This is a genomic window from Selenomonas bovis DSM 23594, from assembly GCF_000381005.1.
GTDB lineage: Bacteria > Bacillota > Negativicutes > Selenomonadales > Selenomonadaceae > Selenomonas_C > Selenomonas_C bovis.
Map to the genome: position 1 here is coordinate 1 of NZ_KB908396.1, position 51,122 is coordinate 51,122.

The window sequence follows — 51,122 nt, forward strand, 5'->3', positions numbered from 1 at the left end:
TCGGAAAGTCTTCGGAGTCTGCTGTTTACTCGCTGCTCCAGGTAATAATTCCGCTGAAAGAATTCCTTGGCGTTCATGCCTTTTCCGCCTCCAGTCGTGCAATCAGATACTCCGGATCAAGTGATGTGAGAATCGTAAAATAAGCGGAGCGGAAAAACTTGCGAATGGCCGCTTTCCCCTGTGGTGCCGCGGTTCTGTAGTCTTTCGCTGCCTGCGTGATGATGGCGTTCGCCAGAGCCTCATAGGAATCCATGTGGTATCACTCCTTTCCGAATTCTGCCTTTACGGCTGACATGAGTGCTTCCTGCACCTTATCCTTTCGTGTGAGTGCCGCCATCACACTTTCATCGATGCTGTTTTTCATCACGAGGTAGTGGATGGTGACGGTATGCCTCTGTCCTTGACGCCAGAGTCTGGCGTTCGTCTGCTGGTTGAGCTCGAGGCTCCAGGCAAGAGAGAACCAGATCAGCATGGAGCCGCCATCCTGCAGATTGAGTCCGTGGCCCGCGCTCGCAGGATGGATGAGTCCGATGCTGATCCTTCCGGCGTTCCAATCAGCGATGTCGGCCTCCTGCCTGAGTTCTCTTGCCCCGGGGAATCTCCCGCGGATGCGCTCAAGGTCATGACGGAACCAGTAGGCGATGAGGACCGGACGCCCGTTCGCGCTCTCGACCAGATCCTCCAGCGCGTCGAGTTTCCTGTCGTGCAGGTGCACGGCCCGGCCTTCTCCGTCGTAGGCAGCGCCGTTTGCCATCTGCAGGAGTTTTCCTGAAAGCGCGGCGGCGTTCATGGCGTCGATTTCCTTGCCATCGATTTCCGCCGCCATGTCTTTTTTCAGCCGCTCGTAGATCCTGCGCTCCCGCTCGTTCATCTCTACCTGCACCACGTTCGTCAAGCACTTGGGAAGTTCCAGGTAGTCCCCGGACTTCATCGAGATGGTGATATCGCTGATGGCTTCATAGATTTTTTCTTCGGCTCCCGGACGCGGCTTGTAGGTGAAAACCATCTGCGCGTTCCGCTTGTCCGGCAGGAAGTACTGTTCCCGGTATTGCGTGAGGAATCTTCCGAGACGCTTGCCCATGTCCAGAAGCCGGAACTCCGCCCAGAGATCCATGAGGCCGTTGCTTGACGGTGTCCCGGTGAGCCCCACGATGCGGCTCACCATCGGCCGCACCTTCATCAGTGCCTTGAAGCGTCTCGTCCGATGAGACTTGAAAGAACTCAGTTCATCAACGACGACCATGTCGAAGTCGAACGTGTTGTTTGTTATCAGCCAGTCGACATTCTCCCGATTGATGATGGTGATCTCCGCTTTCTGGCGGAGCGCCGCCAATCTTTTGGCGGTGTTCCCCACAGCTACGGCATAGGTCAGGCCTGACAGGTGATCCCATTTCCGAATCTCGCTCGGCCAGGTGTCTCTCGCTACTCTGAGAGGCGCGATGATCAGCACTCTCCGTACGGCGAAGGAGTCATGCAAAAGTTCCCGGATAGCCGTGAGCGTAATGACCGTCTTGCCAAGGCCGCAGTCCAGGAAGATTGCCGCTGCCGGATGGTTCAGTATAAACTGCGCGGCGTACCGCTGATAGGCATGAGGCGTGTACTTCATGAGGCTTTGCCCTCCCTGTACAGCGGCCAAGGCCTGCCATTCACGGCGGCGATGCCGTCCCACAGAACGCATTCCCTGACGCGTCCCAGACTGACCAGGACGTAGCGCGGATACACACGCTCCACGGTACCATCCGCCGGAATGGTCATGCTGATATTGCGTCCCATATCGCCCGGCACGCGGCAGGCGCCTACGCTGTTGAAATGAATCTCATCGCCCGGCTTGATGCGCTTCATCCTCTTCTCAAGCTGCTGTATCTGCATCATGAATCCTCCTCGATTTCATCCAATGCACCGCTGATCTGTTCGATACTGTCAATCACAAAAACTTTGAATCCCATCGCCCGCATCTGCCGGATGCGCCGCTCCTGCAGCGGGCGCGGCTTCTGGTGCGGAGCCTTAAGCTCCGCGAATCCCATCTTCCCACCTGGCATCATCACGATGCGGTCCGGCACGCCCGCGCAGCCGGGGCTGACAAACTTCAGCGCCACGCCTCCGCGCTTCAATGTTTCCGTCATGAGCCTGCGCTCGATATCCCGTTCTCTCATGTTGATCTGCTCCCTTTCATCAAGCCGTTTTATCCGCAGGGTGCAGGTTGGAGTAGGTCGATTCCTAAAACTCCCTATATAGGTTTTTTTGTGATAAAACTGCCCTAAAGGGGGTTTTATATAACGACCTTCATGTACCTGCACCATTAAATATTTATTAGTAAAATAGACAGTAAAAACTTAGTTCCTGCTTCTCTCCACCACCCTAAAATCACACATGATGATGGTATTTCACTCCAGAAACTCCCTGGCCTCAAGAAGCATCAATCCATCAACGATGACGCCCTTCTTCGTCCTATGCCTGGTAAAGCCCCGAAACTCCATAGCAGAATAGAAATCCGTCGTGCTGCGTACATACTCGCCAGCACTAGACGCATAGGCTCGGTAAGTGCTGTACAGCTCACCGGACTTTGCATGGCAGTTTACTCCGACCATGCAGCACTCAGACAAGAAATGTCCCAGCCAATCATTGCTCTCGCGATAAGAAGCCACCGCGCTTTCCACCGTTGAAGGTCGCTTCAGGCGGAAACCATTCTGGATGACTTTCTGCGCCCCCTCAATCACCCAGGAAAGCACTGCGGGCCCAGCTTTTTCTGCCAGATACTCCGCGTAATTCTTGATATCGCTGTTCCCTTCGATCACAGCGTCAAACGGAATGATCAGCAGTCGCCGCCAGGTTCCCGGATCATTGGCGCCGACGCGCGGCAGATGGTTCGTGTACAGGATGAGCGTATGACTCGGCGTGAAGTGGAACGGGTCTTTGTACTTCTTCTCAGCCTGGATTTCATCCGTGGAACAAAGCTGCTTGATGATTGCGGTATTCAGCCGCATGCCCTCATCCAGTTCCGCCGCTATGAGCATTCTCTTTCCTTTGGCCTCGGCAAGCTCCGGTTTGTAGTTTCTCTTGCAGCCGACCGTCAGCGTGTCCGCCGAGATATTGCCACTGTAGGTTCCAAGCACCCTCGATATGGTGTTCCAGAATGTTGATTTCCCGTTGCGCCCTTCGCCATATGCGATAATGAGGGCTTCCACGAACACCTTTCCCACCGCCGCGAGGCCGACCACCTGCTGCACATAGTCCATGAGCTCGATGTCTCCGCAGAAGAAGGTACCGATGGCGTCCTGCCAGATCTGCTTTCCCTGATCGCCGGGCGAGACGGACGTAACCTTGGTCGCATAATCCTCGGGCCGGTGCTCTCTTTTTCCTGCCAATCCCAAACGCAAATCATAAGTGCCGTCAGGCGTGTTCAGCAGGAAAGCATCATGATCAAGATCCGCCACCCGGATTTCAAGCATCGGCCTTGCGGCCTGCAGTGCAGAAAGCACATACCGCATGTCGCGCCGTTTCTCGACAAACGTCAGATAAGCATGGGCAGAAAGATACGCGGCATAGGCTTTTCTCCTGACATCCGTGATTTCTTTTTCCAGCGTCTTTCCACCCTTGGAAACCTTTTCCTTGGCCACTCCTGCCCCAGTCAGCGCATCGGCTGCTTTTTTCACCGCATCCTGCGCGTCTGCCAGCTGCAGGTCCAAAAACTCCTCCACCGCTCCAACGGCCTGCGCCCTGGATTCATTCCAGGTTGTGCCGTCATAGCGGAGATAATCGGTCGCTGGCGTGTATTTCAGCTCGCTCCCATATTCGCGCGCCAGCACCTTTGCCTGACCGATGTCGCTGTAGTCATCTGGCTTCAGCGACATACGCTGAAACTCATATTCCTCGGGCGGCACATATCCTGGCTGCGCCTGCACCCTCCTCGCAAACTTTGCGGCGCTGCGCCATATCGTGCCGAGCTCATCGTCGGAAAGCCTGGGCTCGCACTCCGCTGCCCGTTCAAGGAATATGATATGTGCCCGCTCCGTCACACCGTAGCGCTTGACGAGTCTGCCCGCAAACTGCGACATGGTGTTGTTGCGCTGCCCCTGAGGAATCGATTTGCCTTGTTCCTCTTGGCAAAATAAATCGGCAATCGTCTTTTTCCCATCCTGCCAAAGGCTGGATTTTGCATAACTGCCATAAAGAAACCGGGCGGCATCCAGTGCAGCACCATCGAAGAAAGGAAAGCGTCGCTGGATGCTTTGTTTCAGCGCTGTATAAGTGTCGGCATCTCTCTGCTCCGGAATCATAAAATAAACATGGAACCTTGGTCTGGCACTTTTTCCATGCTTCTCTTTCATGTGATTGCGCGACGGAACCACAGCCATCGCTACATCGGGAAGCATTGCCATCAGCTTTTCTCCTGTTACCCACTGCGCCGGATCGTCGGTATGGCTGTTGTCGCAATCCATGACCACTACATTAGATGCTAAAAACTTCTCCCGGCCCCGGCAGCAGCCTTCATATTTTGCGCAAACATGATCGTAAACAGCAGCGGATTGCAAAGCATTTCCATCGGTGATTTCTACTCGATTGGGATACAGGACATTTCGTTCATTTCCCGTGCAGTTCGCGGTATAGACTGTAAACTTCATCTTTGTTCCTCCTCGAAGTTGTCATTAAAAAATCGCAGTCTGTAATTTTTCCATCTGGCCCGTCGAATTTCTGCCTCCATACCAGGAGATATAGTATTGCCAAACACCAGCACTTCACGGCAAAAATTCATAAGCACATTGCCAAAATACAGTCCCATAGCCCGCTCCTCCGGCTTCCTATCATCAAGAAACTGTGGAAAAAGCAAGTGCGGGGCAATGGGGATATATCCCTGCTCAAAAGCAAAGCGAGAATACCTCCTGGCATTTTTGATATTTTCTAAGACATTCCCGGAAAACGGCGAACATATATACGCCAAAGGGTGGTACGTATTCGCCGTTCCTTTTTTTGCCTGTATCCGAGATATTGCCTGCTGCGGCGTAGGGTCCGCATAATGCTCATCATTAAATAAATCCATAGCCGTCTCTCCTTTCTAAGGAACCCTCTACTTACCTATGGAGAAAAACTTTGTATTTGAGCAATAGGATTAATCTTTTTGATAAAATTCACATTCGTATCCGTCTGCCCGGAGCAACAATCCTTCGGCCCATGGCGGTGTCCGCCCCATCTGCTCGCAGATGGCATCGACGCTGACATTTCTGTCGCACTCGATAATCAGTTCATCATGGACATGGCCGACGATGGCACAGCACTGCAATGTCTGCATGGCATAGCAGAGAATGTCCCGGCTGATGCCCTGGACGATGTTTTCCACGAACTTCGGGCCGTAGCTCTCCAGCCGTTCCCACTTCTTCGTTGCACCGATGCCTTCATAAGTGACGGACTCGCCGCCGAAGCGGTTCTCTCCCATCCGAGGCTTTACGTAGGAAAGCCGCCGTCCGCTGGGAAGTTGGATAAACAGCATGCCGCTTTGGTACAGGAAGCGGATGCAGCCGACCTGCATGGGGATCTGTTCCTTGATGGCTGTTTTCACGGCGGCATCCACCTGCCACCAAAAATCGACGATATGCGGATTGGCCGACCGCCAGGATTGCACCAGAGGATACAGCTCATTTTCCGTAAGGCCCATTTCAAGAGCGCCCATGGCCTTCAGCGCACCGATGGAACCGCCATAGCCAAGCGCCAGTTCTGCGATTTTCCCTTTTTGCCGAAGATGCGCATTACGGCCATGTTTTTCCACAGGAACGCCGAACATGAAGCTGGCCGAGGCGCAATAGATATCCCCATTCCTGGCAAAGACATCTGAGCGCCATGTTTCTCCTGCCAACCACGATAGTACTCTGGCTTCAATCGCCGAAAAGTCTGATACGACAAATTTCATCCCTTTCCGGGGCACAAAGGCCGTACGGATCAGCTGGGAAAGGACATCGGGGATGGAATCATACAGGAGTTTCAAGGCTTCATAATTTCCCTGTCGTACCAATTCCCGAGCTTCTGCGAGATCCGGCAGATGATTCTGTGGCAGATTTTGCAGCTGGATATGACGACCGGCAAATCGCCCAGTCCGATTGGCCCCATAGAATTGGAACATGCCTCTGGCCCGACTGTCCTCGCAGGCCGTCATTTCCATGGCCTGGTATTTTTTGACCGAGGATTTGGCCAGCTTCTGCCGGAGTAGCAGTACGCTGCGAAACGGTTCTTCTGCCGTCTTCAGCAGCTCCTGTACCTGCTTCTTGCCCAAAGAATCGGTCTTCATCCCGTGCCGTTCCAACCAGCCAATCATCTGGATGACGGAGTTCGGATTCTCTAGGCCCGTCTTTTCCTTCAGCATAGCCATCAGGCTTTCCCGGCTGCGGGCATCGATGACGATGGCATTTTCAGCCAATGTCCGGTCAATGGCAATGCCCCGGTCGTTGATTTCCTGGTCGAGATGATATTCATCCCATACCTGCTGCGGTACGGGATACTTCTTCAACCTCTCCTGGATGGCCATTTCCACTTCCACATCCCGTTTGTTATAGGACTTGAATAAGGTCCATTTGTCTAAGTCATGCTGAGGAAGGTTTCTTGTCCTGCCGCCATTCGATTTAGTTTCCTTGCAAGGAACGCAGAAATAGCGGATCAGGTCTTTGCCTTCCTTCAGCTTCTGGCTGTCCAGATTCAGCACGGTCCCTGCGCCTTCCAGAGAAAGAGGCAGTCCCATATAGGCCGACCAGATCATGGAGCATTTCCATCCCGCCGGATTGAGGAACCTGGCACAGTCCTGAGAAAGCGGATGATGATCATGAAATGGGTCCAGACTTCTCCCCAGATCACGCAGATACCGCGACAAACAGACACGTTCAAAACTGGCATTGAACGCCCACTTGGTGACAGATTCATCGGTCAGGGCATCCAGGATATCATCCGGGATGCTCTCTCCCTGCGCCAGGTCAACGACCTGCACTTCGCCCCCGTCCACGGCATAACCGAAGAGGAGGACTTCAAAGGCTGGCGATTCTGCATACTTGTACACGCCGCATTTCGCCAGATTGACATCGCTGAATGTCTCAATGTCGATACTGATGGTTTTCATACGCTTCACCTCAAAAACGACGAGGCATAAAGCCCCGTCGCCACCATGGAATAGTACTTATTTCTGGATGGATTCCATCCGCTTACGATGATATTCTTCTTCCCGTTCTTCCCGGCGCCGATCCATTTCTTCATCTCGCTGGTCTTTTTTGATATCCGTATAAATCATGGCCATAAAGAATCCGCAAGCGCACAGCGCAAGCAAGCAGTACAGGCACTCCAGAATCAGCTTCATTAGCGTCTCCATCTTCATCCCTCCTTAGGCCAGAAAATCATCATCAGCAGCCGTAGCGAAATCATCTTCCGCACGCGGTCTGCCGCCAAGGGGCTCGCCGTCGCGGATTTTCTGGAGGTTGTTCAGGCCGCAGGCGATGCCTTTATTTCCGTTGCTATTGAAGGCATAGAAGTTGATGGACGCACGCCCATAGACGCCGGAATAAACTTCAGAACGTTCCAGGATATGCTGGCAGTCGGCATCGACGATGCCCGGCTTGGTCGCCGAATTGGCATTGACGAAGAAGCTGTCCTTATAGGCATCATCGCCCGGGCGTTCCAGGTCGCCGTCACGGAGCGGCGTCTTGATGGCTTCAAGAGCTGGTACGACACGGCCATTGCCCTTGAGCTTGCTTTCGCCTTCTTTGTAGGCAGCCTTGATCGCAGCACGAATCTTTTCTACGGTCTTCGTATCCGACTTAGGAATGATCAGGCTGACGCTGTACTTCGGCGTACCACCATTGATGGACTTCGATTCCCAGACGTTGGCATAAGACCATCTGGTATTGACTCCGGTAATCACTTTGCACGGATTGACATAATTCTTGGACATAACAAGTTCCTCCTTATTTTTCATCATTGAATTCATCTGCTGCGATGTACATGGCCGGACGCTTATCCGATGCCGGCACCAGGACCGGCTTGCCCTGCGGCTTTTCCACTAAACCTGACAGCAGTTCTTCAAACCGTTTCTTGCCGAGCTGTTTCGTCATCGCTGTGATGCCGAGCAGCTTCTTTTCATATGGGTCGAAGCCTGCTTCTTCCACTTTGGCGGCGACTGCTTCTTCGCTTACGTAGCGGCGGTTTGAGCGGCCTTCGACCAGTTTCCATCCGTCCCACTGCTTGCCGGACAGGGCCTGCTGCAAAGCGTACTCTTTGACGTCACTGGCCCAGTTCACCAGTTCATCGGCCTTCGAAAGGACGGCTTCGATTTCTTCATCCTGCAACGTGGATGGGACGGCGAAATCATACTGAGCCAGTTCCAGATTGTATTCAGCCCTCTTGCGGCAAGTCGCCTTGATCTTGCAGAAACGGCAATGGTCGCCAGCCTTGTACTCTCCTTCTCCCTTCGCCGCCAGTTCTGCGGTAGGCTTCAGCACTGTTTCGGCCCACTGGAGCAGTTCTTCCTTGCTCATGGTGCAGGTGCTGACGTTGTCCCGGCGGGGCTGGAAGATAGTCATGGACACCCGGCGGATATCATAGATGCCATCAAACAGGTTCAGCGCACCGAGAGCATAACACAGCATCTGCGGATTCCTCTCGGCATCCACCAGAACTCCCAAGCCGTGCTTGTAATCGATGACCGTCAGGGTATCGTCAGCCACAATGATGCAGTCGCCTGTTCCAAATCCGCCTGGCACCCACTTGGAAAAGTCCAGCCGCTGTTCCACCATGATCATCGGGTCCTTGCAGGATGCTTTGGCAGAGGCCAGAGATTCCATGACGAACTGTGCGTATTCATCGGTGCATTCCGCCATCTCTTCATCAAAGTAGGTAAGAGATTCCGTCGGGGCTTCCAGCTTCTGTCCCAGCGCCGTCTTCACCTTGAATTCGCAGAGCGTATGCGCCTCCGTCCCCTGCCGAGCGAACTCGCTCGGTGTATCCGGAATCTTGGCGCATTCCTGTGCGGACGGCGGACAAACCAGCCAGCGATAGCTAGACGACGCTGACAGTACGGCGTGTTTATCCGGCATGGCCAATCACCTCCAGCTCCTTCAAGAACGCTTCATACTGCGCCGCATCAATGCTGGACAGCTTGTCCGCTCCGTACTTCTGGATCAGGCTGCGAACTTCTTCCGTGAATCCCTGACGAGCCTTATCAGCGGCCACCTTGCGGACTTCTTCCAATGTCAGCTGTGGCGTTTGCTTGTTGCTGGATGCATGGACTTCGCTGCCGTTTTCCTTTTTCGCCATTCGATTCAGCTGATCCGCTGCATGACAGATGGCGTCTGCAGCCGTGTGTAGTAATTGTGCGATTTCCTTTACTGTCTCTTCATTTGTCACTAATTGTCTCTCCTTCCAATGGAAAATGATTCATGGCAAAGAGAAATAACGTCCTTGCCATCCTGGCGGATACCTGACTAATGGCATGAAGAATCTGGATTTCTTCCGCCATATTGCGCATGGCAATGTCGATATCTAGATCGTTTTTGTCCATCGCGTTTGCTCCTTTCCGAAGGCCTTATCGCACCTTCTACTTCCCTTTGGAGAAGGATTCTGATTTTGAGCAAGCCTTTGGATAATTTTTTCAAGCTGCTCGGAATCGCTTCTCTTACTTCCTAATGGAGAACTATCCTATGATTGAGCAAAAGCCGCAGGTCTCTCCCACCAAGAAGAGCCTGCGGCTTTTATTGAAGTATTCCATTTTTCTTTGCTCAAAGAGCTCTGCTTTCTCCATAAGAAAGTAGAGGTGAGAAAGTTGTTCCTCCTCACCTCCCATAAAAAAATTAGGAGATAAATCTTATGGACAACCTCACCCCAAAACCACCTGATCTCTACTACACTACCGAACGCCTGCAAAGCGAATTATGCTTTCATATGGCGCAACGCATCGCCAGAGCTATGCTGGCTAATCACCTCATCAGTAAGAAAGAATTTCACATTCTCTCCAATATCAATCGCGAAACTTTTCCTCCCCTATTTGCGGAAATACTGCCAAAAGGACTTGAAATATCCTAGTCATAGAGTGATATATAGACCTGGAAAGGAGCGGTCTGCTTGAAGAAGGTAACAAAAATTGCGGAATCCCCATCTTCATTGAAGAGCAAGAAAAAAATCAGGGTTACTGCTTACTGCCGTGTCTCTACAAGTTCTGACGCACAGCTTGAAAGCCTTGACGCACAAAAGATTCATTATGAGAACTACATCAACAACCGTGATGATTGGAAATTTGCGGGCATCTATTATGATGAAGGCATCACGGGTACGAAAAAAGAAAAACGCCCAGAGCTATTACGGCTCGTGGACGACTGCAAAGCTGGCAAGATTGATTTCATTGTAACGAAATCAATCAGCCGATTCAGTAGAAATACTACAGACTGTCTGGAAATCGTCAGGGATTTACTCGCCCTGCATATTCCCATCTACTTTGAAAAAGAAAACATCAATACCGGCTCTATGGAAAGCGAGCTCTTTTTATCCCTGCTTTCCACCCTGGCTGAAAACGAATCTGTATCGATTGCAGAAAATATCAAGTGGTCCATACAGAAACGGTTCGAGACTGGCACATTCAAAGTGTGCTCTTCTCCCTATGGCTATGATTGGGACGGAAAGCAGCTGATTGTCAATCAGGGACAAGCAGCCGTTGTGAAAAAAATCTTTGCGATGCTTCTATCCGGAAAAAGCACACAGGCGATCGCCAATGCTTTAAACGAACGTAACGTTCCATCAAAGCGAAGCAGGCACTGGACCTCAACCACCATTCGCAACATGATAACCAATGAAAAATACGTTGGTGACTGTCTGTTCCAAAAAACATACTCGGATTCTCATTTCCGACGTCATAACAATCATGGCGAAATGACACAATACCTGATCAAAGATCATCATCCAGCAATCATCCGACGCGAAGATTTCGAGAACGCACAAAAGTTAATCCTACAGCGAGCCAGCGAAAAAGGCGTGGTACGAGGAAGCGAAAAATATCAGAATCGTTATGTATTCTCGGGTAAAGTAATCTGTGGCGAATGCGGCAGCGCGTTCAAGCGTCGGATACACAACTCCAACGGGCGAAAATACATAGCCTGGTGCTGCACCACTCATCTCAAAAATAAAAATAAATGCCACATGCTTTTTATTCGCGACGAGGTCTTAAAAAAGGCTTTTATCATCATGATGAATAAGCTGATATGTTTTCATCAAACCATCTTGATCCCTTATCTGCAAGCGTTAAAAAGAAATCCGGATGATGGTTCACTGAACAGGATGCAGAAAATCCATACGCTAATTGCTCAGAACGCTGAAAAAAGGGAAACGTTAGCGAAACTTTTGTCGCAAGGTGTGATTGGTCCTGTCATCTACAATAAAGGATTAAACGAACTCCTTTCCCAATACGATACGTATCAAAAGGAGATGAATGCTTTAAAGCATTCCGTTTCTGACAGTATGAATCATGTACCAGAAACCACGAGGCTTTTGCGCTTTGCTGAAAAATCCTCACCGTTAACAGCATTCGATGAAACACTCTTTGAACAATTCGTGGACTCCATCCTCATTCGTTCTCGCGACGAAATCTGCTTCGTGTTAAAATGCGGCCTTACCCTGACGGAAAGGAGGCAATGATATGGGACATACACCTTATGGATATACCATAAAAAACGGCAAAGCAGTCATTAACGAAGAACAGTCTGAGCAAATCAAACGGCTCTATAAAAACTATCTTTCCGGCATGTCACTGAAAAAAGCTGCCGCTGAAGCTGGAATGGAAACATATCACTGCTCGGCCAAACGGCTGATGCAGAATAAACACTATCTTGGAGATAACTTCTATCCTGCTATCATAGATAAGGACACATTTGATAAGGCTTCTGCGGAATTCCTGCGACGTGCCATTTTGCTGGGGAGATTGCATCGCAAAGCAAAGGTAAAGCCATCATCCGCACCAACTTCCTTTACAATGGCCAAAATTGTCAAACAGTATAAAGATCCGAAGTTGCAGGCTGAATATCTTTACAGCCTGATTGAAAGCGAGGTTTACGAATGGCAACTGTCATGATCATTCCAGCTAAAAAACAGATGGGCAATACCATAAAAAAGCCGGAAGAAAAAAAGCTGCGCGTTGCCGCCTACTGCCGCGTCAGCACAGATTCTGATGAACAGGAAACCAGCTATGAAACGCAGGTTTCTCACTACAAAGAATATATCCACAATCATCCTGAATGGGTCCTTGCCGGCATTTTCGCCGATGACGGCATTTCAGGCACAAACACCAAAAAGCGTGAAGAATTTAATCGCATGATTAGCGAATGCATGGCCGGAAATATCGATATGGTCATCACAAAATCCATCAGTCGATTTGCTCGCAACACCCTGGACTGCTTAAAGTATATACGAAAATTGAAAGATAAGAACATCCCGGTCTTCTTCGAAAAAGAAAGCATCAACACCATGGATGCTAAAGGCGAAGTATTGATTACCATCATGGCGAGTCTCGCCCAGCAGGAATCACAATCACTTTCTCAGAATGTGAAGCTCGGCCTTCAGTATCGCTACCAGCAAGGGAAAGTGCAAATCAACCACAACCATTTTTTAGGTTACACGAAAGACGAAAAAGGTAATCTCATCATTGATCCTGAACAAGCGGAAGTCGTTAAGCGGATTTATCGAGAATACCTGGAAGGATACAGCACAAAAAAAATTGCACAACATTTGGAGAAAGACGGTGTCCTTACTGGTGCCGGTAAAACGAAATGGTACGAAAGCAGCGTCAACAAAATCCTGCGAAATGAAAAATATATGGGAGACGCGCTATTACAGAAAACTTATACGACTGATTTTTTGACAAAAACGCGCGTCAAGAATAGCGGCATCGTTCCTCAATACTATGTAGAAAATGACCACGAGGCCATTATTCCCAAAGATATTTTTATGCAAGTCCAGGCCGAGCTGGTCCGCCGCCGCGTTGTTCATACCAGCCCTTCTGGGAAACGGCGTAATTTTTCCAGCAACAACTGCTTTTCTCAGATTGTCTACTGCGGTGAATGCGGCGATCTTTACCGGCGCGTCCATTGGAACAATCACGGCTGCAAATCTATCGTGTGGCGCTGCATTACAAGACTAGAGCCATCTGCGGCAAATACAACCTGCACGAATCGCACGGTAAATGAGGCGCTGCTCAAGGAAATTTCTATCAAAGCAATGAATGAAATTCTCTTGGACAGCAATTCCTTCATTCAGAAGATGCAGGAAAATCTGGCCAAAGCCATTGCTCAATCTGGCACGCCTTCCCCAGCAGTCATCCAGAAGCGTCTGGAAGAATTACAACAAGAGCTCATCGCAAAAACGAATAGACGCCAAGCCTACGATGCCATCGCCAATGAAATTTTCCGTTTACGGGAGCAAAAAGAAAAAGCCGAAGCAAATCTGCGCGGCCAGAAAGAAATCTTGGACCGCATCAAAGAATTGCAGGAATTCATCAAAGAGCAGTCATCCAATCTGACGGAATTTGATGAATCGCTGGTACGAAAACTCATCAGAAGCATTCAAGTATTTCCAGACCACTTTGCGATTAAATTCAAGTCCGGCATAAGCGTAGACATAAACGAATAGTAAGCGCCTAACAACACTGTCTATCGGGATTCTTACAGCCATTTTAATTAATGGGTTCGCTCTTGTTTCTTTGGCATATTTGCCGTCAAATTCTCCGTGATCGCTTGAAAGAAGTCTTACTCGTACTGTACAAAGCGATTTCCTGCACGATTTCCTTCAGGGCGTTACGGTATGCTTCTGCGTTTTGGGACTGATAGCGTTCCATCATCGACTGTATGCTGCTCATCATGTTCATTGTCCTTCCCGATTCAAAAACAAGAAAAGCTGCGTCAATGTCGCTTTATGATATTTCGGACAAAGTAACTGCAAATCTTTCCGATTCAGTTTGGAGAAACCTTCCTCATCAATCCGCAGGTCGGCAAACAGCAGGTACTCCAAATCCTTCACAGAATAAATCGGAGGTTTCTGGATATAGAGCATATCGCAAAGGGCCTTTTCGGGAGTGGCAATCTGGTAACTGTACGCCTTCCCATCCGTCTTCCAGAGCACACCATATGGGTATACAGATGCAGGGACATCCTGATAAAGAAAGGTTCCGAACAGCGTATGATATTCCTTGCGACGATTCTTGCTCTGCGTGGCAGAAGTACAGGCATAGACCCGCTCCGGAATCATGCCGTACATCGAGAGCGCCGAGGCAAACGATATATAAGATGGCCCGTAGATTACACCTGCCAAAAGATATGGCTCGACATGCGGATCCGTTTCATAAAGCCCCCGCCGAACAGGAATCAGCTTCTTCTCGCGGACGAGCCGCTGAATCTTGGTCTGCGGATTGCGATAGCCTTGCTGCCCTAATTGAAACAGCAAAGCCTCTGTTGTCTGTATCATAATATTTCCTCCAGTAACTATCATTATAAGATAGTTACTGGAGGAAATCAAGGCAAGATATGAAAAAGATTAGCTCTATATGGTGGGTTATTGGGCACTCACAATAAATAAGAGCAGGTACTCACCAAAACGGGAATACCTGCTCTTGTTCTATGCTATCCGTTTTTCTAACGTCTATCTTGCATACTCGACATACAAAAACATCTAAGTCAGATTCTCGACCTCTTATCTGTCATCTAATTAATGGTTTCAAGATATGAGGCTCATGATGTCCTATCCATGCTTCGCAAACGCGATCTGTTCCACGCATTTCAGCATATGGGCTTTAATCGAAATGATTCCTCCCATAGCCTCAACCTAGTAAACAGTAGTGTTTTAAGGCCTTCAACAATATATAGTGGCTTGAAAATATAAAAACCACTATATATTCCGTGACATCAAGCATACCGTCTCGACGTGGCTCGTCATAGGAAACATATCAACAGGCTGGGCTTTCTCTGCCACATACCCAAGCGTCTGTAAAATAGAGAGATCACGGGCTAGACTTGCAGGATTGCAGGAGACGTAGACAATACGGCGGGGGTGCATGTTTGCGAAAGTCTGGAGGACTGTCGGCGTGCAGCCGGCACGTGGCGGGTCGACGACGACAACATCGGCGCGTATGCCTTGTTTATATAGGCGAGGCATGACTTCCGTGGCATCGCCAACAATGAATTCGGCATTTTTTATATGGTTATCCCTTGCGTTTCTCCTTGCATCAAGAATTGCCGGCTTGACAATTTCAATACCATACACCTTCCGTGCTTTTCTCGCTAAGAACAAGGTTATCGTTCCCGTACCGCAGTAGGCATCGATGACGGTTTCGTTACCGGTAAGCTGGGCATATTCTAGTGCCATACTGTAAAGGACATTTGCCTGCGCCGTATTGACCTGGAAAAACGAGCGTGGTGAGATATGGAAGGATAACTGACCAAAGGCATCACGGATGGTTGTCTGCCCCCAGAGGAGACGTGTCTCCCGCCCCATGATGACGTTATTCCGATAGGTCTGGATGTTCTGATGTATGCTAACCAGCTGGGGAAGTTTGGAGCGAAGCAAGCGTACAAACTCTTTTTCACGCGGGAGATTTCTCGTAGCCGTAACGATGACAACCATGAGCTCACCGTCCACGCCGACACGGCCGATGATATGGCGCAAGACACCGATATGACGGTCCTCGTTGTAGACAGGGATTTGGAGCCGTTCTATAATTTCACCAACGACACGAACAATCTCATTATTCCCTTCTGCCTGTATATGACAGCTTTCCGTAGAGATGATGTGATGTGTATTACGGGCATAACAGCCAATAACGACATGGCCTTTTTCCATGCCCACAGGGAACTGCATCTTATTGCGGTAATTCCAAGGGGTGACAGCCCCTATAGTTGGTGCAACGAAAAGGTTCTGCAGTTTACCGATGCGTGTCACTGCGTCGATGACTTGCTGACGTTTCACGCGTAGCTGCGCATCATAGGCAAGATGCTGCAGCTGGCAGCCGCCGCATTGCCAGTACACAGCACATCGCGGCTCTACACGATCATGACTTCGAACCAGGAGTTCCTCAATGTGAGCAGACGCATAGGTTTTCTTTACTTCGTTCAACTTTACTCGCACGCGCTCTCCCGGAAGCGCATGTGGGACAAAAACGGTGAAGTTATCTATACGGCCAACGCCTTCACCATTGGTTCCAAGCGTATGGATGACAAGTTCATAGCTTTTTCCCTTTTCCACTGGTATTTTTTTGTTCATGCGTGTTCTTCTCGCTTTCCGCCTCGTTGTTCATATTCCGCAGAATCCTTCGATTGGCAGAGACTAAACGAATCTGGCACATAAGGCCAGCGTGCTGTATTCATCAAAAAATCATCAAATTTCTGCAGTGTCATGTGGTTATTTCCTTGCAAAAGATAGCTTAATCGTGATTTCTTCCGGTGACGCCAGGAGAATATCTGCACCATGCGCGACCAGTTCCTCCTGGGGGCGAAATCCCCAAAGGACACCCACCGCATAGAATCCCGCATTGTGCGCGGTATCCATATCGACGCTCGTATCGCCAAAGTAAGCAACGCGCCTCGGGGCCACGCCAAAATCCTCTGCCATTTTTAGGACTTTCTGCGGATGTGGCTTGCGTGGAAGTCCAGGGCGATCTCCTGAGATTGTACGGAACAGGCCTTGAGGAAACATGTGTGCAACGATTTCATCGGCAGCAGACTGGTGCTTATTTGTGCAGATTCCCATGGGAATTCCCTGTTGCTGGAGCATCTGCAGTGCGGACAAGATGCCGGCATAAGGCCGGGTCTTATCTTCTGTATGATGCGCATAGATTTCCTTATAGCGCTGAAGCGCTTCCTCTACGAAGTCCGGATCAGTAGCCTTTTCTTTGGGCAGGCAGCGCTCAATCAGTTTTCTAGAACCATTGCCGACAAAATAACGATAAGGATCTAGCGGATGCGTGGGAAAGCCATAGGAGGCGAGCATAGCATTTGCGCTATCTGCAAGATCTTCCAGTGAGTTGATGAGGGTACCATCGAGATCGAAAATCGCAGCTTGAAAATTCATTGTGATGCTCCTTTGAAAAAACCTCCCCTTGCGGGAAGGTTTTCGTGTCTATCCGGGGAACGCCTGATCTGTTCATTGCATCAAAAGGAATATGAGGCAAGATACCTGACCAGCACTCTCCTCTGAGTATTCATCTTAATTGCCGAGCTTTGCCACCAGCATTTGGTTGACCATCTGGGGATTCGCCTTTCCCTTGGTCGCCTTCATGACTTGGCCGACAAGCGCCCCGAGCGCCTTTTTCTTGCCGCCTTTATACTCTTCGACAGCCTTGGGGCTCGCTGCGATGGCAGCATCCACTGCTTTTTCGATTGCGCCTGTATCCGTAATCTGCACCAATCCTTTGTCTTTGACGATTTTTTCCGGTGCATCAGGGTTCGTCCACATTTCTTTGAATACTTTTTTAGCAATCTTGCCGGAAATGGTGTTTTTCATGATGAGCAGGATCATCGCACCAAGCCGCTGCGCCTCTACTGGAGATTTGGCGATATCTACGCTGTCTTCATTGAGCGCATTGGCAAGATCCCCCATGATCCAATTGGCTGCGAGTTTGGCATCTGCCCCTGTCTTGACAACAGCATCGAAGTATTCCGCCATTGCGCGCGTGCTCGTGATGATGCCCGCATCGTAATCAGAGAGTCCATAATCTTTCTCGAGACGCGCGCGGCGTGCATCCGGCAACTCAGGAAGTTCGGCACGATACTTTTCGATGGTTTCGTCGCTCGTAATAATGGGCGGCAAGTCTGGCTCAGGCATATAACGATAGTCATGCGCATTTTCTTTGCTGCGCATCGAAAGTGTGATGCCGCGAGCTGGATCAAACGTGCGCGTTTCCTGTACTACATGGCCACCATCTTCGAGCACCTCGGTCTGACGCTCGATTTCGTAATTGATGGCATCCTCAAGACTCTTGAAGGAGTTGATATTTTTCATCTCTGTACGTGTGCCGAGTTCTTCACTGCCCTCGGGACGCAGGGAAACGTTGATGTCAGCACGCAGATTACCTTCCTCCATGCGGCAATTCGACACATCGATGTATTCCATGATGGCCTTGATTTTTTCCATGTAAGCGCGCGCTTCTGCGGCCGAGCGCATATCCGGTTCCGAGACGATTTCGAGAAGCGGTACGCCTGTACGGTTGTAATCTACATCACTGGAAATAGAGTCCTTGATCGTTGTTCCAGAGTGAACGAGCTTGCCGGCATCTTCTTCCATGTGGATTCGTGTAAGACGGATGCGTTTTTTCTGGCCCTCGACGTCGATGTCCACCCAGCCATTGATACAGATGGGCAGATCATACTGGCTCGTCTGCCAATTTTTCGGCAAATCTGGATAATAATAATTTTTGCGGTCAAATTTGCTATATTTGTTGATTTCACAATTCGTGGCCAGGCCTGCCTTGATGGCAAACTCGACGACGCGCTTGTTGATGGTCGGCAGCACGCCTGGCAAGCCAAGGCAGACCGGGCAAACATGCGTATTCTGCTCAGCGCCGAATCCGGTCGCGCAACCACAGAAAATCTTCGTCTTCGTTTTCAGCTCGCAGTGAATCTCAAGGCCGATGACGGCTTCATAGTTCATCAGTTCGTCCCTCCCAGCGGTGCCAGTTCTTTATGGTAATCCTGACTCTGTTCATACGTATAGGCAGCGCGCAGGATGGTTTCTTCATCGAGCGCCTTGCCGATGATCTGCAAGCCGATGGGCATTCCCTTGCTGCTCGTGCCGCAGGGAATCGAGATGCCGGGGAGACCGGCCAGATTGAGCGGCACAGTACAGATATCCTGCAGATACATCTGCAAGGGATCAGAAATCATCGAACCAATGGGATATGCTGGCGTCGGCGCAGTCGGGCACATGATGACATCGACGTTTTCAAAAGCGGCCGTATAATCCTGCTGGATGAGCGTCCTGACTTTCAGCGCTTTGAGGTAATAGGCATCATAGTAACCAGCGGAAAGCGCATAGTTGCCAATCATGATACGGCGTTTGACCTCTTCGCCGAACTTCTCCGTGCGCGTATTGGTCATCATCTCAACGAGATCGCTGCCATCGACGCGCTCGCCATAGCTTACGCCATCATAGCGCTGCAGATTCGTCGCCGCCTCTGCCGGTGCGATGAGATAATACGTCGAAATCGCATAGCTCGTATGCGGCAGGGAAATCTCGATAATCTCTGCGCCCAGAGATCGATATGTCTCAATGGCCTCACGCACAGCTTTCTCCACCTCAGGATCCATACCTTCAGTGAAATATTCTTTCGGCAGGCCGATTTTCATTCCTTTGACATCTTCACGAAGTGCTGCTGTAAAATCCGGCACCTTCGCAGCAGAAGAGGTCGCATCCATCTCATCATGACCTGAAATGATATTCAGGAGGTTCGCCGCATCCGTGACATCGCGGGCAAGCGGCCCAATCTGATCCAACGAGGAAGCATAGGCAACGAGGCCGTAACGGGAGACACGGCCATACGTCGGCTTGAGACCCACAACGCCACAGAAAGAGGCTGGCTGGCGAATCGAACCGCCAGTATCCGATCCAAGTGCCCAGATTGCCATGCCGGCAGCAACAGCTGCCGCACTGCCACCGGACGATCCTCCCGGTACGCAGTCCGTATTCCACGGATTGCGCGTCACATGATAAGCTGAGTTTTCCGTCGAGCCACCCATAGCAAACTCGTCGAGATTCGTCTTGCCAAGCAGAACAGGAGAGACCGCCTTGATTTTTTTCATGACGGTTGCATCGTAAGGCGGAACGAAATGCTCAAGGATCTTCGACGCACACGTCGTCCTGACGCCGCACGTGCAAATATTATCCTTGATGGCCCCCGGGAGTCCCTCTAGAAATGTCGTCCTTTCCCCTCGTGCAATTTTCTCATCAACTGCCGCGGCCTCTTTTAGAGCAGTCTCCTTAGTCAATGTCAGATAAGCACCGATCGTCCCTTCCACTTCTTCGATTCGTGCGAGAACATCCTTGGTAAGTTCCGTCGCGCTGATCTCCTTTTTGACGAGCATGTCATGAAGGACATGCCCCGGCTGAGCAAAATATCTCACAGTCATTCCTCCCTTAGTCCTCGAGTACCTTCGGCACCTTGAAATAACCATTCTCTTTCACTGGTGCGTTGCTCAGGGCCGCGTCGCGTGCCAAGGATGACTTGACAATATCTTCACGGAACACATTTGCCATTGGCAAGGCATACGTCGTAGGATTGACATTCTCCGTATCAACAGCTGAGAGATTATCCATGTAAGTCAGAATTGCATCCATCTGCTCGATATATTTTTTCTGTTCAGCTTCAGGGATTGAGAGACGCGAAAGAACCGCCACGTTCTCGAGATCTTTTTTCGTGACTTTCATATTAAAATTTCACCATCCAATTCCATCATAAACTGCACGCACAAACGACCATTTTTGGATCCTGTGCGCCTGCCCTTACAGTAAATACACGAATATTATAACGCCTCAGAAAACGAGCGTCAACGAAGGTGAACGCAAAGGGGCAATGAAAAAGCTCTGCCAGAAAAAGATCAAAGAAATGAATCAAGAATTTTCAGCGCCTATTGCCACTATTTACATATATTTATAACACGGGTCTAACAATTGTCGGCGTGTAATTTGCTATATATAACATAGATGCTCGTTACAACCGTGCTCAGAATACTGCTGCTCCATGCATGGTTGTTTCGAACGTCCATCATCCCCAATATCACATACACGCGGCAACCCCCGGACGAAATGCGTCCGGGGGTTGCCGTTTCCATCCTTGCTTTACTTTGCTTTTTTCTCCGTACCTGCAGCAAGAAGTTCTGCCCGCAAGCCATCGTAAAACTTCACAAGACCATCTTGAAGAGCCTCTCTACTTTCTGCTCCGATGTCTGCACCGCGTTTGAGTTCCTGTGTTGTTGTGAGGATATTCTCTATCGTCGTAATATAGTCGAACTCCGGCTCGAGAATGGACGCCTGATCCAACGGCGGCAGGCAGGCCGTTTCCTGCGTAAGACGTTCATAAGATTGTTTGAGCTTTTTCAGGTGCTTTTTCTGTGTAAGTGCCTGAGAGAGATTCTCCCGCCGAATGCCAGCAAGTCCTTTGTTGATTTCATTTCTGATGGCATGGACTGCCTTTATGCTCTGCCGCAAACGATTCAGCGCATGCAACATCTGGATATCGTTTCCCATCATCAGATGTGGAGCTGTGTCTTGATACGTTCCACAGCGCGCTTGGTGTTTTCGCGATCGCCAAACGACGTAAGACGGAAATATCCTTCGCCGCAAGGACCGAAACCAGCGCCAGGAGTACCGACGATGTTGACTTCCGTGAGCAGTTTGTCGAAGAAATCCCACGAAGGCATATCGTTTGGCGTCTTCAGCCAGATGTAGGGCGCATTGATGCCGCCGTATGCAGTAATACCGGCAGATTTCAGCCCTTCACGAATGATACGAGCATTTTCCATGTAGTAGGAAATCAGTTCCTTGATCTGGGCCTGCCCCTCATCGGTGTAGATTGCCGCTGCACCACGCTGCACAATATAAGCTGTACCGTTGAACTTCGTCGTGTGACGACGATTCCAGAGATCGCGGAAGCGCACACGACTGCCGTCAGCCGCCTTGCCCATCACAGTTTTCGGAATGACCGTATAACCACAGCGAGTACCGGTGAATCCGGCCGTCTTGGAGAAGGAACGGAACTCAATGGCACAATCCGTCGCCCCAGGAATCTCATAGATGGAGCGAGGTACCTCCGGTTCGCTGATATAAGCCGCATACGCGGCATCAAAGAGAATCACCGCATCATTTTCCTTTGCGTAGTTCACCCACTTCGTGAGTGCCTCACGAGAAAGCGTTGTCCCAGTCGGATTGTTCGGGCAGCAAAGATAAATCATATCTACATGCTCTTTTGGTAGATCCGGTGTAAACCCATTGTCAGCGTTGCTGGGAAGATACGTAACACCAGCAAAATAGCCATTTTCCTGCATCTCACCCGTACGGCCTGCCATAACATTCGTATCGAGGTAGACAGGATAAACGGGATCGGTGATTGCCACTTTGTTATCGAGCCCAAAAATCTCCTGAATGTTGCCCGTATCGCTCTTTGAGCCATCGCTGACAAAAATCTCATCCGATGCGATTTGGATACCGCGCTTCGTATAATTATGCTCGCGGATTGCCTCAATCAGAAAAGGATACCCCTGCTCTGGCCCATAGCCACGGAACGTCTCCTGATGCGCCATCTCGTCCACGGCTTTATGCATGGCATCGATGCAGACCTGCGGCAGTGGCTGCGTGACATCACCGATGCCGAGCCTGATGATGTCAGCCTCCGGATGTGCTTCTTTATAAGCCGCTACACGACGTGCGATTTCTGCAAAAAGATAGCTCCCCGGCAGTTTCTGATAATTCTGGTTAATAGTCGCCATGAAAATCCTCCTCAGTTTGTTAAAAGCCAGGTGCATCATATGGTACCTGACCGAACTATGTTCCATCAACACTTGCTCTCATAACAAATCATACATATTATACCATACCGTTATACCGTTTGCGAATAAAATTTAGCCATAGAGCTATATGGTATCCAAAGGCATGCTGCAGCATGAGCTTCTGCTGATAAAGCAACCAAGCGTTACAAACGCTTATTCTTCATACTCGATTTCATTTTCTTCGCAAAAAAAACGTGCGGCATCGATCAGGTGAGCGTGCCAAAAATCGTCCCAGGCCTGCCGCAGCTGCAACTGCTTTACCTGCTGCAGAAAACGCAGACTGGCCCCTTGCCCAGCCAAGGCGTTTTTCAGCTGACGGCACACATTTGCCGGCTGTCGCTCAGCAAAGGCCTGCATGACACCATATTCATCGCTGTCACAGATATTTATTAACGGAACATAGCGATTGAAATCATCTTCCAGACGCAACGCATGCTCCAACGCAGCATCATCTTGCCAATCGTCACGTAGCATGATAACGCGCCCTTCTGCCAGATCGACGTAGCCTGGTAGGATGTCGGACTTTCCCAAGGCAGTTGCGAGTTCTTCCAGCTTGATTTTCATCGCCTACAACACTTCCTCTGCATCAATTCGGATCGATTTTTTCTTTTGCGGCGTTCTCGAGCAGACTGTCACGCCGCTTTTTCGATGCCGTGAAATAATCGTAAATATATTGCCTGTCATGAGAATCACACGCTGTGATCACTTCACCAAGGATTGTCTGCAGATTGCGTAGGTTCCTGGCAATCTCTCCGCCATTCGTCATGCAGATGTCTGCCCACATATCCGCATTGGAGGACGCAATCCGGGTCGTATCTTTGAAACCGCCGCCGATCAGCTTAATGCACGATTCAAGATCATCCCCCGAACGATTCAACAGCGTGACGAGTGCTGCCGCCGCAATATGGGGAACATGACTGATGACAGCGGCACAGCGATCGTGCTGGGCAATTTCCATCCGAACGAAATTCGCTTCCGTATATTTCAGGACATCCATGAGTCGCTGGTATACTTCTCGGGGCGCTCCAGTGTCATCGATGATCACATACGCCTTGCCGCGAAAAAGATCTGCATCCGCAGCATCTACCCCGCTCTTTTCCTTGCCTGTCATCGGATGTCCGGCAATGTAATAAATATTTTCCGGCAAAATTTCTTTCAGATGTTGCCAAACATATCCTTTTGTACTGCCGGCATCCGTGATGATAGTGTGCGGAGATAGATAGGGAAGCAGCTTTTTGACCATGGGCACGATCTGCAGTACTGGCGGACTCAGGAAAACAATATCTGCTGCACCGGCCACCTCTTTCAAGTCCGCAGAAGCGTAGTCCACTGCTCCGCATTTTACCGCGTGCTGCATGGATCGTTCCGTGCGGCATAACCCTGTGATATAGATGCTATTTCCCAAAGCCCGTTTCAAACAGAGTCCCAAAGAACCGCCAATCAAGCCGACGCCGATGATTGCAAACTTCAGAGGTTTTTTCACAGCATTATTCATAATGCTTTCCCCATGAGCGCACCAATCTGCTTGACTTCTTCCATAAGACGGTTGAAATTCTTGGGCGTCAGACTTTGATTGCCGTCAGAAAGCGCAACCTCGGGATGCGGGTGCACTTCAATAATCAAGCCATCCGCTCCAGCGGCAATCGCCGCCCGCGCCATAGGACGCACCATCTGCCAACGTCCAGTGCCATGGCTCGGATCAACGATGATTGGCAAATGGGAAAGCTCTTTGACGGCAGCAACTGCCGAGAGGTCGAGCGTATTGCGCGTAAACGTCTCGTACGTACGGATGCCGCGCTCGCAGAGAATGATGTTCTCGTTGCCACCTGCGGCAATATATTCGGCAGCATTGAGCCATTCGCTGATGGTCGAGGAAAGGCCGCGCTTGAGCATGACAGGCTTCTTTGCCTTACCAAGTGCTTTCAGCAATTGAAAATTCTGCATATTGCGCGCGCCCACCTGATAGACATCAGCATACGTGCCGATGAGTTCCATATCATCCTTATCAACGATCTCAGTTACCACTTTGAGCCCGTTTTCATCTGCCGCCTCGCGCAGCATCTTGAGCCCCTTTTCCGCCAGTCCCTGGAAATCATAGGGAGATGTCCTAGGTTTGAAGGCACCTCCACGGAGAAATTGTGCGCCACCCTCCCGGACGCAGCGGGCCGCCTCTTTGAGCTGGTCTTCACTCTCGACAGCACAGGGACCCGCCATGACCGTAAGGTGTTCTCCACCAATTTTGACACCGTCAACATCAACGACCGTATCTGCCGGATGAAATTCGCGGCTGACCAGTTTATATTTTTCCGTAATTCGGACTGTCTTTTCGACACCCGGCATCATATTCATTTCCAGATTCGCAATTTTCTTCTTATCACCAATCACGCCAACGATCGTACGGTCTTCTCCTTTGGAAAGATGGAAAGTCAGACCGTTTGCCTTAATCTTTTCTTCTACACCTGCGAGATCTTCTTGGGAAGATGCCGGACTCATGACGATAATCATACGATACACTCCTTCTCCATACAAAAAGACTCATCCCTATACAGGGACGAGCCTTATTACCCGTGGTACCACCCTGCTTGCTCACGCAAGCCACTCATTCGGATACAGACATATCCTAGCCCATGATAACGGGGGCAACCGGCCAAGCCTAATCGGAATTCCTTTCAGCCTGCTGCTCCAAAGCGTATTTCAGAAGATCCTCATACTGCGTCGCACCAAACCGCAGTTCTCTGCGATGATTCCCTTCCTACTTCTTTTTTTCATAGCATTTACTTGATTTGCTTTATCGTATCATTGGTATATTGATTTGTCAAGATTTCACACTGTCTTCTTCGTGCGAATCCGTTCGGCCGTTTCGAGATATACGACCCACTCCGCAATATTGACCGCATGATCGCCGATGCGCTCGAGGAAACGAGCGATAAAGAGCAAGCTGGTCACTTCCTCCGGCGGGTATTTCGAATCGCTGATGAAATGGGACAGGGAATAGAATGTCCTCTTGAAAATCTCATCCATCTCCTTATCCATATGGCGCACTTCATCCGCTAGACGTACATTCGCCGTGCGATAGGACTGCATCGCCTTTTTTATCATGCTGGCGGAACAATCAGCTAATTCTTGAATCAACTTTTTCCGCTCCGCATCCAGAGGCGTCCCGCTGAATTTTGCGACACGCGCAATATCGAACGCATGGTCTCCGATACGCTCAATGTCCGTTGAAATCTTAAACCCCGTTGCGATGACACGTAAATCATGTGCGATTGGCTGCTGCTTCGCAATGAGCAGAATACAATCATCCTCGATATCGACAATCATATCGTCGATAGCATCGTCTTCCTTCATGACCTGCGCTGCCAGATTGGCATTGCTTTCAAGCAGTGACTGTACAGATTTCCTTACGGCGGCCTCTGCCATGCATCCCATCTGATAGACTTTATCCTGTACGATTGCAAGATCGCGGATATATTCCTGTCGCGTCTGTTCCATCAGCCAAACCTCCCCGTGATGTAATCCTCAGTTTTCTTGTCATGAGGCTTCGTAAAAATCACATCTGTCTTGTCATGCTCGATCAATTTCCCATTGAGGAAGAACGCTGTGAAATCAGAAACACGAGCTGCCTGCTGCATGTTATGCGTCACCATGACGATGGTGAAGTCTTTCTTGATTTCTGTGACAAGCTCCTCAATCTTCATAGTGGAAATCGGATCCAGAGCTGAGCACGGCTCATCCATGAGGACGACCTCAGGCTCCACCGCCATGACACGCGCGATGCAGAGCCGCTGTTGCTGCCCACCGGACATGCCCATCGCTGATGCGTTCAGGCGGTCTTTCACTTCATCCCACAAGGCAGCGCCACGCAGGCTTTTTTCTACGATCTCATCGAGCTTCTTTTTATCCTTGAGCCCATGCACGCGGCAGCCATACGCCACATTGTCGTAAATCGACATAGGGAATGGATTCGGTCGCTGAAAGACCATGCCGACACGTTTGCGAAGCTGCACTAGATCTGTCTCCGGCGCATAAATATCCTCGCCGTCCAACTTGATATCACCCTCGACGCGTACGCCGTCGATCAGGTCGTTCATACGGTTCAGCGTGCGTAGGAAAGTAGATTTTCCACAGCCTGATGGCCCGATCAGTGCCACGACTTTATGCTCTGGAACCTCAAGTCCGACATCAAAAAGGGCTTGATGTTCTCCATAGAACAGATTGAGGTTCTCTACATTCATTTTCATAGTATGTCCTCCTAAATTTTTTGCCCGGCATAGTGCCGAATCGCGGTAGATGCCCACACAGACACCCATCATTTAACAGACAAACTCCATGCGGGATGCCTTATTTCGTGTCATCCCCTCTGTTGAGGCAAATCATCACTTTCCATTGTCTCCTTATCTACAGGTGGCAGTGATGCATCTTGCTGAAGTACATACCGATAAAGATAACCATCACGAACACCGGCCCGTGTGACGTCCACCCATTCACTGTGGAAATGCTTTATAAGCGTATAAAGAATAATCATTCCAGGCAATATGGTACGCACACGATCTGGCACAACTTTTAGCAATACTTCTAGCGTCTCAACAGGGATGGCCTCTCCTGCGTCATTTTCGAGAAGCTTGATCATTCTCTTGATATTCGGGGCTTTGATCCGCATGTTCGACAAAGGAAGCTGAAATAAGTAATTATTTAGTTTGCGCGCCGCACGAATGGTGCCCCCCACGCCGCAGACGATAGGATATTCTCCGTAATAGAGATCTGCATCCTGCTTCAAGAGTTGCAAGACCATTTGCTTGACAGCTTTTCGTTCAGATCGACTGGGCAAGAGATTCGACACATAGCGATCGTATATATTCAGGGAACCTACCGGCAAGCTTACTTTTTTCTTGATTTCACTATTTTCATAAACAACGAGTTCGGTAGACGCACCGCCGATATCAATGAGAAGCCCATCCGTTACATCCACTGCATGAGAAGCACCAATAAAGTCGAGTTCCGCCTCTGTCTCGCCAGAAAGCACCTCGATACAGATTCCCGTCCGTTCTACGATTTCTTCCACAGCCGCATGGCTATTGACTGCATTGCGAAGCGCTGCTGTAGCAAAGACATGGTAATCCGTAATACCAAGATCTTGCAAAATACTCCGGAACTCCGAAAGAACTTCGCAAGCGCGGTTGACTCCTTCAGGAAGCATCTGCCCATTTTTCACGTATGACGCCAGCCCTACGGCTTCCTTCTTCCCCATCACCAGGGAAAGTTGTCCCTGCTCTATCTTGTAAATGTTCATGCGAACCGTATTCGAACCAACATCGATTATCGCATACATTTTTTCTCCCCCTTAAGCTACATCACGGTTACATTGTAATCCGAGCACCGGCGGCCTGTGTGTTGTTTTTGTAAAATGTATGTTAATCTTCTTTCATAGCATCCGACAGCCATTTTACGCCGGAGAAACTTTTCTTGCGTTGAAGAAAGGTCTACTGTATAATGAGTTTAGAGTATTGCGTATTATTTTATATTGTGTAGGAGGTTGATCATTATGGCGAAACGTTTCTTCCGCTGCAATAGCTGTGGCAACATCATCGGTGTCATCAAAGACGGCGGTGGCCCGCTCGTCTGCTGCGGACAGCCGATGCAGGAGCTTAAAGCCAACACAACTGATGCCGCGCAGGAAAAGCATGTCCCTGTCGTTACAGTTACGGGCAGCAATGTGAAAGTGTGCGTCGGTAGCGTCGCACATCCCATGCTGGCGGAGCACTTCATCGAGTGGATCCATCTCGAAACAAAGAAAGGCGCTCAGATGGCACACCTGCAGCCAGGTGATAAACCAGAAGCGGAGTTTTCGCTCGCCCCTGGTGATGAGGCGATTGCAGCCTATGCATATTGCAATCTGCACGGACTTTGGAAAGCTGATGCCTAAGAGATCACTGATGAAATATGGCATCCTGCCATTACACACGTCAACAAAGTTCGTTTGACAAGCAAGATGCTAGGATGCTATAATGATGAGCGTTGATGACACATGTCATCTGCCGGTGTGGCGGAATTGGCAGACGCAGCAGACTCAAAATCTGCCGTGGGCAACCATGTGCCGGTTCGAGTCCGGCCACCGGCACCACTTGATTTTACTGGCCTCGCGATGGTTTCGCGGGGCTTTTTTCGTGCATAGATTTCAGACCATGTACGTCACGGGAATAAAATACGATTCTGCATTTCCCAATAATCTCATTCCTCTATTATTACGCAAAGCTCCCAGAAGGAAAGTGCATCCACCTTCCTTCTGGGAGCTTTGCTTGTTAGCAAAAAGAATACTGCGTAATCATCGGCTGCCGACGCTATGCCGCTGGAAGTACTTCAATGGCAGGACGAGTAAGAAGTTGAATACAAGGATTGTCAGAATGAGCAGTGCGCCAATGCCATTCGCAATCTGATCACGGTCGGGAACCAAGCCTGCGCTCAGCAAATACCAGAGATGGACAGCGAGCGTTTCGCCGCCAGCCATGACGTCGGTATCATAGAGGAAGCGCGAAACTGTCGTGCCTGCCGTAAAAATGAGAATTGCTGTTTCGCCGAGTGCACGTCCGGCTGTGAGCGTGATGCCCGTGATGATGCCAGGCATCGCACTTGGCAGAACCACTTTGAAAATCGTCTGCAGCTTTGTCGCACCAAGCGCTAGACTCGCCTCTTCATAGGAACGCGGTACCGTGCGGATGGATTCCTCTGTTACGCGTACGAGCATCGGCAGATTGAGCAGCACAAGCGTCAATGCACCACCAAGAATGCTGAACCCGAGATGCATTTTGTTCACGAAAATAATCATGCCAAACAAGCCGAGCACAATGGAAGGCACCGTCGCTAGGCTCTCGACAGAGAGACGGATTGCCTTTGTCATCTTATTTTCCCGTGCATATTCCGCAAGATAGATTCCGGCGCCAATCGCGACAGGAATAGAGACGGCCATAGAGAGGAACAGCATATAGAATGAATTGAACAGCTGTCCGCCGACACCGCCGCCCGCCATGATATCGCTCGACTTACCGAAGATGAAGTGGAAGCTGAGCACAGGAAGCCCCTGATAAAGGATATAGCCGAGGAATGCTGCTAGGAGTGCGAGGATAAAGAAACCAATGAGCCAGAGCCCTGCCTTTGCAATCTTGTTTTCCAGTTTCGCATTCACGCGACACGCCTCCTTCCTGTGAAGTAACGGATCAGAAGAATCATCCCGAGGGAGATAATGAGCAGGACAAATGCCATAAGGAATAACGCATTGCCCCAGACAGAGCCGAACGGCGTATTGCCCATCTCGACGACGATGTTACTCGTAAGCGTCGCCGTCGGAGTGAAAAAGCCAGCTGCCAGCTGCGGCGTATTGCCAATGAGCATCTGCACCGCCATCGTCTCGCCGACAGCGCGCGCCATCGCGAGGACGATGGATGTCATGATACCGGGAATTGCGGCCGGCATGACCACATGATACATCGTCTGCCACCACGTTGCCCCCAGCGCCAGAGAAGCTTCCTCCAACGGATGCGGCACAGCGTTGAGCGCGTCCGTACTGATGGAAAGGATTGTCGGCATAATCATGATCGCCAAGACAAGCGATGCTGCAAGCACGCCAAAACCTGTCGGCACTTGGAAAGTATCGCGCAGGAATGGCACGAATACTGTCAGGCCGATATAACCATAAACGACCGAGGGAATCGCGACATAGAGGTCCACTGCGGGGCGCATGATACGCTTCAGCGGTACTGGCGCCAACTTCGCGAGAAACACCGCTCCGAGCAATCCCAGAGGCGCACCGATGAGAACGGAGAGCAACGTCGTCTCAACAGAGCCGACAATAAAGGAAAGCGCACCGAACTTCTGCGCGGAAGGATCCCAGCTCGCACTGGTAAAAAACTCTGCCGGGCTGACTGCCGTCAATGTCATGAGCCCCTGACGGCCCACGAAAAATATGATGGAAAAGATGATCAGCGTCATGAGACAGGCGGAGGCGATGAAAAGATACCGTCCGCACTTGTCATAGAAAAGACGCCTCTCATGCCCTCCCCCTGGCTGACGCGTTCCTGCATTGCTCAAATTGACTGCCTGCTCCATAAATCTCCCCTGCTTCCTCTGTTATTTCTTCATCTTGCTGACCGGGATGAAGCCGAGTTTCTCCACCTGGCTGTTCTGGAACTCATCGCTCAGAATATAATCAATGAATGCCTTGACTGCGCCCGTCGGCTCACCCTTCGTGTACATGTGGCCATAGCCATAAATCGGATATTTGCCATCAATGATGTTCTGCGCAGAATACTCAACACCATCAAACTTCAGTACCTTGACGGAATCATCTGCATACGGCGCATCGACGTAGCCGATGGCACCCGGCGTACTTGCGATGGCGGCACGGACAGCACCGTTGGAATCCTGGATGACCGCATCATCCGTGAAGTTTGCCCCTTTCAGCACAACATCGCTGATCGTGGCGCGCGAACCGGAAGATTTTGCACGATGAATCAGCGTGATTTTCTGGTCGTCACCACCGACTTCCTTCCAGTTCGTAATCTTGCCCGTCAGGATGCCGATGACCTGATCCTTCGTGAGGTTGTCCACTTTGTTCGCCTTGTCGACGATGAATACAAACGGCTCAACGACGACCTTGTGATCGACGAGTCCCTTATCCTTGTATTCATCCGGCAGGTTGACATCCGAGTCGCCGATATCCACCGAACCCTCTGCCACCTGATTCATACCAGTGAAGGAACCGCCGCCAGCAACATTGACCGTTACATCCTTATACTTATCCTGGAATGCTTCCTGTGCTGGCTTCAGCAGCGGCAGCAGCGCTGTGGAACCGGACGCACTGATCTTGCCGGAAATCTTCTCTCCCCCCGAGCTTGCGGCCTGCTGAGAGCCACCGCCGCCACAGCCTGCCAGAAGCATCGATGCACTGACCAAGAGCGTTCCCATGGCAAGGATAATCTTTTTCTTGTTGAACATTTTCATTTCCTCCTCAATACGAGAATCTTGGGAATGGGATGTATCCTGTTTCTTATCCTAGCAGAGCGTGCGAGCGTCTTTGTTGTGCCTGTGTTACGTTTATGTAAAATTGCATTTGATCGTAGTGCTGCGTCGCTATATGTCGCAGCTCTCGTATTTTCTCCGTGCAATCTATGGAAACTTCATGCTAGAATATAGTCAGACTTCAGGAAACGGGGCGACATCATGCTCAATACAAAAATCACACGGCGCATTCTCGGATCTTTTCTGCTGCTTTCCCTTACAGGTTTATTGATCCTCGGCGTCATTCTCATGGATTTTTTTCACAACGATAACCTGAACGACGAAGAACATGATTTGCTTCTTCATGCGCAGATCATCGAACATACGCTCCATGACGATATGTACCGTCATAGGGATCAGCTCGCTACCGACGTTTCTGACATCAGTGTGAAGACAGGTCTGCGCGTAACGATCCTCGATGAAACGGGCACCGTACTCGCTGACTCCAATAGTGATGCAGAAACCATGGACAACCATTGGAGGCGTCCTGAGGTACAGTCGGCATTTTCTCATGAATACGGTTCTGCTATCCGTTATAGCTACACGCTGCAGCAGAATATGATGTACGTCGCCATTCCGGTCCACAACCACGGTCGTTTCTCCGGCATCATTCGCACAGCGACCTCACTGCAGCCTATCGAGGCATCCCTGCAGCACAGTATACGCGTCTTATTTCTTTCCCTTTTCATTTCCTTCATCGTTTCTGTCCTGCTCGCCATCTGGCTTGCGCACAGGCAGCTCTCTCCCATCCTGAACATTATCCAAACAGCGCGTGCTATAATGGGAGGCGATCTTTCACGGCGCATTACCTACCGCACAGGCGATGAGTTCGATATCCTGATTCATACCATTAATCAGCTTGCTGCTAATCTCGCCCATAAAATCGACGAAGCTCAGACGGAAAATCAAAAATTGAACCTCATCCTGGATTCCATGGACAACGGCGTACTCCTTTTCGATGAAACCGGCGCAATCATGGACGCAAACCGCCAAGCATGCAAGATTTTCTCTCTGAAGCCTTCGGATATGAGCCGCCACAGCATCCACGTCCTCGGCAACGCCCTGATTTCAGATACAGCGCAGCAGGTTTTGAATAAGGAGAAAGCGATAACCATCCGCGTCACACTGCCTGTCAGCGGCACTCCGCATATTTTCAAGGTCTATTTCGCCATGTTCGTCACACATCAACGCACGGCTGTGCTGGCAGTCTTCCATGATATTTCCTTGCTCGATGACATTTACCAGCGGCAAGCCGCCTTTGTCGGCAATGCAGCCCATGAGCTGCGCACACCATTGACCTCCATCCGTGGATTCGCGGAATTCCTCGCCGAGGATGATTTCTCCTCACCAGACGTCAGCCACCATTGCAGCGAGGTCATCCTGCATGAAGCTGAGCGAATGGACCGACTCATTTCTTCCTTGCTCGAGCTCGCGCGCCTTGACAGCAGAGAGTTGGGGAAAGATATGAAAAAGGAGCCGCTCGCTGCAGGCCGCATGCTGGAGCTCTCTGTGCAGGCACTTCTGCCCAAAGCAAAAAAAAAGCAGCAGCTTGTGCAGATCGTACGGACGACATCTGCGCAGCTGCTTGCAAAAGAAGATCTTTTCCGACAGATCCTGCAGAATCTCATAGACAATGCCATCAAATATACGCCAGAAAATGGCACCATCAAAGCCGAATGCTGGACAGAGGCGGGAAACATCATCTTCGCTATCGAGGACAACGGCATCGGCATTGATGCGAAGCATCTCCCCTTGATCTTCGATCGCTTTTATCGTGTGGATAAGGCGCGCGCCCGACAATCCGGCGGCAATGGCATCGGGCTCTCACTCGTCAAATTCCTCGTCAAGATTTTCGGCGGTACGATCAATGTAGAAAGCAAACCCGGTGTAGGCACTCGTTTCACACTTGCCTTCCCCCAACTGGATGCTTCTCATCCATCGATATAACAACGCAGACGGAATCTCACAGTGATTCCATACAAAGAAAGAAGGATTATCATGCAACACTATGATGTCATCGTCATCGGTACAGGCGCAGCCAATATCGTGACAGACGCAGCACTGGCCCAGGGACTGCACGTCGCCATTGTGGAGCGCGGATCTTTCGGCGGCACTTGTCTCAACCGCGGCTGCATCCCAACAAAGGTCATGGTCACTGCGGCCAATCGCATCAGAGAGATCAAAGAAAGCCGCCGCATCGGGGTCACTGCGGAAAACATCCGCCTCGATTGGGACGTGCTTTCCAAGCGCCTCTGGAAGAAAATCGGAGAAAGCGCCGGAATCAAGTCTTACTATGAAAAATTTCCCAACTGCGAAATTTACTGCGGCACAGCCGCCTTTGCTGCGCCCCATACCATCTCTGTCACCTTGAACAGCGGCGGCAATGTCATGCTCACCGCTGATAAGATCATTGTAGCGACAGGAGCCCACACAAACGTCCCGTCTCTGCCTGGGCTGGAAGAAGTCGGTTATGTGACCTCGGAATCGTTTTTCGGCTCCTCCTATCCCGAAAAAACCTATGGGAGCTTGATCCTCCTTGGAGGTGGTCCTATCGGCTGTGAATTCGCCCATATTTTCAATGCAGCAGGCACGGACGTCACACTGATTCAGCATAACATCCGTCTGCTTCCCCGCGAGGAGCCTAGCATCTCAGCGCATATCCTGCACTCGTTCCGCCGCTATGGCATTGATGTCAAACTCAACCAAGAGCCCGTCTCCGTCACACGGTGCGGTCGCCTGAAGGTCATTACCTGCCGCGACCGTACGACCGGTAAACTGCAGGAAATATCTGCCGAGGAAATCTTCGTTGCCTCCGGTATCAGGCCAGCGACAGATCTCCTGTGTCCTGCAAAGGCATCCGTCCGTATGGACAAACGCGGTTACATCGAAACGAATGAATTCCTCGAAACGACAAGTGAAGGTGTCTGGGCGCTGGGCGATGTCAACGGACGTGCGCCCTTCCGCCATAAAGCGAACTATGAGGCCGAGATTCTCGCCCACAATCTTTTTTCCCACCACACACCAGAAACGTGGCGGTGGGCCGACTATGATGCTGTACCGGCCGTCACCTATACTTACCCAGAAACGGCTCACGTCGGTCTGACGGAAACTGACGCTATACAAAGGGGATTTGACGTCAAAACTGCGATACATCGATATTCATCGACAGCAAAAGGCTATGCACTCGGCTACGAGCCGGGCGATGAAGACGACGGTTTTCTGCGCCTCGTCGTCGACCGAAAGACACGCACCATTCTCGGTGCACACATCGTTGGTCCGGAGGCATCCATCCTCATACAGCCTTTCATCAATGCAATGATGGGCGGCACACATACCCTACAGCCGATTCATGAAGATATTGCCTCGCCGAGCGTCCGTTCTCTGAGAGCTAATCATCTGACCCGCACTCTGCCCCCGAACAGCATAGCTGCATTCAACGAATGCATGACACCCCATCCATCATTATCCGAACTAGTTATGTGGACACGCTACTACTACGATCATAAATAACTTCTCTTCCAAACCATATCCCCATGAATGCCAGTTATCCATCTGCCTACCTTGCCATTCCATCCCTCATTACCTGGCCACTATATGCATTGCCGCAACACATTCTCCATACCTTCGATATACAAAACAGCAGCTGGAGATATGCCCAAACCCTAGCATACCCTCAGCTGTTGAGAAAAAATTTCTTTGTCATCCACCTTAAAGCCATAAGCACTCTATACGTCGCACAGCCTCCGGCATGCACGCTTCTCCAACGCTCGAGTAATCGAGCACGAAGAGGTGCTGCAGGTCGGAGATTTTTTCTTTTGCAGCCAGATCCGACACCGTATAGTAACTCGAAAGCGACCGCATGTGGATGCCCTGCGCAGCGAGGCGTTTTGCAATTGTTTCGTCACTGCCCGCATGATGAAACCTCACGAGGAAATGCAGGCCCGAGCCGTGCTCGATGATCTCCATACGCTGTGCGAAACGGCTCTTGCGCAGCAGGGAAAGCAATCGCTCCCGCCGCTTGCGGTAGAGCGTCCGCATGCGGTTGATATGCTTCTCAAACGCCCCGCTCTCGATGAAGCGTGCGAGCGTATATTGCTCAAAATTGGAAACCGTGCAACTGTAAAAATTCAGCCGCGCCTCGAAAGGCGCTACAAGGCGTTGTGGCAGGACAAGGTAACTGATACGAATGGTTGGCGTCAGGCTCTTGGAAAAAGTATTCATATAAATGACGCGGCCCTCGACATCAATTCCCATCAATGTGGGAATCGGACGTCCTGTGAGACGAAACTCGCTATCATAATCATCCTCGATGATATAGCGGTCCGAGGAAGCCGCCGCCCAGCCGAGCAGCTCATAGCGGCGACTAACCGGCATGATGATGCCGGTAGGAAAATGATGAGACGGACTGATATGGAGAATCTGGGCCTCTTTCGCGCAAAGCTCGTCGGGTCTGACGCCCGCATCATCAAGCCCCGCCAATACGCAGCGAGCACCACAGCTCTCATAAATCCTGCGGATGCGCCCGTACCCAGGATTCTCCACGCAGAAACATTTCTCTCTCCCAAAGAACTGCACGAGCAGGCCGTATAGATACTCTGTCCCTGCGCCTACGACGATCTGATCCGGCGCTACCTTGAGCCCGCGGAAATGCGCAAGGTGCGAAGCAATCGCTGCTCGCAGGCGATAGACACCAAAACCTGGGGAGCGCTCGATCAGTGCGGCCGCATCCTCTGCAACGACCTGGCGCAGGAGTTTCGTCCACGTCGTAAAAGGGAAGTTCTCGGCATTGACACCGCCCTCGGCAAAGTCGACGAAATAGGCAGGCGGCGCAGTATCGGCCAACGCGGCGACCGGTTTCTCTGACGGCGCAGACCTGGCCGCTGCCGCCTGCTCTTTCTGTATGACGCGCGCAGCCTCCGTCACATAGAACCCGCGCTTCGGCAGAGATTTGCAATACCCCTCTGCCGTCAGCTGCCCATACGCGCCTTCCACCGTAATGGTACTGATGCCTAATTGACGGGCCAGCGCCCGCTTCGAGGGCAGTTTTTCACCGACCTGCAGGCGTCCCTCTTCTATATCCTTGCGAATGCAGCGATAGAGATATTCATAGAGCGGCATCTTGCCGAGCTTGTCAAACGAATACGTCAGCATAAAGATCTCCTCCAGAACATGACGCGAACGTCAATTTCCCACCGTCTCATTCACGAGATTGAGATGATCCGTCAATTCATCGAGAAAAGCGCGCGCCGTCTTTTCCGAGATGCGCGCTTCCCCATCATGCGCAATGACTGCCTGCCGCGCAGCGAGGAACGACGTTTGCTGCGCGGCGGTCATCTTGCCGTTCCTGCGTGCAGCCAAAAGGGCAAGGCCCAAGCGATCAGCCCGCACAATACGCTGCAGCTGCAAAAGCTGCGGCCGACATTCTGCGAGCTGCGTGCCGGGAAGTTCCAGCAGCAGCTTCTCTGTGGCCATCTCTATCTGTGCCAGCCTGTCATCGAGGCGCTGTACGCGAAGGCGAAGCAAGACACCGCGCGGATAACTCTGCCAAAGCGCATCCATCTCCTGCCGCAGAGCCGGCGCATCGCTGCCTCCAATGTCAGCCCAGCTCGTCTCCAAATGCTGCGCGTGTTCCGCAACCGTCATCATCGCGGGCGCAAGACTGCCGTACTGACGCTCTACGGCCTCCTGCCACGCCGTCTGCGGCTCGTAATGGGATGGGTGATTCGCCAAGGCCGCCGCTGTCGCCAGCGAAATGCGCGACATCTGCTCATGCCTCATGGGATTGAAAAAAACGGCTGGCACCCCCTTGAGCGGCAGATTCTCCACGGGACCGAGCGCCAAGTTCGTTTCCTTGTAATCCGTGACAGGATAATTCCACCAAATGCCGAGCGGCCTGCCGTAAATCCCCTCTGCCGCCTGGTACTCCTCCGCCGTAAGGTTTCCCTTCACGACGCCTTCTCCTGTATAAAGCACGAGGATGTCCGGTGACAGCAACTTGGAAAACGAGGCGGTATACGGTTTGACCGCCCCCGCTGCATCAACCATATCCGCGCGGAAGTACTCCGTCGGTACCGTGAGAATCGCACCGATATCATGATGGCGCGCCCGCAGCCGCGCAGCGACTGCGTTGAGGAATGCCGCCTGCCCCGGCCCATCCTTCTGCTCGATATCATCGAAGAAAATGGCGAAATCACGCACACCCACGCCGTAAAGCGCCTCACACTTCGCCAACATAGCCGCTTGGTCTTCCGCCCCGGCATGCCCGAGATAGAAGAGATCCATGCCTGGCGAAACAGCGAAAATGAAACGCACCCGTGCCGCCTTCGCCGCCTTTACGAGCGCTGCAAGCTCGGTGAGCTTTTGCGGCGGATACGGCAGGCGCCACTGACTCCGATGATAGGCATCGTCCTTCGGTGCATAGATATAAGCGTTGAATCCCACGCGACCGCAAAACGAGAGCATATCAAGCCGTTCCTGCTGTGTCCAGGGCGTACCGTAAAAGCCCTCGACCACACCGCGCAGCGGCACGGCATCCGGCGCTACTTGCTTTGCACGCGCAGCGGCACACGCGAAAATGCCCGGCAGACAACTGCCGAGCAATAACGCAAAAACGAACAACAAATGAAAGAGAGCGATGCTCTTCTTATTTCTCCTGCGATCTTTCATGCGTCCCAATTCACCTGCTGATATTTCATGCGGAAGAACCTGGCATTCGTATCCCCAGGCTGCGCTTCCCAGAGGTCGATCTGGCGGCACGCCTCGGCGATTTCGCCATCGAGCAATTCCCTCGCCTGTTCCTTGCCGATAGACGCATTCTGCCGCCCCTCTTGTATGCCCTGGAGCATGCGCACCGGCAGGGCACCGGCTGCATATTCCTTGAGCTCCTCATAGCATTCCTGCACATAATATGAGACATTCTTCAATGAATGATCGCAGAGCCAGACCGCGACTTTCCTGCACATCACATCATCACGCAACCGCTCTGCAGGGATTTGCTTTTCTCCCATTTCTTCCACCTCAGATTTTTGCATACTCCATCTTTGCGCGCTGGTCATACATGCGCTCATAGTATGTCTGGTAATCGCCGGAAATGATGCCCATCCACCAGTCGCGATGCTCAAGATACCACTTGATGGTCAGCTTGATGCCATCCTCGAACTTCGTCGTCGGCTCCCATCCCATCTCCTCATGGATTTTCGTCGGATCGATGGCATAGCGGCGGTCATGCCCCTTGCGGTCAGCAACGTGCGCGATCAGACTCTCCGGCTTGCCGAGCTCCTTGAGGATGGTCTTTACCACATCGATATTGCGGCGCTCGTTGTGCCCGCCGATATTATACACCTCGCCGACACGTCCCTTGCGGATGATCAGATCGATTGCAGCGCAGTGATCCTTCACGTAGAGCCAGTCGCGCACATTCTCGCCTGTCCCATAGACCGGCAGTTCCTTATCAGAGAGCGCGTTGATGATCATGAGCGGAATGAGCTTCTCCGGGAAATGAAACGGGCCGTAGTTGTTCGAGCAGCGGGAAATCGTCACCGGCACCTTGTAGGTGCGGTGATACGCCTGCACGAGCAGATCCGCCGACGCCTTGGAAGCGGAGTACGGGCTCGACGTATGGAGCGGCGTCTCCTCCGTAAAGAAGAGGTCTGGACGGTCGAGCGGCAAATCGCCGTAAACCTCGTCCGTCGACACCTGATGGAAACGATCGATACTGTACTTGCGGCAGGCATCGAGCAGGACGCTCGTGCCGATGATATTCGTCTGAAGGAACACTTCTGGATTCTCGATGGATCGATCGACATGACTTTCCGCGGCGAAATTGACGACAATATCCGGCCTCTCCGTCTCGAAGATGCGGTAGATGGCCCTGCGATCAGCAATATCGGCGCGGATGAACTTGAACTTATCCTTTTTGAGCGCCGCTTCAAGCGTCTCGAGATTCCCTGCATACGTGAGCTTATCGATGCAGATGATCCGATCCTCCGGATGCTTCTTGAGCTCATAGTAGACGAAATTACTGCCAATAAATCCGGCGCCGCCGGTCACGATAATATTCATATAGATACCATCCTTCTCTGTTATTTTTCATTTGCGAGCTGCAGCAGATACTTGCCATACTCGTTTTTCTTGAGCGGCTCCGCCAGACGCTCTAGCTGTGCGCGGTCGATACGTCCCATGCGATAGGCGATCTCCTCGATGCAGGCGATCTTGAGGCCCTGACGCGCCTGGATGGTGCCGACAAAGCTCGCCGCCGCGAGCAGCGACTCATGTGTTCCCGTATCGAGCCACGCATAGCCGCGCCGCATCTTCTCGACACGAAGTTTTTTCGCCTCGAGATAGCGCTTGTTGACATCGGTGATTTCAAGCTCGCCGCGCACAGAGGGGCGGATGGACTTCGCAATGTCCACGATATCGCTGTCATAGAAATAGAGTCCTGTCACCGCGTAGTTCGACTTCGGTACAGACGGCTTTTCCTCAAGGCTCAATGCCCGTCCCGAGGCGTCAAACTCCACAACGCCGTAACGCTCCGGATCGCTCACATAATAGGCAAAAACCGTTGCACCATCATCATAGGATGCCGCACGCTGCATCGCCTGCGCCAAATCTGAGCCGTAAAAAATATTATCGCCGAGCACCAGCGCGCAACCTTCGCTGCCGATAAAGTCCTCGCCAATCAAGAATGCCTGCGCTAAACCATCAGGACTCGGTTGCACGGCGTACTGGATAGAAATCCCAAGCTGGCTCCCATCACCGAGCAACGCGGAGAAAAGCGATTGATCCTTCGGTGTCGTGATGATGAGGATTTCCTGGATTCCCGCCAGCATGAGCGTCGAAAGCGGATAATAAATCATCGGCTTATCATACACCGGCATCAGTTGCTTGGAAACCACCTTGGTGAGCGGATAGAGCCGCGTGCCGGAGCCGCCGGCTAAAATAATCCCCTTGCGTATCAAAAAAAACACCCCCGAACAATTTATGTATCGCTATAATAATACGCTGTCCACTTGTCTCTTTCCTTCTTCGAGGAGAGGCGTCAGAGATTTCTCATCGCAATATGCCCCTACATCTATTCAACTGCACTGCATCCCGCATGACAACATCGGGAAGGCAAGCAATCAGGCCTCTTTTTTGTCAAACGGCACGTGGTTCAACAAAAGATCAGGATTATTATCCGTAATCCAGCCAAGCGCCCATTCATTGTTTACGAGCAGCACGGGATTCTGGTGCCGGTCGTAGACGAACATGCCGCGATCCGCGCCTTTGAGGCTCGCGGGCGTTACCTCGCGGCCATCCTCGAAGGCCAGCCAGCGCGCGACCTCATATGGCTGCATCTGCATGATGATATCGACATTATATTCGTTCTTCAGACGGTATTCGAGCACCTCGAACTGCAGCGTGCCAACCGTACCGACGATATACGACTCCATGCCCGCGCCGGCCTGCTGGAAGAGCTGTATGGCGCCCTCCTGCGTGAGCTGCTCCATTCCCTTGACGAACTGCTTGCGCTTCATCGTATCCTTCGCCTGCACGCGCGCGAACTTTTCGGGCGGGAACACGGGGAAATCCGCATACTTGAACTTATGGTGCTCATCGCAGATCGTATCCCCGATGCCGAAGATACCCGGATCGAAAAGTCCGACGATATCGCCCGGATACGCCGTATCGATGATCTGCCGATCCTGCGCGAGGAACTGCTGCGGCTGCGCGAGCTTGATGAGTTTATCCGAACGCTCGTGCCAGACACTCATGTTCCGCTCGAATTTCCCGGAGCAGATGCGGATGAACGCGAGGCGGTCACGGTGCGCCGGGTTCATGTTCGCCTGGATCTTGAATACGAAGCCGGAAAATTTCTCGTCATCCGGCGCGATGAGCCCGTCGCTCGACGGACGCGGCTGCGGCGTCGGCGCCATGCGGATATACCCTTCGAGGAAGTCCTGCACGCCGAAATTCGTCATAGCCGAGCCGAAGAACATCGGCGTGAGCTCGCCCGCATTGACCTTCTCCATATCGAACGGTTCACCGGCCTCGTCGAGCAAATCGATATCATCCTTGAGCGCTTGGAAATTCTCCTCGCCGATGCGCGCGATGACCGCTGGGTCATCCGGTTCATAAACATCAGCGATACGCGCCTGCTGCCCGTGGCTCGTATCAGCCGCGAAAAGCAGCACCTTTTTGTTGCGGCGGTCATAGACGCCGAGATATTGGCCATCCTGGCCAATCGGCCAATTCATCGGATAGGAACGAATACCGAGCACATTCTCGATTTCATCCATGATATCAATGGGCGCCTTACCGTAATGGTCGAGCTTGTTCACGAACGTGAAAATCGGAATACCGCGCTCACTGCAGACTTTGAAGAGCTTCTTCGTCTGCGCCTCGACGCCCTTCGCAACGTCGATGACCATGACCGCGCTGTCAACGGCCATGAGCGTACGATACGTATCCTCACTGAAATCCTGATGGCCCGGCGTATCGAGGATATTGATCCGACAGCCGTCATAATCAAACTGGAGCACCGAACTCGTGACCGAGATACCGCGCTGCTTCTCGATCTCCATCCAGTCAGACACCGCATGACGCTGCGTCTTGCGCGACTTGATGGAGCCCGCGAGATGGATTGCGCCGCCATAGAGCAGAAGTTTCTCCGTGAGCGTCGTCTTACCGGCGTCCGGATGAGAAATAATCGCGAAGGTACGTCGCTTCTCGATTTCCCGGCGAAGTTCTTCTTGTAATTCTGACAAAATGCATTCCTCCAAAATACAATCCAGGGAAGTGCGTCCCTCCCACGCCTATTTTTGCGCTTTTCCTCTACTTCCGATATAATGGACACAGACGTTCATCACAGCAGCAAGAAGGAGGAATCACCATGTCCGATCTGTTCCAGGAATTCGTCAAGCGCCGCAGCATCCGCCGCTATACGGAGGAGCCCATCGCAGATGACCTGCTCCGCCGCATTCTCGCCGTCGGTCTCATGTCGGCCTCGGGAAAATCAAAATTCCCCTGGCAATTCATCGTCGTGTGCGACCGCGCCATGCTCGAAAAACTCAGCGGCTGCCGCATAGGCGTCGCCAAAATGCTGGCGAAAGCCGCCTGCGCCGTCATCGTCATCGGTGACAAGACCATCACGGACACCGTCATCGAAGACTGCACGATCGCCGCGATCAACATGCACCTCGAGGCGAGCTCGCTCGGGCTCGGCAGCTGCTATATCCAAGGACGCGGCCGCGAGGCGGAGGATGGACGCACCACCGAAGACTTCGTGCGCTCCCTGCTCGGTTTTCCTGAGAAATACCAGCTGCAGGCCATCCTCTCCCTTGGACATCCGCTCAAAGAAGCGCGCCCGCACGATGTCGAAAAGCTCGACTGGAGCAAGGTGCACAACGAAAATTTCCAATGATGTCCTGTCGGATCTAAGGAACGCTCCTTCCTCTCCTGCCGGCCTCCGCACGGAGGTCGGCTCTTTCTAGTTAGATGAAATATTCTATCGTGTCAGCCGCTGTCCGTTTCGTCTGCTCATTGAAGAGCAACACAGCCTCCCGATCCTCGATGGTGCCAAGCGCGTAATTCGAGCAATTTTCACACTCAAAACAGGAAAACGGCACGACGCGATTATACGCAAACGGATGGGCGAGCGTGAGCTCGATCCCCGTCCCGGAAAATTCCTGACTGTCTGCGGGAACGTACCACGGATCGAAAAGCTCGATACCATGCTCCGTCACGCCGGTAAAAAGCGTGTAATGCTCCACCTCGTAAAACAGCCGCACCACAGCCACACCGCCGCGATGCAATGCATCCAAGACACGGCTTTCCGGCCGCACGGAAACAGCCTGCCCTGAGAGATAAATGCTCGAGAGCGGCAGCGACGTCGCCTGACCGTAGCCGTCGAGCCAGTTCGCGAGAAACATCATCGCCATGCGGGAGGTTCCCGCCTTGCAGGGGGCACCGCCCTTGCCGTAGCAGTCGAGCGAGTAGAGCATGACGTTGCGGATGAGCTCAGGCGGGATCTCCTCCCGCTCAAAGAGATAGCTTACGGCATTGAGCATCGTCGTCGGCCCGCAGTCATACTCAGAGAGCTGATAATGCAGCGGGTTCTTCATAACCGGATCTCCAATCCCACGGGGCAGTGGTCGCTGCCAAAAACCTCATTGTGGATAGTCGCATCGACAATGGCACCGCGCAGTCTCTCTGACGCCACGAAATAATCGATGCGCCAGCCTGCATTCGTGAGACGTGCCTTGCGCAGATACGACCACCAGGTATAAATGCCCGCGCGCTCCGGATAGAGCGTGCGGAAAGTATCGAGGAAGCCCGCCTTCAGGAGCTCCGTAAACTTCGCGCGCTCCTCGTCCGTAAAACCGGCGTTATGATGATTCGTCTTGGGATTCTTGAGGTCGATCTCCTCGTGCGCGACATTGAGGTCGCCGCAGACGATGACCGGCTTCTTCGCGTCAAGCATCAGCAGATAGGCGCGGAACGCATCCTCCCAGGTCATGCGATAGGCGAGCCGCTCCAGCTGCCGTTTGGAGTTCGGCGTGTAGACCGTCACAAAATAAAAAGACGGGAACTCCAGGGTAATCACACGTCCCTCACGATCATGTTCCTCGCTGCCGATGCCGCAGGTGACGGCAAGCGGCTCGAGACGCGAGAAGACCGCTGTGCCGGAATACCCCTTTTTCTCCGCACTGTTCCAATACTGCCGATAGCCTGGCAGGTCGAGGATTGCCTGATCCGGTTGCATCTTCGTCTCCTGCAGCGCGAAGATATCCGCATCGAGCATGCGGAAAGACTCCATGAATCCCTTTTTCAGGCAGGCGCGCAGGCCGTTGACATTCCAGGAGATCAGTTTCATCTTGCTTCCTCCCCGTCCTCTTTCTCTACCTGGTGCTGCGCCACAGGAACTGTCAGCGTTGCCGCAGACGGCGCCTGCGGCGTATTCTGCAGCAGCTCGCTCTTGACATCATAAGTGAGCACCGTAATCTCCCGCAGGAGCGCACGCAGACATTCCGGCCATGTGCTGCGCACGCCGAAGATCAGCTGACGCTCCTCTCCCGTACGGCGCATGAGACGGAGTTCGAGACGCTCTCCATCCCTCTCGCTAAAGCGTCCGCCCGGCTGCTCCGGCAATGCGGAGAGCGCGGAGAGCGAAGCGTCGACGCGCTTCAGCAGCAGCGGCACGTTGCGCACGGAGTCAAACGCATGACGCTCCGTACCGAATCCCTGCTTGTGGCGCGTAAGGATCAGGATATGCTTGCCGCGGTTCACGACCAGTTTCTCGACCAGCGTGCCGCCGGACTGACGCGGCGCGTAAACGTTCCCCGGCACGGGAGCAAGCGCCCCCTCATAAAGGAGCTGGAGTACCTCGACCTGATTCACCTTCGGCAGGGCAAGTCCCGGCAGCTCGTTCATCACATCGACAAACGCCGCCCAATTTTCCGGATAGGCATTGCCCTTGATGACGCGGCGCACGCCGCCATCGGAAAGCGAAAGCTGCCAAGGGCTCACCGCATCCTCAGGTGATTCAGCGCGATACGACTTCTTCCATTGGGAAAGATGCACGCGCTCCAGACGACGCAGGAAGCGGCGTCCATTTTCCAGAGGCCGCCAGGAGGGGCCGCCAGCGAGAGCCTCACCATGCCAGCAGGCAAAAAAGACCTGACGTCCACGCACCACGACGGCAGCGGCAAGCGCCTGCTCCTCCATCTCGAAATTCAACCGTTCCAGCAATCTGCTTCCTCCTCATGTCCGCGTACGGGAAACTCGTATCTCTCACGGTTCCCATAGATAATTTTCATCATACTACACTTACTGGCTTTAAGCAAGACATGCCGTGGGATTCTATTGCTCGCAACGTCCATTCCTGATATACTTGAGGGAGCAACCAGGCGGGCGTCGTCACGAAAATCTGGCACGCTGCCGCAATCACTACAAGAAAAGAGGTTCCTTTTTCTATGATATTGACGCGAAAATCCGTAGAGCTTCTGGCGCCTGCCGGCACCTGGGACGCACTCGTCGCCGACGTGGAGTCCGGTGCCGATGCCGTCTACCTCGGCGGCAAGCATTTCAACATGCGCATGCACGAGGGCGATTTCAATTTTGATGACGCCGCGCTCAAGAAGGCCATCGACTACGCGCACGCGCATGACGTGCGTCTCTACATCACGCTCAACAACCTCATCAGCGACGAGGAATTACCCGCTCTGAAAGAATATCTCCAGTATTTGGAAGAAATCCAGCCAGACGCTTTGCTCGTGCAGGACTTCGCCGTGCTCGAACTCGTACATGAGATGGGCATCACCATCCCGCTGCACACCTCCGTCATGATGAACACGCACAACGAGCACGCCATTGAGAAGCTCAAGGAGTACGGCATTACGCGCATCGTCGTCGGCCGCGAGATGACGCTTTCCGAGCTCGCACTTTTCCGTGCGCGCACAGGCATCGAGGTCGAATACTTCATGCATGGCGACATGTGCATCTCCGAGAGCGGCCAGTGCATCCACTCCGGCGTCGTCTTCGGTCAGAGCGGCAACCGCGGTCGCTGCCTCAAGCCCTGCCGCTGGGCCTATGAGCTCATCGACGAGAAGAGCGGCAAGCGTCTCGACGAAGGCGGCCCCGGCCCCTACAAGCTCGCGCTCAAAGATATGTGCATGTACCGCGCGATTCCGGAACTCATCCAGGCGGGCGTCTTCTCCTTCAAGATCGAGGGCCGCATGCGCCCCGCCCCTTTCCTGCGCCGCATCGTCTCGACCTACCGCGCGGCCATCGACGCCTACATCGCCGACCCCACGGGCTATGCGACGGATGAGGAGGGCTGGAAGCAGCTCTATGAGAACCGCGCGCGCGATTTCACGACGACCTTTGCCTTCGGCCAGCCGACTGCTAAGGACATCGGATTCGACGGCACGCGCGAGCCACGCTTCTTCTCTGAGGCAGTGAAGGAAGCCGGTTTCCAGGACGATATCCTCAAACAGGAACGCCCCATCCAGAAGGAAAACGCATCGCATCGCACCCTCGCCGTGCGCGTCGGCACGCCGGCAGCGGCAAAAGCCGCCGTCGATGCGGGAGCCGACGTCGTCTACGTCGGCGGCGAGGCCTTCCGCCCGCAGCGTCCGTGGCGCCTCACGGACTACGCGGAGGTCCTTGCCTACGCGCAGGAGCGAAACGTACGTGTCGTGCTCAACACGCCGCGCACGACCATGCGCCGTGAATGTGGTGAGCTCGAGCAGCTCATCTCCTCGATCCGCGATTGGAAGCAGCAGCCCGCGGGCATCATGGTCAGCAACCTCGGCGCGCTCAAGCTCGCGCAGTCGCTTACGAACCTCCCCGTGCAGGCCGACCTCTCCTTCAACCTCTTCAACCATCTCGCGACCGTCTTCATGAAGGATAACGGCATCACGCAGGCCTGTGCCTCCCTCGAGCTTTCCTTCGAGCAGCTGCGCGAGATCGTCGAAAATGCCGTGCTGCCCATCGAGGTCGTCATCCACGGCGGCTACGAATCCATGATCTGCGACCATAATTTCCCGGCGATGAGCCTGCCGGCTTACAACGAGCTCAACGAGCCGGAGCTGATGGACCGCCACTACGCCCTGCGTGACAAGGCGGGCGAGATCCACCGCATCCGCATCGACCAATTCGGACGCAACCATATCTATTTCGCCAAGGATCTCTGCCTCTATCCGTACCTTGCGAAATTCAACGGCATCGCCTCCTACCGCATCGAAGCACAGGATGAGACGCCCGCTGCTACCGCAATGCTGACGAAGATCTACCGCAAGGCGCTCGACCGCCTCGCAGCGGGCGATGCTTCCTTCGACGAACATGAGTTCAAGACGCTGCAGGAGAACGCGCCGCGCGGCCTCGGCATCGGCACCTACCGGTTCCGCGAATCCCGCAATTCCATCTGACGCCATCAGGAAAGGAGCAACTGCATGAACGCGAAAGCATACATCGGCCCCGCCGCCATCCTCGAAAAGAAAAAGAAATACATCATGCCCTGCCTTGCCCATTTCTACAAGGATCCCCAGGAGTTCGTCAAGGGCTCCATGCAATACCTCTGGGACAGCAACGGCAAAAAATACCTCGACTGCTACGCCGGCGTCTCCGTCATGAACTGCGGCCATGCGAACCCGGACATCGTCGGCCCTGCGACGGAGCAGGCAAAGACGCTGCAGCACGTCTGCAACATCTACCTCACGGAGAATTTCGTCAACCTCGCGGAACGCCTTGCCGCCGTCACGCCGGGCACGCTCCAGAAGAGCTTTTTCTGCTCCACAGGCTCTGAGGCCACGGAGGGCGCGCTGCTGCTCGCGGAGGTCGCGCGTGGCAACAGCGAGATCATCGCACTGCGCCAAGGCCTCCACGGCCGCACAAAACTCGGCATGAGCGTCACGGGACTCACGATGTGGCGCACGGCGCCGACACCTGTCGGCGGCATCCACTTCGCGCCGAATCCCTATTGCTACCGCTGTCCGCTCGGCAAGAAGCCGGACACCTGCGACCTCGCCTGCGCGAATGCCGTCGAGGATCTCATCAAGACGGCGACCTCCGGCCATCCGGGTGCCTACATCGCCGAGACGATCCAGGGCAACGCCGGCATCGTCGTACCGCCGAAGGGATATTTCCAGCGCGTCAAGGAGATCCTCGACCAGTACGGCACGCCGCTCATCATCGACGAGGTACAGACGGGCTTCGCGCGCACGGGCAAGATGTTCGGCATCGAGCACTACGGCGTCACGCCTGACATCATGTGCATGGCCAAGGCGCTCGGCAACGGCTTCCCCATCTCCGCCTTCATTGCCAAGCCGGAGATTGCAGATACCTACACGCGTCCCGGCGCCTCGACGCTCGGCGGCAATCCCGTCTCCTCGACGGCAGGGCTCGCCGTGCTCGACTACATCGAGACACACGACCTCGCAGCGCGCGCAGAGTCCCTCGGCAAGACGTTGCGCGCAGGACTGCGCCGCCTGCAGGAGACGCACCCTGTGATCGGCGACGTGCGCGGTCTGGGCCTCATGGACGGTGCAGAGTTCATTCACGCCGACGGCAGTCCCGCACCGGAGCTTCTCGACGATGTGCTCGAGGAGATGAAAGACCGCGGCTACATCATCGGCAAGAATGGCGTTGGCCGCAATGTCATGGCCTTCCAGCCGCCCCTCGTCATCACAGAGGAAAATCTCACCCAGGTGCTCGACGAGCTTGACTGCGTGCTCACGGCAAAGAAGCTCTGACAACGCGCAGAATCTATTTCGCGCCCAGTGTCAGACCTTGCCACGCCGCAGACGTGTATGACTGTATTTCAAAGGAGTGTTCTTCCATGAAACGATATGCCTCCCTGTTCTTTGTTTTTGCCCTCGCTCTCTCCCTCCTCGTTCTGCCGCAGGAAACGCAGGCGGCGGAACAGCCTGCGCGACCGACGCTCTCCGTCGAAGGCACCGGTGAGGCGAACGCCGCCCCCGACCAGGCGACTGTTGCCATCGGCATCACCACGCATGCGGCAGATGCGGCAAAGGCACAGAATGACAACGCCTGGACAGCCGCGCAGATCCAAAACGCCATCGCCGCGCTCGGCATCGACGCCAAAGACATCCAGACTCAGAACTATTCCTTCCGCCCGACCTATCGCACGGAGGAAAACCGCCGCGGCGAGATCAACGGCTACACCGTCGACAACACGGTGCTCGTCTGCGTCCGCGACATCAAGCTCACGGGCAAGGTCGTTGACGCTGCGCTCTCGCATGGGGCGAATGAAATCTCTTCCCTGAGCTTCACGGCCTCCGATGCACGTGCCCTGCGCAAGGTGGCGCTCAAAAACGCCATTGCGGACGCGCGCGACAAAGCGGACATCATCGTCCAGGGGCTCGGCAAGCGCATCGTCGGCATCCAGACCGTCAGCGAAAACACCGGCTACCCGGAAACACGCCGCTACGTCGGCAACATGATGCTGGCCGCTAAGGATGCCGCAACGCCGATCCAGCCAGGCAGCCTCACCCTCACCGCGAACGTCCACATCGACTTCCTGCTCAGCGACTGAAAGGGGCCTTCTCCATGCAAGCATCCGCAGCGGAGGCAAGACACGAGGAACCTCAGAAAAAGCGCAAGCCCCGCCTCGCCGCCATCGAATATATCCGCGGCATCTCCATGATGGGCGTCATCGGCATCCACGTCGGATCGCAGTATCTCAGCAACCCCGCCGCCAACCCCCATCTCATTGCGCTCTTCGAGATTTTCACACGCTTCAGCGTGCCGATCTTCTTCTTCATTTCCGCATTCGGCTTGTTCTACAATCTCGATATCCACGCTCCTTTTGCTGCCCGCCAGTTCTACCTGCGGCGCATCAAGACCGTGCTCATCCCCTATCTCGTCTGGTCGCTGTTCTACATCATCCATGACGGACTGCTCTACGGTACCGGGCTGCCCTCACCGCTCTACTTCGGTGGGCTGCTCTTCTTCGGCTGTGCGAAATACCAGCTCTATTTCCTCGTCATCCTGCTCTGGTTCTACCTGCTCATGCCGCTCTGGATTCCCCTCGTGCGCCGCATGAGCCTGCGCGGACTCGCCGCGCTGCTCGTATTCCAGGTGCTCTTTGACTACTGGTCGAGCTTCTCTGTCCCCTTCAACACCTATGTCTACGGACTGCCAGATGATTCCCTGCTGAAGCCATTCCTCATGTATCGCCTCAACTACTGGGTGCTCCATTACATCTTCATCTTCCTGCTCGGCGGCTATCTCGCCGTGCACATCGAGGCATTCAAGTGCTTCATGCAACAGAAACGCACGGCCATCACGCTTCTTTTCTACGTGAGCATGGCCAGCCTGCTCGGCTACTATTATTCCCTGCTCGCAGCGGGCCAGACGCCCCTTGACGGCATCAACACAGCGCATCAGCTCTCTCCTGCTGGCATCTTCTACACGCTGATGGCCTCGTTGTTCTTCTTCACCATCTTCACCTATCAACGCTATCCCGCCGCGCTCAATCCCATCCTCCATTTGCTGGGCAAGCACTCCTACTTCGCCTACCTCGTGCATCCGCTCTTCATCACCTACCTCGCACGCGCGCTAGAGCATCGCGGCATCATCATGACGGGCGGCATCGCGCTCGCGTTCTACGCCGCTGTCCTGCTCCTCTCGCTGCTGGCAGCCATACTTTGCCGCCGTCTTGGAAATGCACTTCCCATCCTCAACGAAGCAACCATCGGCATCTATCCCAAAACGAAGCGCTGACTTGTTCGTATAGCGAACGAAGGAGGGGCTGTTGCACGTATCAACAACGTGTAGCAGCCCCTTTTAGTTTGCAAAAAAATGTTGCCAAGGACTTAAAAATCCTTGGCAACAGGCGTAAAATATAGATATACAAAATCAAATTTTACAAGGAGATTATACATCCCTCGGCGGAAGTTTTCAACTCTGCCTTCCCTTAAATTTTGAATTTCAAATTCCAAAGGATGACCCGGTCCGTCTGCTACGCCACTTTGTGGATGAAATGGATTTATCCGCACTTTACCAGACATTCTCTCAGGCCCATAAGAACCGAGTGCA

The 51,122-nt window shown here is 52.6% G+C and carries 52 protein-coding genes, 1 tRNA gene and 1 other annotated feature; of the genes, 13 read left to right on the forward strand and 40 right to left on the reverse strand.

From position 1 onward, the window contains the following. Window positions 1-73 precede the first annotated feature (73 nt). The 12 genes from F599_RS0108760 to F599_RS15565 all read right to left on the reverse strand — a co-directional run bounded on the left by F599_RS0108760 (window position 74) and on the right by F599_RS15565 (window position 9,526). Complete coding sequence (locus F599_RS0108760; protein WP_019543151.1) at window positions 74-253, reverse strand: hypothetical protein; 180 nt, start codon at window positions 251-253, stop codon at window positions 74-76. Window positions 254-259: 6 nt separating this feature from the next. After that, the gene (locus F599_RS0108765; RefSeq protein ID WP_019543152.1) at window positions 260-1,606 is read right to left on the reverse strand and encodes an SNF2-related protein; all 1,347 of its coding nucleotides are present in this window, start codon (window positions 1,604-1,606) and stop codon (window positions 260-262) included. Further along, the gene (locus tag F599_RS0108770; protein WP_156021980.1) at window positions 1,603-1,872 is read right to left on the reverse strand and encodes a hypothetical protein; all 270 of its coding nucleotides are present in this window, start codon (window positions 1,870-1,872) and stop codon (window positions 1,603-1,605) included. Before F599_RS0108770 ends, F599_RS0108765 begins: the two co-directional genes overlap by 4 nt. Then, entirely contained in the window at window positions 1,869-2,153 is a 285-nt protein-coding gene (locus F599_RS0108775) for a VRR-NUC domain-containing protein (RefSeq protein ID WP_019543154.1), read from the reverse strand. Before F599_RS0108775 ends, F599_RS0108770 begins: the two co-directional genes overlap by 4 nt. A 231-nt stretch (window positions 2,154-2,384) precedes the next feature. Further along, a complete protein-coding gene (locus tag F599_RS0108780; RefSeq protein WP_019543155.1) occupies window positions 2,385-4,622 on the reverse strand; it encodes a phage/plasmid primase, P4 family in 2,238 nt (745 codons plus the stop codon). Continuing rightward, window positions 4,619-5,038, reverse strand: coding sequence for a DUF7768 domain-containing protein (locus F599_RS0108785; protein ID WP_019543156.1), 420 nt, complete (start codon window positions 5,036-5,038; stop codon window positions 4,619-4,621). Before F599_RS0108785 ends, F599_RS0108780 begins: the two co-directional genes overlap by 4 nt. 69 nt (window positions 5,039-5,107) lie before the next feature. Further along, window positions 5,108-7,096: a DNA polymerase gene (locus F599_RS0108790; RefSeq protein WP_019543157.1), complete on the reverse strand. Its 1,989-nt coding sequence runs from the start codon at window positions 7,094-7,096 to the stop codon at window positions 5,108-5,110. A 57-nt stretch (window positions 7,097-7,153) separates the two neighbouring features. Further along, the gene (locus tag F599_RS0108795; RefSeq protein WP_019543158.1) at window positions 7,154-7,342 is read right to left on the reverse strand and encodes a hypothetical protein; all 189 of its coding nucleotides are present in this window, start codon (window positions 7,340-7,342) and stop codon (window positions 7,154-7,156) included. A 12-nt stretch (window positions 7,343-7,354) separates the two neighbouring features. Continuing rightward, a complete protein-coding gene (locus F599_RS0108800; protein WP_019543159.1) occupies window positions 7,355-7,921 on the reverse strand; it encodes a DUF2815 family protein in 567 nt (188 codons plus the stop codon). A 13-nt stretch (window positions 7,922-7,934) separates the two neighbouring features. Continuing rightward, entirely contained in the window at window positions 7,935-9,062 is a 1,128-nt protein-coding gene (locus tag F599_RS0108805) for a DUF2800 domain-containing protein (protein ID WP_019543160.1), read from the reverse strand. Continuing rightward, entirely contained in the window at window positions 9,052-9,372 is a 321-nt protein-coding gene (locus tag F599_RS16065) for a hypothetical protein (RefSeq protein ID WP_019543161.1), read from the reverse strand. Before F599_RS16065 ends, F599_RS0108805 begins: the two co-directional genes overlap by 11 nt. Next, complete coding sequence (locus tag F599_RS15565; RefSeq protein ID WP_019543162.1) at window positions 9,362-9,526, reverse strand: hypothetical protein; 165 nt, start codon at window positions 9,524-9,526, stop codon at window positions 9,362-9,364. The genes F599_RS16065 and F599_RS15565 overlap by 11 nt, the downstream gene beginning before the upstream one ends. A 305-nt stretch (window positions 9,527-9,831) precedes the next feature. On the opposite strand from F599_RS15565, the gene F599_RS0108825 reads away from it, so the two are divergent. Genes F599_RS0108825 through F599_RS0108840 form a run of 4 tightly spaced genes read left to right on the forward strand, consistent with a single transcriptional unit; the run spans window position 9,832 to window position 13,635 of the window. Next, the gene (locus tag F599_RS0108825; RefSeq protein WP_019543164.1) at window positions 9,832-10,047 is read left to right on the forward strand and encodes an SHOCT domain-containing protein; all 216 of its coding nucleotides are present in this window, start codon (window positions 9,832-9,834) and stop codon (window positions 10,045-10,047) included. 39 nt (window positions 10,048-10,086) lie between these two features. Continuing rightward, window positions 10,087-11,649 carry a recombinase family protein gene (locus F599_RS0108830; protein WP_019543165.1) on the forward strand — a complete coding sequence of 521 codons (1,563 nt, stop codon included), beginning with the start codon at window positions 10,087-10,089 and terminating at the stop codon, window positions 11,647-11,649. Between the two features lies 1 nt (window position 11,650). Beyond that, window positions 11,651-12,082, forward strand: coding sequence for a hypothetical protein (locus tag F599_RS0108835; RefSeq protein WP_019543166.1), 432 nt, complete (start codon window positions 11,651-11,653; stop codon window positions 12,080-12,082). Further along, entirely contained in the window at window positions 12,067-13,635 is a 1,569-nt protein-coding gene (locus F599_RS0108840; RefSeq protein ID WP_019543167.1) for a recombinase family protein, read from the forward strand. The genes F599_RS0108835 and F599_RS0108840 overlap by 16 nt, the downstream gene beginning before the upstream one ends. 231 nt (window positions 13,636-13,866) lie before the next feature. Here F599_RS0108840 and F599_RS0108850 read toward each other — a convergent pair whose 3' ends face one another. The 15 genes from F599_RS0108850 to F599_RS0108915 all read right to left on the reverse strand — a co-directional run bounded on the left by F599_RS0108850 (window position 13,867) and on the right by F599_RS0108915 (window position 27,861). Next, window positions 13,867-14,466, reverse strand: coding sequence for a type IV toxin-antitoxin system AbiEi family antitoxin domain-containing protein (locus F599_RS0108850; RefSeq protein ID WP_019543169.1), 600 nt, complete (start codon window positions 14,464-14,466; stop codon window positions 13,867-13,869). Window positions 14,467-14,886: 420 nt separating this feature from the next. Then, window positions 14,887-16,257, reverse strand: a complete 1,371-nt coding sequence (rlmD, locus tag F599_RS0108855) for a 23S rRNA (uracil(1939)-C(5))-methyltransferase RlmD (RefSeq protein WP_019543170.1) — start codon at window positions 16,255-16,257, stop codon at window positions 14,887-14,889. Next, window positions 16,254-16,391, reverse strand: a complete 138-nt coding sequence (locus F599_RS15570; RefSeq protein ID WP_156021981.1) for a hypothetical protein — start codon at window positions 16,389-16,391, stop codon at window positions 16,254-16,256. The genes rlmD and F599_RS15570 overlap by 4 nt, the downstream gene beginning before the upstream one ends. Before the next feature lie 4 nt (window positions 16,392-16,395). Next, entirely contained in the window at window positions 16,396-17,064 is a 669-nt protein-coding gene (locus tag F599_RS0108860) for an HAD family hydrolase (RefSeq protein ID WP_019543171.1), read from the reverse strand. A 135-nt stretch (window positions 17,065-17,199) separates the two neighbouring features. Next, window positions 17,200-18,642 (reverse strand): Asp-tRNA(Asn)/Glu-tRNA(Gln) amidotransferase subunit GatB, encoded by a 1,443-nt coding sequence (gatB, locus tag F599_RS0108865; protein ID WP_019543172.1) that lies wholly within the window; start codon window positions 18,640-18,642, stop codon window positions 17,200-17,202. Next, entirely contained in the window at window positions 18,642-20,072 is a 1,431-nt protein-coding gene (gene gatA / locus F599_RS0108870; RefSeq protein ID WP_418871434.1) for an Asp-tRNA(Asn)/Glu-tRNA(Gln) amidotransferase subunit GatA, read from the reverse strand. Before gatA ends, gatB begins: the two co-directional genes overlap by 1 nt. 52 nt (window positions 20,073-20,124) lie before the next feature. Further along, complete coding sequence (gatC, locus tag F599_RS0108875) at window positions 20,125-20,415, reverse strand: Asp-tRNA(Asn)/Glu-tRNA(Gln) amidotransferase subunit GatC (RefSeq protein ID WP_019543174.1); 291 nt, start codon at window positions 20,413-20,415, stop codon at window positions 20,125-20,127. A 411-nt stretch (window positions 20,416-20,826) separates the two neighbouring features. Beyond that, entirely contained in the window at window positions 20,827-21,237 is a 411-nt protein-coding gene (locus F599_RS0108880) for a hypothetical protein (protein WP_019543175.1), read from the reverse strand. After that, window positions 21,237-22,472 carry an LL-diaminopimelate aminotransferase gene (locus F599_RS0108885; protein ID WP_019543176.1) on the reverse strand — a complete coding sequence of 412 codons (1,236 nt, stop codon included), beginning with the start codon at window positions 22,470-22,472 and terminating at the stop codon, window positions 21,237-21,239. Before F599_RS0108885 ends, F599_RS0108880 begins: the two co-directional genes overlap by 1 nt. Window positions 22,473-22,685: 213 nt before the next feature. After that, window positions 22,686-23,096 carry a UPF0158 family protein gene (locus F599_RS0108890; protein ID WP_019543177.1) on the reverse strand — a complete coding sequence of 137 codons (411 nt, stop codon included), beginning with the start codon at window positions 23,094-23,096 and terminating at the stop codon, window positions 22,686-22,688. Window positions 23,097-23,118: 22 nt separating this feature from the next. Next, window positions 23,119-24,027: a prephenate dehydrogenase gene (locus F599_RS0108895; protein ID WP_019543178.1), complete on the reverse strand. Its 909-nt coding sequence runs from the start codon at window positions 24,025-24,027 to the stop codon at window positions 23,119-23,121. Continuing rightward, window positions 24,024-25,037: a 3-deoxy-7-phosphoheptulonate synthase gene (gene aroF, locus F599_RS0108900; RefSeq protein WP_019543179.1), complete on the reverse strand. Its 1,014-nt coding sequence runs from the start codon at window positions 25,035-25,037 to the stop codon at window positions 24,024-24,026. The genes F599_RS0108895 and aroF overlap by 4 nt, the downstream gene beginning before the upstream one ends. Window positions 25,038-25,076: 39 nt before the next feature. After that, window positions 25,077-25,310, reverse strand: a binding site (T-box leader). A gap of 45 nt (window positions 25,311-25,355) precedes the next feature. Then, window positions 25,356-26,024: a phosphate signaling complex protein PhoU gene (phoU, locus tag F599_RS0108905; RefSeq protein WP_019543180.1), complete on the reverse strand. Its 669-nt coding sequence runs from the start codon at window positions 26,022-26,024 to the stop codon at window positions 25,356-25,358. Then, the gene (gene pstB, locus F599_RS0108910; RefSeq protein ID WP_019543181.1) at window positions 26,024-26,773 is read right to left on the reverse strand and encodes a phosphate ABC transporter ATP-binding protein PstB; all 750 of its coding nucleotides are present in this window, start codon (window positions 26,771-26,773) and stop codon (window positions 26,024-26,026) included. Before pstB ends, phoU begins: the two co-directional genes overlap by 1 nt. A 110-nt stretch (window positions 26,774-26,883) precedes the next feature. Continuing rightward, window positions 26,884-27,861, reverse strand: coding sequence for a Ppx/GppA phosphatase family protein (locus F599_RS0108915; RefSeq protein WP_019543182.1), 978 nt, complete (start codon window positions 27,859-27,861; stop codon window positions 26,884-26,886). Window positions 27,862-28,074: 213 nt separating this feature from the next. On the opposite strand from F599_RS0108915, the gene F599_RS0108920 reads away from it, so the two are divergent. Further along, complete coding sequence (locus F599_RS0108920; protein ID WP_019543183.1) at window positions 28,075-28,455, forward strand: desulfoferrodoxin; 381 nt, start codon at window positions 28,075-28,077, stop codon at window positions 28,453-28,455. 111 nt (window positions 28,456-28,566) lie between these two features. Beyond that, window positions 28,567-28,653 (forward strand) — tRNA-Leu (locus tag F599_RS0108925). A gap of 201 nt (window positions 28,654-28,854) precedes the next feature. On the opposite strand, the gene pstA is transcribed toward F599_RS0108925, so the two are convergent. From pstA to F599_RS0108940, 3 genes are read right to left on the reverse strand one after another with little or no spacing between them, the layout of a single operon-like run. After that, window positions 28,855-29,712 carry a phosphate ABC transporter permease PstA gene (gene pstA / locus F599_RS0108930; protein WP_019543184.1) on the reverse strand — a complete coding sequence of 286 codons (858 nt, stop codon included), beginning with the start codon at window positions 29,710-29,712 and terminating at the stop codon, window positions 28,855-28,857. Next, on the reverse strand, window positions 29,709-30,632 hold the full coding sequence (gene pstC / locus F599_RS0108935) for a phosphate ABC transporter permease subunit PstC (RefSeq protein ID WP_019543185.1): 924 nt from the start codon (window positions 30,630-30,632) through the stop codon (window positions 29,709-29,711). The genes pstA and pstC overlap by 4 nt, the downstream gene beginning before the upstream one ends. 21 nt (window positions 30,633-30,653) lie before the next feature. Further along, window positions 30,654-31,526 (reverse strand): phosphate ABC transporter substrate-binding protein, encoded by an 873-nt coding sequence (locus tag F599_RS0108940; protein ID WP_026327921.1) that lies wholly within the window; start codon window positions 31,524-31,526, stop codon window positions 30,654-30,656. 219 nt (window positions 31,527-31,745) lie between these two features. On the opposite strand from F599_RS0108940, the gene F599_RS14010 reads away from it, so the two are divergent. Together F599_RS14010 and F599_RS0108950 are read left to right on the forward strand one after the other, a co-directional pair. Further along, window positions 31,746-33,530, forward strand: a complete 1,785-nt coding sequence (locus F599_RS14010) for a sensor histidine kinase (protein WP_019543187.1) — start codon at window positions 31,746-31,748, stop codon at window positions 33,528-33,530. A gap of 51 nt (window positions 33,531-33,581) precedes the next feature. Then, complete coding sequence (locus tag F599_RS0108950) at window positions 33,582-35,093, forward strand: dihydrolipoyl dehydrogenase family protein (RefSeq protein WP_019543188.1); 1,512 nt, start codon at window positions 33,582-33,584, stop codon at window positions 35,091-35,093. 198 nt (window positions 35,094-35,291) lie between these two features. On the opposite strand, the gene pdxR is transcribed toward F599_RS0108950, so the two are convergent. The 6 genes from pdxR to F599_RS0108980 all read right to left on the reverse strand — a co-directional run bounded on the left by pdxR (window position 35,292) and on the right by F599_RS0108980 (window position 42,328). Next, window positions 35,292-36,734 carry a MocR-like pyridoxine biosynthesis transcription factor PdxR gene (gene pdxR / locus F599_RS0108955; protein WP_019543189.1) on the reverse strand — a complete coding sequence of 481 codons (1,443 nt, stop codon included), beginning with the start codon at window positions 36,732-36,734 and terminating at the stop codon, window positions 35,292-35,294. A 30-nt stretch (window positions 36,735-36,764) separates the two neighbouring features. Next, the gene (locus F599_RS0108960) at window positions 36,765-38,249 is read right to left on the reverse strand and encodes a protein O-GlcNAcase (protein WP_156021983.1); all 1,485 of its coding nucleotides are present in this window, start codon (window positions 38,247-38,249) and stop codon (window positions 36,765-36,767) included. Continuing rightward, window positions 38,246-38,590 (reverse strand): hypothetical protein, encoded by a 345-nt coding sequence (locus F599_RS14015; protein WP_020700555.1) that lies wholly within the window; start codon window positions 38,588-38,590, stop codon window positions 38,246-38,248. The genes F599_RS0108960 and F599_RS14015 overlap by 4 nt, the downstream gene beginning before the upstream one ends. A 10-nt stretch (window positions 38,591-38,600) precedes the next feature. Then, window positions 38,601-39,644, reverse strand: coding sequence for a dTDP-glucose 4,6-dehydratase (gene rfbB, locus F599_RS0108970; protein WP_019543192.1), 1,044 nt, complete (start codon window positions 39,642-39,644; stop codon window positions 38,601-38,603). A gap of 20 nt (window positions 39,645-39,664) precedes the next feature. Then, the gene (gene rfbA / locus F599_RS0108975; protein ID WP_019543193.1) at window positions 39,665-40,540 is read right to left on the reverse strand and encodes a glucose-1-phosphate thymidylyltransferase RfbA; all 876 of its coding nucleotides are present in this window, start codon (window positions 40,538-40,540) and stop codon (window positions 39,665-39,667) included. 162 nt (window positions 40,541-40,702) lie between these two features. Continuing rightward, window positions 40,703-42,328, reverse strand: coding sequence for a peptide chain release factor 3 (locus F599_RS0108980; RefSeq protein ID WP_019543194.1), 1,626 nt, complete (start codon window positions 42,326-42,328; stop codon window positions 40,703-40,705). A gap of 125 nt (window positions 42,329-42,453) precedes the next feature. On the opposite strand from F599_RS0108980, the gene F599_RS0108985 reads away from it, so the two are divergent. Further along, window positions 42,454-42,984, forward strand: coding sequence for a nitroreductase family protein (locus tag F599_RS0108985; RefSeq protein ID WP_019543195.1), 531 nt, complete (start codon window positions 42,454-42,456; stop codon window positions 42,982-42,984). A gap of 70 nt (window positions 42,985-43,054) precedes the next feature. Here F599_RS0108985 and F599_RS0108990 read toward each other — a convergent pair whose 3' ends face one another. From F599_RS0108990 to F599_RS0109000, 3 genes are read right to left on the reverse strand one after another with little or no spacing between them, the layout of a single operon-like run. Then, on the reverse strand, window positions 43,055-43,684 hold the full coding sequence (locus tag F599_RS0108990) for a hypothetical protein (RefSeq protein ID WP_019543196.1): 630 nt from the start codon (window positions 43,682-43,684) through the stop codon (window positions 43,055-43,057). Beyond that, complete coding sequence (locus F599_RS0108995; RefSeq protein ID WP_019543197.1) at window positions 43,681-44,436, reverse strand: exodeoxyribonuclease III; 756 nt, start codon at window positions 44,434-44,436, stop codon at window positions 43,681-43,683. Before F599_RS0108995 ends, F599_RS0108990 begins: the two co-directional genes overlap by 4 nt. Continuing rightward, window positions 44,433-45,311, reverse strand: coding sequence for a hypothetical protein (locus F599_RS0109000; protein ID WP_019543198.1), 879 nt, complete (start codon window positions 45,309-45,311; stop codon window positions 44,433-44,435). The genes F599_RS0108995 and F599_RS0109000 overlap by 4 nt, the downstream gene beginning before the upstream one ends. A 224-nt stretch (window positions 45,312-45,535) precedes the next feature. On the opposite strand from F599_RS0109000, the gene F599_RS0109005 reads away from it, so the two are divergent. From F599_RS0109005 to F599_RS0109020, 4 genes are all read left to right on the forward strand, one after another. Continuing rightward, complete coding sequence (locus tag F599_RS0109005) at window positions 45,536-47,491, forward strand: peptidase U32 family protein (protein ID WP_019543199.1); 1,956 nt, start codon at window positions 45,536-45,538, stop codon at window positions 47,489-47,491. 24 nt (window positions 47,492-47,515) lie between these two features. Further along, window positions 47,516-48,814 carry an aspartate aminotransferase family protein gene (locus tag F599_RS0109010; RefSeq protein ID WP_019543200.1) on the forward strand — a complete coding sequence of 433 codons (1,299 nt, stop codon included), beginning with the start codon at window positions 47,516-47,518 and terminating at the stop codon, window positions 48,812-48,814. A gap of 86 nt (window positions 48,815-48,900) precedes the next feature. Then, entirely contained in the window at window positions 48,901-49,617 is a 717-nt protein-coding gene (locus tag F599_RS0109015) for an SIMPL domain-containing protein (RefSeq protein WP_019543201.1), read from the forward strand. 14 nt (window positions 49,618-49,631) lie between these two features. Further along, window positions 49,632-50,807 (forward strand): acyltransferase, encoded by a 1,176-nt coding sequence (locus F599_RS0109020; RefSeq protein WP_019543202.1) that lies wholly within the window; start codon window positions 49,632-49,634, stop codon window positions 50,805-50,807. 92 nt (window positions 50,808-50,899) lie between these two features. Here F599_RS0109020 and F599_RS15575 read toward each other — a convergent pair. Beyond that, a partial coding sequence (locus tag F599_RS15575; RefSeq protein WP_211209081.1) for a hypothetical protein occupies window positions 50,900-51,122 on the reverse strand: 223 nt, incomplete at its 5' end.

What these genes read in the sequence shown, in the direction of transcription:
- F599_RS0108850 (WP_019543169.1), bottom strand. Translation starts at nt 14,466, where the DNA reads ATGATACAGACAACAGAGGCTTTGCTGTTTCAATTAGGGCAGCAAGGC.
- F599_RS0108990 (WP_019543196.1), bottom strand. Translation starts at nt 43,684, where the DNA reads ATGAAGAACCCGCTGCATTATCAGCTCTCTGAGTATGACTGCGGGCCG.
- gatB (WP_019543172.1), bottom strand. Translation starts at nt 18,642, where the DNA reads ATGAACTATGAAGCCGTCATCGGCCTTGAGATTCACTGCGAGCTGAAA.
- F599_RS14010 (WP_019543187.1), top strand. Translation starts at nt 31,746, where the DNA reads ATGCTCAATACAAAAATCACACGGCGCATTCTCGGATCTTTTCTGCTG.
- F599_RS0108770 (WP_156021980.1), bottom strand. Translation starts at nt 1,872, where the DNA reads ATGATGCAGATACAGCAGCTTGAGAAGAGGATGAAGCGCATCAAGCCG.
- F599_RS15570 (WP_156021981.1), bottom strand. Translation starts at nt 16,391, where the DNA reads ATGACACTGCAGAAATTTGATGATTTTTTGATGAATACAGCACGCTGG.
- F599_RS14015 (WP_020700555.1), bottom strand. Translation starts at nt 38,590, where the DNA reads ATGGGAGAAAAGCAAATCCCTGCAGAGCGGTTGCGTGATGATGTGATG.
- F599_RS0108795 (WP_019543158.1), bottom strand. Translation starts at nt 7,342, where the DNA reads ATGGAGACGCTAATGAAGCTGATTCTGGAGTGCCTGTACTGCTTGCTT.
- F599_RS0108840 (WP_019543167.1), top strand. Translation starts at nt 12,067, where the DNA reads ATGGCAACTGTCATGATCATTCCAGCTAAAAAACAGATGGGCAATACC.
- pstB (WP_019543181.1), bottom strand. Translation starts at nt 26,773, where the DNA reads ATGAAAATGAATGTAGAGAACCTCAATCTGTTCTATGGAGAACATCAA.
- F599_RS0108985 (WP_019543195.1), top strand. Translation starts at nt 42,454, where the DNA reads ATGTCCGATCTGTTCCAGGAATTCGTCAAGCGCCGCAGCATCCGCCGC.
- F599_RS0108800 (WP_019543159.1), bottom strand. Translation starts at nt 7,921, where the DNA reads ATGTCCAAGAATTATGTCAATCCGTGCAAAGTGATTACCGGAGTCAAT.
- F599_RS0108890 (WP_019543177.1), bottom strand. Translation starts at nt 23,096, where the DNA reads ATGAAAATCAAGCTGGAAGAACTCGCAACTGCCTTGGGAAAGTCCGAC.
- F599_RS0108835 (WP_019543166.1), top strand. Translation starts at nt 11,651, where the DNA reads ATGGGACATACACCTTATGGATATACCATAAAAAACGGCAAAGCAGTC.
- gatA (WP_418871434.1), bottom strand. Translation starts at nt 20,072, where the DNA reads ATGCTCGTCAAAAAGGAGATCAGCGCGACGGAACTTACCAAGGATGTT.
- F599_RS0109015 (WP_019543201.1), top strand. Translation starts at nt 48,901, where the DNA reads ATGAAACGATATGCCTCCCTGTTCTTTGTTTTTGCCCTCGCTCTCTCC.
- F599_RS0108760 (WP_019543151.1), bottom strand. Translation starts at nt 253, where the DNA reads ATGGATTCCTATGAGGCTCTGGCGAACGCCATCATCACGCAGGCAGCG.
- F599_RS0108825 (WP_019543164.1), top strand. Translation starts at nt 9,832, where the DNA reads ATGGACAACCTCACCCCAAAACCACCTGATCTCTACTACACTACCGAA.
- F599_RS0108790 (WP_019543157.1), bottom strand. Translation starts at nt 7,096, where the DNA reads ATGAAAACCATCAGTATCGACATTGAGACATTCAGCGATGTCAATCTG.
- F599_RS0108880 (WP_019543175.1), bottom strand. Translation starts at nt 21,237, where the DNA reads ATGATGGGAAACGATATCCAGATGTTGCATGCGCTGAATCGTTTGCGG.
- F599_RS0108775 (WP_019543154.1), bottom strand. Translation starts at nt 2,153, where the DNA reads ATGAGAGAACGGGATATCGAGCGCAGGCTCATGACGGAAACATTGAAG.
- F599_RS0109010 (WP_019543200.1), top strand. Translation starts at nt 47,516, where the DNA reads ATGAACGCGAAAGCATACATCGGCCCCGCCGCCATCCTCGAAAAGAAA.
- rlmD (WP_019543170.1), bottom strand. Translation starts at nt 16,257, where the DNA reads ATGAACAAAAAAATACCAGTGGAAAAGGGAAAAAGCTATGAACTTGTC.
- F599_RS15565 (WP_019543162.1), bottom strand. Translation starts at nt 9,526, where the DNA reads ATGGACAAAAACGATCTAGATATCGACATTGCCATGCGCAATATGGCG.
- F599_RS0108885 (WP_019543176.1), bottom strand. Translation starts at nt 22,472, where the DNA reads ATGGCGACTATTAACCAGAATTATCAGAAACTGCCGGGGAGCTATCTT.
- rfbB (WP_019543192.1), bottom strand. Translation starts at nt 39,644, where the DNA reads ATGAATATTATCGTGACCGGCGGCGCCGGATTTATTGGCAGTAATTTC.
- F599_RS0108960 (WP_156021983.1), bottom strand. Translation starts at nt 38,249, where the DNA reads ATGAAAGATCGCAGGAGAAATAAGAAGAGCATCGCTCTCTTTCATTTG.
- phoU (WP_019543180.1), bottom strand. Translation starts at nt 26,024, where the DNA reads ATGGAACAGACGCGACAGGAATATATCCGCGATCTTGCAATCGTACAG.
- F599_RS0108765 (WP_019543152.1), bottom strand. Translation starts at nt 1,606, where the DNA reads ATGAAGTACACGCCTCATGCCTATCAGCGGTACGCCGCGCAGTTTATA.
- F599_RS0109020 (WP_019543202.1), top strand. Translation starts at nt 49,632, where the DNA reads ATGCAAGCATCCGCAGCGGAGGCAAGACACGAGGAACCTCAGAAAAAG.
- aroF (WP_019543179.1), bottom strand. Translation starts at nt 25,037, where the DNA reads ATGATTATCGTCATGAGTCCGGCATCTTCCCAAGAAGATCTCGCAGGT.
- F599_RS0108950 (WP_019543188.1), top strand. Translation starts at nt 33,582, where the DNA reads ATGCAACACTATGATGTCATCGTCATCGGTACAGGCGCAGCCAATATC.
- F599_RS0108940 (WP_026327921.1), bottom strand. Translation starts at nt 31,526, where the DNA reads ATGAAAATGTTCAACAAGAAAAAGATTATCCTTGCCATGGGAACGCTC.
- gatC (WP_019543174.1), bottom strand. Translation starts at nt 20,415, where the DNA reads ATGAAAGTCACGAAAAAAGATCTCGAGAACGTGGCGGTTCTTTCGCGT.
- pdxR (WP_019543189.1), bottom strand. Translation starts at nt 36,734, where the DNA reads ATGCTGACGTATTCGTTTGACAAGCTCGGCAAGATGCCGCTCTATGAA.
- F599_RS0108915 (WP_019543182.1), bottom strand. Translation starts at nt 27,861, where the DNA reads ATGTATGCGATAATCGATGTTGGTTCGAATACGGTTCGCATGAACATT.
- F599_RS0108785 (WP_019543156.1), bottom strand. Translation starts at nt 5,038, where the DNA reads ATGGATTTATTTAATGATGAGCATTATGCGGACCCTACGCCGCAGCAG.
- F599_RS0108860 (WP_019543171.1), bottom strand. Translation starts at nt 17,064, where the DNA reads ATGAATTTTCAAGCTGCGATTTTCGATCTCGATGGTACCCTCATCAAC.
- F599_RS0108895 (WP_019543178.1), bottom strand. Translation starts at nt 24,027, where the DNA reads ATGAATAATGCTGTGAAAAAACCTCTGAAGTTTGCAATCATCGGCGTC.
- F599_RS0108920 (WP_019543183.1), top strand. Translation starts at nt 28,075, where the DNA reads ATGGCGAAACGTTTCTTCCGCTGCAATAGCTGTGGCAACATCATCGGT.
- F599_RS0108805 (WP_019543160.1), bottom strand. Translation starts at nt 9,062, where the DNA reads ATGCCGGATAAACACGCCGTACTGTCAGCGTCGTCTAGCTATCGCTGG.
- pstC (WP_019543185.1), bottom strand. Translation starts at nt 30,632, where the DNA reads ATGGAGCAGGCAGTCAATTTGAGCAATGCAGGAACGCGTCAGCCAGGG.
- F599_RS0108780 (WP_019543155.1), bottom strand. Translation starts at nt 4,622, where the DNA reads ATGAAGTTTACAGTCTATACCGCGAACTGCACGGGAAATGAACGAAAT.
- F599_RS0109005 (WP_019543199.1), top strand. Translation starts at nt 45,536, where the DNA reads ATGATATTGACGCGAAAATCCGTAGAGCTTCTGGCGCCTGCCGGCACC.
- F599_RS0108995 (WP_019543197.1), bottom strand. Translation starts at nt 44,436, where the DNA reads ATGAAACTGATCTCCTGGAATGTCAACGGCCTGCGCGCCTGCCTGAAA.